The sequence below is a fragment of the Niallia sp. FSL W8-1348 genome, assembly GCF_038006745.1.
Classification (GTDB): Bacteria; Bacillota; Bacilli; order Bacillales; family Cytobacillaceae; genus Niallia; species Niallia alba.
On record NZ_JBBOVV010000001.1, the window covers coordinates 3,380,585 to 3,438,255 of the forward strand.

At 36.4% G+C, this 57,671-nt stretch carries 50 protein-coding genes and 3 pseudogenes; 50 read left to right on the plus strand and 3 right to left on the minus strand.

Going from position 1 to position 57,671, the window contains the following annotated elements; all coding sequences use genetic code 11:
• Positions 1 to 193: 193 nt before the first annotated feature.
• The 22 genes from NST60_RS15950 to NST60_RS16055 all read left to right on the plus strand — a co-directional run bounded on the left by NST60_RS15950 (position 194) and on the right by NST60_RS16055 (position 26,774).
• Entirely contained in the window at positions 194 to 643 is a 450-nt protein-coding gene (locus NST60_RS15950; protein WP_016203461.1) for an Lrp/AsnC family transcriptional regulator, read from the plus strand.
• 649 nt (positions 644 to 1,292) lie between these two features.
• The gene (locus NST60_RS15955; RefSeq protein ID WP_169189125.1) at positions 1,293 to 1,604 is read left to right on the plus strand and encodes a hypothetical protein; all 312 of its coding nucleotides are present in this window, start codon (positions 1,293 to 1,295) and stop codon (positions 1,602 to 1,604) included.
• An 849-nt stretch (positions 1,605 to 2,453) separates the two neighbouring features.
• Positions 2,454 to 3,398, plus strand: a complete 945-nt coding sequence (gene nikB, locus NST60_RS15960) for a nickel ABC transporter permease (RefSeq protein WP_040343527.1) — start codon at positions 2,454 to 2,456, stop codon at positions 3,396 to 3,398.
• Positions 3,399 to 3,413: 15 nt separating this feature from the next.
• Positions 3,414 to 4,313 carry an ABC transporter permease gene (locus tag NST60_RS15965; RefSeq protein ID WP_101729334.1) on the plus strand — a complete coding sequence of 300 codons (900 nt, stop codon included), beginning with the start codon at positions 3,414 to 3,416 and terminating at the stop codon, positions 4,311 to 4,313.
• A gap of 29 nt (positions 4,314 to 4,342) precedes the next feature.
• Positions 4,343 to 5,869 (plus strand): glutathione ABC transporter substrate-binding protein, encoded by a 1,527-nt coding sequence (locus tag NST60_RS15970; RefSeq protein ID WP_224427961.1) that lies wholly within the window; start codon positions 4,343 to 4,345, stop codon positions 5,867 to 5,869.
• 9 nt (positions 5,870 to 5,878) lie between these two features.
• Complete coding sequence (locus tag NST60_RS15975; RefSeq protein WP_169189123.1) at positions 5,879 to 6,889, plus strand: ABC transporter ATP-binding protein; 1,011 nt, start codon at positions 5,879 to 5,881, stop codon at positions 6,887 to 6,889.
• The gene (locus NST60_RS15980) at positions 6,858 to 7,850 is read left to right on the plus strand and encodes an ABC transporter ATP-binding protein (RefSeq protein ID WP_016203456.1); all 993 of its coding nucleotides are present in this window, start codon (positions 6,858 to 6,860) and stop codon (positions 7,848 to 7,850) included. The genes NST60_RS15975 and NST60_RS15980 overlap by 32 nt, the downstream gene beginning before the upstream one ends.
• Position 7,851: 1 nt before the next feature.
• Positions 7,852 to 9,462, plus strand: coding sequence for a gamma-glutamyltransferase family protein (locus NST60_RS15985; protein WP_101729331.1), 1,611 nt, complete (start codon positions 7,852 to 7,854; stop codon positions 9,460 to 9,462).
• 24 nt (positions 9,463 to 9,486) lie between these two features.
• Positions 9,487 to 10,050 carry a chromate transporter gene (locus NST60_RS15990; protein WP_101729330.1) on the plus strand — a complete coding sequence of 188 codons (564 nt, stop codon included), beginning with the start codon at positions 9,487 to 9,489 and terminating at the stop codon, positions 10,048 to 10,050.
• Positions 10,047 to 10,577: a chromate transporter gene (locus NST60_RS15995; protein ID WP_169189121.1), complete on the plus strand. Its 531-nt coding sequence runs from the start codon at positions 10,047 to 10,049 to the stop codon at positions 10,575 to 10,577. The genes NST60_RS15990 and NST60_RS15995 overlap by 4 nt, the downstream gene beginning before the upstream one ends.
• Positions 10,578 to 10,597: 20 nt before the next feature.
• Entirely contained in the window at positions 10,598 to 11,434 is an 837-nt protein-coding gene (locus tag NST60_RS16000; RefSeq protein ID WP_101729329.1) for a DUF1028 domain-containing protein, read from the plus strand.
• A gap of 351 nt (positions 11,435 to 11,785) precedes the next feature.
• Positions 11,786 to 14,305, plus strand: coding sequence for a preprotein translocase subunit SecA (gene secA / locus NST60_RS16005; protein WP_169189120.1), 2,520 nt, complete (start codon positions 11,786 to 11,788; stop codon positions 14,303 to 14,305).
• A gap of 82 nt (positions 14,306 to 14,387) precedes the next feature.
• Entirely contained in the window at positions 14,388 to 14,594 is a 207-nt protein-coding gene (locus NST60_RS16010; RefSeq protein ID WP_341099428.1) for a hypothetical protein, read from the plus strand.
• A gap of 99 nt (positions 14,595 to 14,693) precedes the next feature.
• A protein-coding gene (prfB, locus tag NST60_RS16015; protein ID WP_156827808.1) for a peptide chain release factor 2 occupies positions 14,694 to 15,798 on the plus strand; the annotation gives its coding sequence in 2 pieces (ribosomal slippage) (positions 14,694 to 14,765 and positions 14,767 to 15,798; 1,104 coding nt in all).
• 280 nt (positions 15,799 to 16,078) lie between these two features.
• Positions 16,079 to 16,879 carry an undecaprenyl-diphosphate phosphatase gene (gene bacA / locus NST60_RS16020; protein ID WP_016203446.1) on the plus strand — a complete coding sequence of 267 codons (801 nt, stop codon included), beginning with the start codon at positions 16,079 to 16,081 and terminating at the stop codon, positions 16,877 to 16,879.
• Between the two features lie 328 nt (positions 16,880 to 17,207).
• Complete coding sequence (locus NST60_RS16025; RefSeq protein WP_016203445.1) at positions 17,208 to 18,026, plus strand: YitT family protein; 819 nt, start codon at positions 17,208 to 17,210, stop codon at positions 18,024 to 18,026.
• Between the two features lie 957 nt (positions 18,027 to 18,983).
• Positions 18,984 to 19,670 carry a cell division ATP-binding protein FtsE gene (gene ftsE, locus NST60_RS16030; RefSeq protein WP_016203444.1) on the plus strand — a complete coding sequence of 229 codons (687 nt, stop codon included), beginning with the start codon at positions 18,984 to 18,986 and terminating at the stop codon, positions 19,668 to 19,670.
• Complete coding sequence (ftsX, locus tag NST60_RS16035; RefSeq protein ID WP_016203443.1) at positions 19,660 to 20,553, plus strand: permease-like cell division protein FtsX; 894 nt, start codon at positions 19,660 to 19,662, stop codon at positions 20,551 to 20,553. The genes ftsE and ftsX overlap by 11 nt, the downstream gene beginning before the upstream one ends.
• A 151-nt stretch (positions 20,554 to 20,704) precedes the next feature.
• Positions 20,705 to 22,129 carry a murein hydrolase activator EnvC family protein gene (locus NST60_RS16040; RefSeq protein ID WP_341099429.1) on the plus strand — a complete coding sequence of 475 codons (1,425 nt, stop codon included), beginning with the start codon at positions 20,705 to 20,707 and terminating at the stop codon, positions 22,127 to 22,129.
• Positions 22,130 to 22,371: 242 nt separating this feature from the next.
• Positions 22,372 to 22,710 (plus strand): ArsR/SmtB family transcription factor, encoded by a 339-nt coding sequence (locus NST60_RS16045; RefSeq protein ID WP_101729321.1) that lies wholly within the window; start codon positions 22,372 to 22,374, stop codon positions 22,708 to 22,710.
• 277 nt (positions 22,711 to 22,987) lie between these two features.
• The gene (locus NST60_RS16050) at positions 22,988 to 25,168 is read left to right on the plus strand and encodes a heavy metal translocating P-type ATPase (protein ID WP_341099433.1); all 2,181 of its coding nucleotides are present in this window, start codon (positions 22,988 to 22,990) and stop codon (positions 25,166 to 25,168) included.
• Between the two features lie 184 nt (positions 25,169 to 25,352).
• Positions 25,353 to 26,774, plus strand: a complete 1,422-nt coding sequence (locus tag NST60_RS16055; protein WP_169189116.1) for a S41 family peptidase — start codon at positions 25,353 to 25,355, stop codon at positions 26,772 to 26,774.
• Between the two features lie 67 nt (positions 26,775 to 26,841).
• Here NST60_RS16055 and NST60_RS16060 read toward each other — a convergent pair whose 3' ends face one another.
• Positions 26,842 to 27,204: a winged helix-turn-helix transcriptional regulator gene (locus tag NST60_RS16060; RefSeq protein WP_016203437.1), complete on the minus strand. Its 363-nt coding sequence runs from the start codon at positions 27,202 to 27,204 to the stop codon at positions 26,842 to 26,844.
• A gap of 185 nt (positions 27,205 to 27,389) precedes the next feature.
• Between NST60_RS16060 and NST60_RS16065 the strand changes: the two genes are divergently transcribed.
• The 18 genes and pseudogenes from NST60_RS16065 (at position 27,390) to NST60_RS16150 (ending at position 50,480) form a co-directional block, all read left to right on the plus strand.
• Positions 27,390 to 28,586, plus strand: a complete 1,197-nt coding sequence (locus tag NST60_RS16065) for an MFS transporter (protein ID WP_169189115.1) — start codon at positions 27,390 to 27,392, stop codon at positions 28,584 to 28,586.
• Positions 28,583 to 29,422, plus strand: a complete 840-nt coding sequence (locus tag NST60_RS16070) for an aldo/keto reductase (protein WP_341099435.1) — start codon at positions 28,583 to 28,585, stop codon at positions 29,420 to 29,422. Before NST60_RS16065 ends, NST60_RS16070 begins: the two co-directional genes overlap by 4 nt.
• Positions 29,423 to 29,930: 508 nt before the next feature.
• Positions 29,931 to 30,377, plus strand: coding sequence for a ribose 5-phosphate isomerase B (gene rpiB, locus NST60_RS16075; RefSeq protein WP_016203434.1), 447 nt, complete (start codon positions 29,931 to 29,933; stop codon positions 30,375 to 30,377).
• Positions 30,378 to 30,614: 237 nt separating this feature from the next.
• Positions 30,615 to 31,478, plus strand: coding sequence for a 6-phosphofructokinase (locus tag NST60_RS16080; RefSeq protein WP_224427647.1), 864 nt, complete (start codon positions 30,615 to 30,617; stop codon positions 31,476 to 31,478).
• A gap of 76 nt (positions 31,479 to 31,554) precedes the next feature.
• Entirely contained in the window at positions 31,555 to 33,570 is a 2,016-nt protein-coding gene (gene tkt, locus NST60_RS16085; RefSeq protein WP_016203432.1) for a transketolase, read from the plus strand.
• Between the two features lie 392 nt (positions 33,571 to 33,962).
• Positions 33,963 to 36,017, plus strand: a complete 2,055-nt coding sequence (locus tag NST60_RS16090) for a BglG family transcription antiterminator (protein WP_341099438.1) — start codon at positions 33,963 to 33,965, stop codon at positions 36,015 to 36,017.
• Between the two features lie 27 nt (positions 36,018 to 36,044).
• Complete coding sequence (locus tag NST60_RS16095) at positions 36,045 to 36,512, plus strand: PTS sugar transporter subunit IIA (RefSeq protein ID WP_016203431.1); 468 nt, start codon at positions 36,045 to 36,047, stop codon at positions 36,510 to 36,512.
• Positions 36,513 to 36,528: 16 nt separating this feature from the next.
• Positions 36,529 to 36,813, plus strand: coding sequence for a PTS sugar transporter subunit IIB (locus NST60_RS16100; protein ID WP_016203430.1), 285 nt, complete (start codon positions 36,529 to 36,531; stop codon positions 36,811 to 36,813).
• Positions 36,814 to 36,894: 81 nt separating this feature from the next.
• Positions 36,895 to 37,179 carry a PTS sugar transporter subunit IIB gene (locus NST60_RS16105; RefSeq protein WP_016203429.1) on the plus strand — a complete coding sequence of 95 codons (285 nt, stop codon included), beginning with the start codon at positions 36,895 to 36,897 and terminating at the stop codon, positions 37,177 to 37,179.
• A gap of 139 nt (positions 37,180 to 37,318) precedes the next feature.
• The gene (locus NST60_RS16110; protein ID WP_016203428.1) at positions 37,319 to 38,590 is read left to right on the plus strand and encodes a PTS galactitol transporter subunit IIC; all 1,272 of its coding nucleotides are present in this window, start codon (positions 37,319 to 37,321) and stop codon (positions 38,588 to 38,590) included.
• 105 nt (positions 38,591 to 38,695) lie between these two features.
• Entirely contained in the window at positions 38,696 to 39,727 is a 1,032-nt protein-coding gene (locus tag NST60_RS16115) for a zinc-binding dehydrogenase (RefSeq protein ID WP_101729314.1), read from the plus strand.
• Between the two features lie 293 nt (positions 39,728 to 40,020).
• Positions 40,021 to 40,467, plus strand: coding sequence for a ribose 5-phosphate isomerase B (gene rpiB / locus NST60_RS16120; protein WP_341099440.1), 447 nt, complete (start codon positions 40,021 to 40,023; stop codon positions 40,465 to 40,467).
• A 310-nt stretch (positions 40,468 to 40,777) separates the two neighbouring features.
• Positions 40,778 to 41,671 (plus strand): 6-phosphofructokinase, encoded by an 894-nt coding sequence (locus NST60_RS16125; protein WP_341099442.1) that lies wholly within the window; start codon positions 40,778 to 40,780, stop codon positions 41,669 to 41,671.
• Positions 41,668 to 43,683 carry a transketolase gene (gene tkt, locus NST60_RS16130; protein ID WP_101729311.1) on the plus strand — a complete coding sequence of 672 codons (2,016 nt, stop codon included), beginning with the start codon at positions 41,668 to 41,670 and terminating at the stop codon, positions 43,681 to 43,683. The genes NST60_RS16125 and tkt (NST60_RS16130) overlap by 4 nt, the downstream gene beginning before the upstream one ends.
• 310 nt (positions 43,684 to 43,993) lie before the next feature.
• Positions 43,994 to 45,187, plus strand: coding sequence for a PDZ domain-containing protein (locus NST60_RS16135; protein WP_169189110.1), 1,194 nt, complete (start codon positions 43,994 to 43,996; stop codon positions 45,185 to 45,187).
• A gap of 754 nt (positions 45,188 to 45,941) precedes the next feature.
• Positions 45,942 to 46,379 (plus strand): annotated as a pseudogene (locus tag NST60_RS16140) (IS5/IS1182 family transposase); the annotation flags it as partial.
• A 71-nt stretch (positions 46,380 to 46,450) separates the two neighbouring features.
• A pseudogene (locus tag NST60_RS16145) lies at positions 46,451 to 48,012 on the plus strand (IS3 family transposase).
• A gap of 499 nt (positions 48,013 to 48,511) precedes the next feature.
• Positions 48,512 to 50,480: pseudogene (locus NST60_RS16150) on the plus strand (FAD-dependent oxidoreductase).
• A 200-nt stretch (positions 50,481 to 50,680) separates the two neighbouring features.
• Here the strand turns inward: NST60_RS16150 and NST60_RS16155 are convergent.
• The gene (locus NST60_RS16155) at positions 50,681 to 50,857 is read right to left on the minus strand and encodes a hypothetical protein (protein WP_016203420.1); all 177 of its coding nucleotides are present in this window, start codon (positions 50,855 to 50,857) and stop codon (positions 50,681 to 50,683) included.
• 292 nt (positions 50,858 to 51,149) lie between these two features.
• Between NST60_RS16155 and NST60_RS16160 the strand changes: the two genes are divergently transcribed.
• From NST60_RS16160 to NST60_RS16205, 10 genes are all read left to right on the plus strand, one after another.
• Entirely contained in the window at positions 51,150 to 51,500 is a 351-nt protein-coding gene (locus NST60_RS16160) for a hypothetical protein (RefSeq protein ID WP_016203419.1), read from the plus strand.
• Positions 51,501 to 51,549: 49 nt separating this feature from the next.
• Entirely contained in the window at positions 51,550 to 51,813 is a 264-nt protein-coding gene (locus NST60_RS16165) for a metal-sensitive transcriptional regulator (RefSeq protein WP_016203418.1), read from the plus strand.
• 86 nt (positions 51,814 to 51,899) lie between these two features.
• Complete coding sequence (locus NST60_RS16170) at positions 51,900 to 52,127, plus strand: sulfurtransferase TusA family protein (protein ID WP_016203417.1); 228 nt, start codon at positions 51,900 to 51,902, stop codon at positions 52,125 to 52,127.
• Positions 52,128 to 52,191: 64 nt separating this feature from the next.
• Positions 52,192 to 52,671 (plus strand): DsrE/DsrF/DrsH-like family protein, encoded by a 480-nt coding sequence (locus NST60_RS16175; RefSeq protein WP_016203416.1) that lies wholly within the window; start codon positions 52,192 to 52,194, stop codon positions 52,669 to 52,671.
• A gap of 42 nt (positions 52,672 to 52,713) precedes the next feature.
• Positions 52,714 to 53,079, plus strand: a complete 366-nt coding sequence (locus NST60_RS16180; protein WP_101729306.1) for a rhodanese-like domain-containing protein — start codon at positions 52,714 to 52,716, stop codon at positions 53,077 to 53,079.
• A 12-nt stretch (positions 53,080 to 53,091) separates the two neighbouring features.
• Positions 53,092 to 53,388 carry a rhodanese-like domain-containing protein gene (locus tag NST60_RS16185; RefSeq protein WP_101729305.1) on the plus strand — a complete coding sequence of 99 codons (297 nt, stop codon included), beginning with the start codon at positions 53,092 to 53,094 and terminating at the stop codon, positions 53,386 to 53,388.
• Between the two features lie 53 nt (positions 53,389 to 53,441).
• Positions 53,442 to 54,017: a sulfurtransferase TusA family protein gene (locus tag NST60_RS16190; RefSeq protein ID WP_016203412.1), complete on the plus strand. Its 576-nt coding sequence runs from the start codon at positions 53,442 to 53,444 to the stop codon at positions 54,015 to 54,017.
• A gap of 110 nt (positions 54,018 to 54,127) precedes the next feature.
• A complete protein-coding gene (locus NST60_RS16195) occupies positions 54,128 to 54,505 on the plus strand; it encodes a DsrE/DsrF/DrsH-like family protein (RefSeq protein WP_016203411.1) in 378 nt (125 codons plus the stop codon).
• Between the two features lies 1 nt (position 54,506).
• Complete coding sequence (locus NST60_RS16200) at positions 54,507 to 55,634, plus strand: MBL fold metallo-hydrolase (RefSeq protein ID WP_101729303.1); 1,128 nt, start codon at positions 54,507 to 54,509, stop codon at positions 55,632 to 55,634.
• A gap of 26 nt (positions 55,635 to 55,660) precedes the next feature.
• Positions 55,661 to 55,888: a sulfurtransferase TusA family protein gene (locus NST60_RS16205; protein ID WP_031534664.1), complete on the plus strand. Its 228-nt coding sequence runs from the start codon at positions 55,661 to 55,663 to the stop codon at positions 55,886 to 55,888.
• 287 nt (positions 55,889 to 56,175) lie between these two features.
• On the opposite strand, the gene NST60_RS16210 is transcribed toward NST60_RS16205, so the two are convergent.
• Positions 56,176 to 57,612 (minus strand): DDE-type integrase/transposase/recombinase, encoded by a 1,437-nt coding sequence (locus NST60_RS16210; RefSeq protein ID WP_016205479.1) that lies wholly within the window; start codon positions 57,610 to 57,612, stop codon positions 56,176 to 56,178.
• Positions 57,613 to 57,671: the final 59 nt, after the last annotated feature.

The following is a 57,671-nucleotide window of genomic DNA, read 5'->3' on the forward strand; positions in this document are numbered from 1 at the left end:
GAAGCCTAGCGTTATTTCCTTCATTTTCATACTTTCTCCAACCTCAAATAAGTCAATAGACAACCCTACTAAATTTTTCAAACACTTTTGTATCTATCTGTGAAATTTTGAAAATTCTAAAAAATACTTCCTAATTTCTAATCTACAAGCTATAATGAAACATAATTTAAAACAGAAGATGCGTGGTGGTTAAATGAAGTTAGATGAAACAGATAAACGAATATTAGATTTACTTACAGCAAATGGCAGACTATCTTATGTAGAGATTGGAAAAGAACTAAATTTATCACGAGTAGCAATAAGAGAGAGGGTCAGCCAACTTATCGAAAATGGAGTCATAGAGAAATTCAGCGCTGTTATCAATTCTGAAAAAGTAGGCAAGACAGTTTCCGCCTTTTTTGAAGTCGACTGCGAGCCAGCTTCTCTTATTCAAGTAGCGCAAACGCTAGCGGAAAATCCAGTTGTAGCAAGCTGCTATCAAATGACAGGTCCAAGCACTTTACATATGCACGTCCTAGTCGAAGACTTCGAAGCACTAGAAAGTTTTACCAACAACGAGCTCTATTCTTTAGAAGGAATCACAAGAGTGGAAAGCCATATCCTTTTAAGAAGATTTAAAAGCAGAAATGGCTTGAAAATTTAATGACCGTACCAAACAAAGATCCAATTTACTATTGTAGTCCTTTGTTTGGTATTTTTTATGTTCTTAGTGGGTTCTATAAAAAAAGAAGGCAGTTTTCTAAAAGATTGTTGTTTTTTCACTAGGAGAAAAAATTAGTTGGAAAAATAGAGTAGCTGGAATACACGAAGACTCCTGTGGGATTAGCGAGACAGTCTGAGCCTCCCGGAAAACGAAGTGCATTCCGGCTGCAGTAATAGCAACAAACTTTACAAAAACAGCCAAAAAGAAAAAGCAGATTAGATGTAATTGCTAAGCTAAGGGCGTAACTTCAGACAGTTTAAGAATGTACATTTTTATTCTCTATCACTTACTCTTGGTAACAGAGAACACTGCTCTGTGTCCTTTTTGCGCTTATTCTTCTGGTTACGGTAATAGAGAAAGCTTCTCTGTGTCCTTTTTGATTAGGGACGCAACGTTTTCAATATAAGGTTACTAAACGAAAATTCTCCCTTAAACAGATAAATTTATTACATAAAATAAAACGCGAATTGCGGAATTACAGACAAAAATTCGAAATAAAAACTATAATTTATTCTAGACAATTTCCATAATTAGGGAAAAATGTGTTAAAATAATTTTATTCTACAAAAATTAGAAAGGTTGTGTTTATTTGGAAAATGAAATCATCACACCAAAGAAGCACGGTATAATTAGTTACATTGCCCTTGCTATTGGCATTATTTGCGTCTTTATAGTTTTTGTCACACCGACAAGAATAGCAAATATCGGGAGCGTGGTTGGGGATTATATAACATTTTTTCTTACGGGAGCTGGTATCCTACTATCTATAATTGCACTATTGATGAAGACAGAGAAAAAGTTAATCCCAGTTATAGCTTTAATACTATCCTCGTCTTTGTTTATATTTTGGATAATTTTTATTTTCCTATTGTTTACGGGGCAAATTGAGTTTGCACCGTAATAATTAAAGAAATTTGATTTTGCGAAACATCCTTTAAAAGGAATAACTTGATTTTAATGATTTATCCCACTCTTAACGGCCAGTAAGACTCCCCCTTCAAGCTAAGGAGAATACGAGGAAGATAGGAGGGAGATCAACTGTCCATAAAGGTCCGATTGGTTCAACTAACCATCAGTAGGGAGGAAGGAAAACCCCCCACTGATGGAAGTTTCACTTTATAATGACTTAATTTACATAGGTGAACTCTATTTTAAACATTTGATTTTCACTGTAGGAATTTCATACCTCCCTCTCCAATCAACCTTCTGATCACATCATTATAAAATTCAGATTAATTGTAAGGATATAGAAACCCCAACCAATTCCCCCAAGAAAATTTATAAATTACTTTTAAAAATTCTCTAACTAAAAATATAAGAAAATTTACTTTTTTGAAATAGTATTCACCGCTTAACATTCCTACCAATCAGGACGAATCCATCCATATAAATTACTATAAGAAAATAAAGATAGTATAAAAATACCCGAAAATGTATGATTATTAACTGAATCCAATCCCCGTAATCTATAGAAACTCTCCTTTTTTCAAAGTCGCTAACTTTGTGAAAAACATATTACTATTTCGATAAAATAAATATTAGAGAAGCGAAAGGGTTTTCTTGTTTTCTGTAAATATCGAATATATAAAATTATTAATTTTTTTAGAAAAATCACTAGAATTCTTTTTGTAACTGTCTTATAATCATGAATATTAATTATTTGCTTTCGTTTGTTAATTAAATGAAAGGATTTAGTTTACTTTTGAAAGTTAATATTGGTTATTTTGCAAAGAGGGGGAAGGTGAGACGGTTGATCTCGATGATTATTAGAAGGCTATTTCAGCTCGTATTATTACTTATTGGAATATCTTTCTTAGTTTTTGCTAGTATGCACATGGCACCAGGTGATCCAGCTTCGATTATAGCAGGACCAACGGCAACTGATTCTGATATCGCCGCCATTCAAGAAAGTTTAGGTTTGAATAAGCCTTTTCTTGTTCAGTATTGGGACTATTTAAAAAATGTTTTACAGGGCGACCTGGGTTATTCCTATCAAACGAAACAGTCTGTGTCAGAAGCGATTGCGCTAAGATTTCCGAATACACTGAATTTAGCGATTGCAAGTATCATTGTTGCGGTTGTGATTGGATTAGTAGCTGGTATTATCTCAGCACTTAAACAAAATTCATGGCTAGATGTATTCAGTACTGTATTTTCATTAGGCGGGATATCGATCCCTAACTTCTGGCTAGGTTCTATCTTGATTCTCGTATTCGCCGTCAACTTGCAGATGCTGCCGGTTGGAGGATTGGATGCTCCGTTTTGGACAATAGAGGGAATGCAACAGTTAATTCTTCCTGCTATTACATTAGGAACGGGGTCAGCTGCGATGATTGCTAGGATGAGTCGTTCCTCAATGTTGGAAGTGATTCAAGCGGATTATGTCCGAACAGCGAGAGCCAAAGGAGTGAAGGAAAAATCAATTATTGGCGTCCATGCAATGAAAAATGCAATGATTCCTGTCATTACCGTAATTGGCGTTAACTTTGGAGGATTATTAGGGGGAACGATTATTACCGAACAGGTTTTTGCAATAAACGGAGTTGGGAGATTAATGATTAATGCGATTGCATCAAGAGATTTTCCGATGGTGCAAGGATCAGTATTATTGGTTGCTTCCCTCTTTGTTTTAGTGAACTTAATCGTTGATATTATTTATGTCTTTGTAGATCCGAGAATTAGCTATGACAATTAAGAAAGGAGGAAGTTGATGGAAACAGTAACGAACCCGCAAGTGTCACCCATTGTAAAGAAGGCAAAGAAAGATTCGTTTCTATTATCTACTTGGAAAAAGTTGATTCGAAATCGTTTGGCCGTTGTTGGACTGATTCTTATTATATTGCAAGTAGCAATCGCTATAACGGCACCGTTAATCACAAGCTATGACCCTGCACGTCAAAATCTTGAAGCAACAGAATTACCGATGTTCTCTGAAGGACACTGGCTTGGGACTGATAATTATGGTCGTGATATGTGGAGCAGAATAGCTTATGGGGCAAGAATCTCCTTAGTAGTTGGTAGTATAGCCGTTACTCTTGGATTAGTAGGCGGCATTACGCTAGGCTTGTTGGCAGGCTATTATCGTAAATTAGACGGAATTATTATGAGAATCGTAGACTTACTATTTGCTTTTCCAGGTATATTGCTTGCAATGCTTATCATTGCCGTTCTTGGAACGAGCTTAGTAAATGTAGCGATTGCCATCAGTATCTGGTCGATTCCTTCTTGTGCCAGAATAGTCAGAGGCTCTGTTTTATCTGTAAAAAAACAAGAATATATACTGGCAATGAAATCACTTGGAGCAAGCGATATTCGCATTATGTTTAAGCATATTTTGCCAAACTGTACAGCACCAATTATCGTGTTCGCCACCATGCGTATGGCGACCGCAATTCTTTCGACAGCTTCTCTTAGTTATTTAGGATTAGGAGCGCAGCCACCAACACCTGAATGGGGAGCAATGATTTCTCAAGGACAGGCGTATATGTGGACATCCCCACATATGACGATTATTCCTGGTATTGCCATTATGCTAACAGTATTTGCTTTTAATGTCTTAGGAGACGGATTAAGAGATGCGCTCGATCCAAATATGAAAGTTAATCAATAACAAATACATATAATGAAGGGGAGTTATTTATGAAGAAGTTAGTTTTTTCCATGTTAGCATTATTACTGCTTGTTGCAGCAGGCTGTTCGAAAAGTTCTAGTGGAGGATCAAACGGAGGAAATGTTACCCAGGAAATAACGTATGCATCAACTTCAGATGTAGTAGGACTATCGCCCATTTTAACAAATGACTCTGTTTCTGCCTCTGTCAATGAGCAAGTATACGAAACATTGTTCACGCGTAATTCAGAAACAATGGAAATTGAACCACTTTTAGCGGAATCCTATGAAAATCCTGATGAATTAACATGGGTAATCAAGTTAAAAGAAGGAATTACGTTCCAAGACGGTACACCATTTAATGCGGAAGCAGTAAAGTATACATTTGATAAATTCCGCGATCCTGCAACTGCTGCACCACGTGCTTCATTGCTTGAACCAATTGAATCTGTCAATGTACAAGATGAATACACAGTAGAAATTAAAACAAAGTATGCATATGGTGCATTACTTGCAGCACTTTCTCATTCTAATGCAGCAATTGTTAGCCCAGAGGCAGATAAAAACGGCGATTTAATGAAAAATCCTGTAGGTACTGGTCCATTTAAATTTGTTAGCTGGACACCAGGAGAATCTGTTGTATTAGAAAAATATCCTGATTATTGGCAAGGGGAAGCAAAACTAGACAAAATTACTTTTAAAGTAGTGCCAGAAGTAACAACAGCAATTTCCATGCTGCAATCAGGAGATGTTCAATTTATTGACGCAATTCCAACAGAGCAATTGTCTCGTGTAGAAGGGCTAAAAAATGTAGAAATAACGAAAAAAGAAGGAACACCTGTTTACTGGTTTGGATTTAACATGCAAAAGGAACCGATGAACAATTTAGAATTTCGACAAGCAGTAGCATATGCATTGAATCGTGATGCTTATGTGAAACAACTTAACGGTTTAGGGGTTGCTGGTAATAGTGTTATTGGGCCAAAAGTATTCGGCTATGATGAGGCAAGCAATGACGTTGGTTATGAATATAACCTAGAAAAAGCAAAAGAATTAGTAGAGAAAAATGGCTTTGGTGACAAAGAGTATACATTACTAGTTGCGAACAGAGCGAACTATATGAAAATGGCAGAAATCAGCCAATCTCAATTGCAAGAAGCAGGCTTTAAAATCAAAATTGAAACAATGGAATGGGGAACATATCTTGATGCAACCCGGACTGGAGATTATGAGTTGAGTTTCTTAAGCTGGTCCAATTCAACAGCAGATGGAAGTGAATTATTATATCCAAATTTCCATTCTGATAATGTAGAATCCTCTAACAAGGTGAAATATAGCAATGAAACATTTGATAAATTAGTAGAAGAAAGTCGTGAAAGTGTAGACCAAGATGTGCGTGCAGCGAAACTAAAAGAAGCGAATGAATTTCTTGTAAAAGACGCACCAGCCATTGTTATGAACCATGGAGTAGTAACACTTGCTTATGATAAATCTGTTAAAGGATTAGAGATTGATCCAACAGGAACTTGGTCACTATATAAAGTTTACAGAGAGTAGGGATTAAAAATGGAGAAGAAGCTATTATCTGTAAAAGACTTACGGACAAATTTTCGTACAGCTGATGGGGAACTATCAGCTGTACGAGGAATTTCTTTTGACTTAGATAAGGGAGAAACATTATGCATTGTCGGAGAATCCGGTTGTGGGAAAAGTATTACCTCCCTTTCACTTATGGGGCTTCTTCCGAGTAATGGCTATATTAGCAAAGAGTCTTCGATTAATTTGAATGGCACCGATTTGTCCAAACTCCCGAAGGAACGACTGCGTTCTATCAGAGGTCGCGACATCTCGATGATTTTCCAAGAACCGATGACGGCACTAAATCCGGTTTTAACAATCGGATATCAGCTAAGAGAGCCGCTAATGCTTCATCAACATTTATCGAAGCAAAAGGCACATGCGAAAGGAATTGAATTATTAACACAAGTTGGAATTCCCTATCCTGAAAAAAGAATGAAGCAATACCCACATGAATTAAGTGGCGGGATGAGACAACGGGTTATGATTGCTATTGCCCTGTCATGCCGTCCGCAATTATTGATTGCCGATGAACCAACTACTGCGCTAGATGTAACAATTCAAGCACAAATATTGGATTTAATGGATGATTTAAAGAACCAGCTTGGCATGGGTGTTATTATGGTTACCCATGATATGGGAGTAGTTGCGGAAATAGCGGATCGAGTAATGGTTATGTATGCCGGGGAAAAGGTGGAGGAAGGCGATGTGGAAAGTATCTTTACCAATCCGCAGCATCCTTATACAAGAGGCCTTTTAAACTCTGTACCTGATATTGATGATCCATCTTTTGAACTTGAAGCAATTCCAGGTTCATTGCCTAACTTAAATGAAGAAATCAGTGGATGTCGCTTTCATCCGCGCTGTCCATTTGCGACAGATAGATGTAAAGCAGATTCCCCGAAAGAATATGAGCTGCATTCCGCTCATCGCGTAAAATGCTGGTTGCAGGAGGAGGTGGAAATACATGCAGACGATCGAGAAACCATCCCTTCTTAAATTAGAAGGGGTTAAGAAGTATTTTCCTATTAAAGGTGGCTTATTGCAAAGAGTTCAAGGCAATGTAAAGGCTGTCGAAAATGTTAGTTTAGAAGTTTTTGAGGGAGAAAGTGTTGGTGTTGTTGGAGAATCTGGCTGTGGGAAATCGACGCTTGGCCGAACGATTCTTGGATTAGAAGAAATAACCGATGGAAAGGTGTATTTCCAAAGCCAAGATACACAGGCACTTTCGAGTAAAGAACGAAAAGCAATCAAAAAAGATATGCAGATGATCTTCCAAGATCCATATGCTTCCTTAAATCCGCGCCAAAAAATTGGCAATGCATTAGAAGAGGCATTTGTTATTCATACCAATCTATCAAAAGAAGATAGAAAACAAAGGGTAGTAGAACTTTTACAAGAGGTCGGTTTAAAGGAAGAACATTATGATCGCTATCCCCATGAATTTAGTGGCGGGCAGCGTCAACGTATTGGGATTGCGCGTGCAATTGCTCTTAATCCTTCTTTGATTATTTGTGATGAAGCAGTTTCTGCTTTAGACGTTTCTGTTCAAGCACAAGTATTAAAATTAATGAAGGGATTAAAAGATAAATATCAATTAACATATCTGTTTATCTCTCATGATCTAGGGGTAGTTCGCTATTTTTGTGATCGAGTTTTAGTTATGTATTTAGGGAATACGGTGGAACTTGCTTCCTCGGAAAAATTATATGAAAATCCCCTTCATCCTTACACAAAAGCATTGTTATCCTCGATTCCGCGACCTAAAATGGGAGGAAAGGGTGAACGTATTCGCTTAAAAGGAGAGATCCCTAATCCTGCTAACCCGCCATCTGGGTGCCCGTTCCATACACGCTGTCCGATTGCGACTGACTTATGCAAACAATCGAAACCAGAGTGGAAAGAAGCAGAGGCGAATCACTTCGTAGCCTGTCATTATGTCGGAAAGGAATTGAATTAATATGAAACTAGATTACTTGTATCATCCTTATCCATCCCAACGTAACACTGTATTTGCCAAAAAGGGAATGGTCGCTACTTCCCAGCCTTTAGCTGCTCAAGCTGGTCTTGAAATTTTGCAGAAGGGTGGGAATGCGATTGATGCGGCTATTGCAACAGCAGCAGCCTTAACAGTAGTGGAGCCAACATCGAATGGAATCGGCGGCGACGCGTTTGCCCTTGTATGGGTAAAAGACAAGTTGCACGGATTAAATGCGAGCGGCCCGGCACCAAGTTCTATTTCTATTGACGATTTAAAAGAAAAAGGGTTAGAGAAGATGCCAACCCATGGCGTTATCCCCGTTACTGTACCAGGAGTTCCATCTGCATGGGCTGCACTTTCAGAAAAGTTTGGAAAGTTACCTTTGAGTGAAACGTTGGCACCGGCTATTCGTCTGGCTGAAGAAGGTTATCCAGTTAGCCCGACTTTAGGGAAGTATTGGGATCTTGCGTACAATCGTTTTAAAGAGAAGTTTCAAGGAGAAGAATATAAACCTTGGTTCGATACCTTTGCACCGAATGGCAGAGCGCCAAAAATTGGCGAGGTTTGGTCATCAGAAGGTCATGCTTCTACCTTGCGTTCTATTGCAGAAACAAATGCGGAGAGCTTTTATCGAGGAGAATTGGCAGAAAAAATTTCGCAGTTTATGGAAGATCATAATGGCTATCTTCATAAAGACGATTTAGCTCGTTTTTATCCAGAATGGGTAGAACCAATATCCGTTTCTTATAAAGGTTATGACGTTTGGGAAATTCCACCAAATGGTCAAGGGTTAGTTGCTTTAATGGCATTAAATATTGCTAAAGGCTTTGATTTAACAGAGAAGGATTCGGTACATACATACCACAAGCATATCGAAGCAATGAAGCTTGCATTTACAGATGGAAAAGCATTTATTACGGAAGAGAAAGAAATGCCTCATACAGTAAGTGAACTATTAAGCGAAGAATACGCGGCTTTAAGAAGAGAAAAAATCGGCGAGCATGCCATTACTCCAGAACCATTATCCCCTCCAAAAGGAGGAACGGTTTACTTAGCCGCAGCAGATGAAGAAGGAAATATGATTTCGTATATTCAAAGTAATTACATGGGCTTTGGTTCGGGAATTGTTATTCCAGAAACAGGAATTGGCTTGCAAAACCGCGGGCATGATTTTTCACTAGATCCCACTCATCCCAATGCATTAAAACCAGGAAAAAGAACGTATCATACGATTATTCCAGGTTTCCTTACGAAAAATAATAAACCAGTCGGACCTTTTGGGGTTATGGGTGGTTATATGCAGCCACAAGGACATTTCCAGGTTGTCACCAATACAATTGATTTCCATTTGAACCCACAAGCGGCATTAGATGCACCAAGATGGCAGTGGTTGGAAGGAAAGAAAATTCTCGTAGAACCTCATTTTCCAAACTATCTTGCCCAAGCACTTGCAAGACGTGGACATGAGATTCAAACCGCGACGGAGTATGGGCACTTTGGCAGAGGACAGATTATTTGGCGAGATGAAGAGACGGGGGTATTAATTGGTGGGACAGAATCAAGAACAGATGGAGCGATTGCTTCCTGGTAAGACTTCGGAAAGGTTGTTGATTTTATGACACATTGGCATCTATTTCTTGCATTTTTCCGAGTTGGGATACTAGGATATGGCGGTGGTCCATCTTCTATTCCCCTTGTAAAAAATGAAGTAGTCGATAAATATAAATGGATGACAGATGACGAGTTTTCTGATGTTTTAGCATTAGGGAATGCTTTGCCTGGACCGATTGCGACAAAGATGGCCGGGTATATTGGTTGGCAAGTAAAAGGAGTCCTCGGAATGTTAAATGCCATTATCGCATCCGTTGTTCCGACGATTTTATTAATGATTGTTCTTTTAACCTTTTTAAATTCCTTTAAAGATAAGCCTTGGGTATTAGGAATGGCCAAGGCAGTTGTTCCCGTAGTTGGGGTAATGCTAGCGGTATTAACAGTAGATTTTCTAAAAAAAGTAAATGCTCATTTTGGTGTGAAGCTAACGATTGGATTACTGATAGCAAGTCTTATCCTTTTAGTTCTTCTTAATATCCATCCAGCGATTGTAATTGGAGTTGTTATTGTTGTTTCCCTTCTTAGTAAGCAGGAGAAGCAGGAAGTAAAAGAGGTGAAGGCTTCATGATTTACTGGCACATCTTTTGGGCATTTTTTCTTCCTGGGATACTTGGCTATGGAGGAGGACCCGCTTCCATTCCTTTAGTGGAAAAAGAAGTAGACGACCGGTATGGCTGGGTTACGGAAAATGAATTTAGTGAAATGCTGGCAATGGGAAATGCATTGCCTGGACCAATTGCAACAAAAATGGCAGGCTACATCGGATTTCAAGAAGGTGGTGTAATTGGAGCCTTTATTGGTGTCTTTGCGACGGTTGCTCCATCCTTGTTACTCATGATTGCCTTGCTTCGTCTTTTAATGAAATTTAAAGATTCACCTAAAGTAAATTTACTGACAAACTTAGTTCGACCAGTGATAGCGGTTTTACTAGCAATGATGACGATTAGTTTTTTTCAGAATTCGTATGATGGAATCGGAATTTACCAGACAGTTTTCATAGGCGTCGTAAGCTTACTTTTACTAGAAAAAGTAAAAGTTCATCCTGCTTATGTGATAGCAGGTTCCCTTATGTATGGGGCTATTTTCTTGGCTTAAATGGAGAAGAAGGTTAGGCAATGACATTTTCGATTATTGGCTATGATCCACAGGAAAAAGAATGGGGCATTGCTGTCCAGTCTAAATTTCTTGGCGTTGGTGCAGTTGTTCCTTGGGCAAAAGCAGGAGTGGGAGCCGTTGCGACGCAATCTTATGCAAATACGTCCTTTGGTCCAGAAGGCTTGCGTTTAATGGAAGAAGGAAAATCAGCAGAAGAAGCCTTGCATACACTATTAGACAAAGACCCAGGAAGAGAGCAAAGACAGGTTGGCTTTATTGATGCAAATGGGAATGCTGCAACTTTTACGGGAAAGGAATGTTATAACTGGGCTGGAGGGGTAACAGGTCCTCATTTTGCAGCACAGGGAAATATTCTTGTTGATGAAAATACAGTACAGGCAATGGCGGATATTTTTCAAAAAACAGAAGGGAAACTAGCAGAACGGCTACTTGCAGCATTGCAAGCAGGACAGGACGCTGGTGGTGATAGTAGAGGGCAGCAATCAGCAGCGCTGCTTGTTGTAAAAGAAAGTGGAGGATATGGTGGTTTTAATGATCGCTATGTTGACTTGCGGGTAGAAGATCACGAGGAGCCAATCAAAGAACTTGCACGCATCTATCAATTACAGCAACTCTATTTCGCCCCATCAAAGCCAGAGAATATTATTTCGATAGAAGGAAAGACGCAAGAAGAACTAACGACACACTTACAAAGATTAAACTATCTAAACGAAAATACAACAGACGTATCAACAGCGCTAAAAACATATATTCATACCGAAAACTTTGAAGAACGAGAGCAACCAACAGGACTCATCGATTTAGAAGTACTTGAGTATATGAAAAAACAGAAGTGATTATCGTAAAAAACTTCCTAAATTGATAGGGAGTTTTTTTGTGTGTCTTGATAGAATCCATTGTTCTGTCAAGGTATAAGTTGTCACGCTATTGTGGAAATGGTAAGATGTATAGATGATACTAGTTTCATTTTAAAGAAAAATGGGTATTTAGCCATCATTTTTCTTCTATAATATATAGTATGCGATATAATTAAAGGTAATTAACTAAAAAATTGATTTTTTTCGATGAAATCACGGATATGTTAACAAAGAAGACAATTAATTTTCATCTGCTTTTAATGAAAAAGAGATAATCTTCCCAATATCTACTACGATTTCTCATTATAATAGAAAAAGGAGCGTTTTTTAATGCTTGGAATTTTAAATAAAGTATTTGATCAAAACAAACGCGATATTAAGAAATTAGCAAAAATTGCTGATAAGATTGAATTGCTTGCAGATGAAACTGCAGCATTATCGGACGAGCAATTAAAAGGAAAAACAGAAGAATTTAAAGCGCGTTTCCAAAAAGGGGAAACATTAGATGACTTATTGGTAGAAGCCTTTGCAGTAGTGAGAGAAGCTGCCAAGCGTGTACTTGGACTTTATCCATATCATGTACAGCTAATGGGGGGAGCATCCCTTCATGATGGAAATATTTCCGAGATGAAAACAGGGGAAGGTAAAACATTAACGGCAACAATGCCTGTTTACTTAAATGCCCTATCTGGTAAAGGAGTTCACGTTGTAACAGTCAACGAATATCTTGCTACTCGTGATGCCGCAGAAATGGGTCAATTATATAATTTCCTTGGATTAACAGTCGGACTTAACTTAAATGGTCTTTCTAGAGAGGATAAGCAAGCAGCTTATAGTGCCGATATCACATACGGAACAAATAATGAATTTGGTTTTGATTATTTGCGTGATAACATGGTTCTTTATCACGAGCAAAAGGTACAAAAACCATTGTATTATGCAGTAATCGATGAAGTCGATTCCATCTTAATTGATGAAGCTCGTACTCCACTTATCATTTCTGGTTCTGCACAAAAATCAACACAGCTTTATGTTCGTGCTAACATTTTTGTTAGCAGCCTAAAGCCAGAAAAAGATTATACCTATGATGAAAAAACAAAAGGTGTTCAATTAACAGAAGAAGGTATGTCAAAAGCAGAGCGTGTTTTCCAAATCGAAAACCTATTTGACGTTTCCAATGTTGCGATTAACCATCATATTACCCAAGCATTAAAAGCTCATGCTAGTATGCACAAGGATATAGACTATGTGGTTCAAGATGGCGAGATTGTCATTGTTGACCAATTTACAGGCCGTTTAATGAAAGGCCGCCGCTATAGTGATGGCTTGCATCAAGCAATTGAAGCGAAAGAAAACTTAGAAATTCAAAATGAAAGCATGACGCTTGCAACGATCACATTCCAAAACTATTTCCGTATGTATGAAAAACTTGCAGGGATGACTGGTACAGCAAAAACGGAAGAAGAGGAATTCCGCAATATTTATAATATGAACGTTGTTGTTATTCCAACAAACCGTGATATCGTTCGTGATGATCGTCCAGATTTAATCTATGCATCAATGGACGGGAAATTTAGAGCAGTCGTGGAAGATATTGCAGAGCGTCACAAAAACGGACAACCAGTACTTGTTGGTACTGTTGCAATTGAAACGTCTGAAATCATCTCGAAGTATTTAACGAAAAAGGGAATTCCGCATAATGTCTTGAATGCGAAAAACCATGAAAGAGAAGCGGAAATCATTGCAACTGCCGGGGAACAAGGTTCTGTGACCATTGCAACAAATATGGCTGGTCGTGGTACAGATATTAAACTTGGCGAAGGTGTTAAAGAATTAGGCGGTCTATCAGTTATCGGTACAGAGCGTCATGAAAGTAGACGTATTGATAACCAGCTTCGTGGTCGTTCTGGTCGTCAAGGAGATCCAGGGGTAACACAATTCTATCTATCCATGGAAGATGAATTGATGCGCCGTTTCGGTTCAGACAATATGAAAAATATGATGGCGAGACTGGGTATGGATGATTCCCAGCCTATCCAAAGTAAAATGGTATCCCGTGCTGTAGAATCTGCACAAAAACGTGTAGAAGGAAATAACTTCGATTCACGTAAGCAATTACTACAGTATGATGATGTTCTTCGTCAGCAACGTGAAATCATCTACTCACAGCGTAATGAAGTATTAACTTCTGAAAACTTGCGCTCTATTGTGGAAAAGATGATTAAATCATCATTAGAGAGAAATGTCCAAGCACATACTCCAGATAATGCAGACAGAGAAAGCTGGGATTTACAGGCTATCGTGGATTATGTAAATGGAAATCTTCTTAACGAAGGTGATGTAAGTGTAGCGGATCTTCGTGGAAAAGAAAGTGATGAAATCGTTGAATTCATTTTCACGAAAGTATTACAAAGCTATGATGAAAAAGAAGAGAAGCTTTCGCCTGAGCAAATGCGCGAATTTGAAAAAGTTATTGTTCTTCGTGCAGTTGATAGTAAGTGGATTGACCATATCGACCAAATGGATCAATTACGCCAAGGTATCCATCTTCGTGCATATGGACAAATCGATCCGCTTCGTGAATATCAATCAGAAGGATTTGCTATGTTTGAAGCAATGGTTATTGCCATTGAAGAAGACGTTGCAAAATATATCATGAAAGCAGAAATCCGCAATAATCTGGAAAGGGAAGAAGTGGCAAAAGGCCAAGCAGTAAACCCAAAAGAAGAAGGCGGCGACAAGAAACCAAAGAAAAAACCAGCAGTTAAGCAACTAGACATCGGACGTAATGCACCATGCTTCTGTGGCAGCGGAAAAAAATATAAAAATTGCCATGGCGCAAATTTATAATATATAGTAGTGAAGGGTCTACCTTTTCCTTTTGGAAAACGGTAGACTTTTTTTATTTGGATGGGGGTTGGGGGCCGGGAGATTGGATTGGAATGCAAGTAAAAGAGGGAAAGTCGCAAGTAAAGGTGAGGAAGTCGCAAGTAAAGGTGGAGAAGTCGCAAGTAAGGGTGCGAAAGTCGCAAGTAAAAGTGCGAAAATCGCAAATAAGGGTGGAGAAGGCGCAAATAAAGGTGTGAAAATCGTAAGAAAGCCCGCAAAACGCACGATCAATTTCCCGCTTCACTATTAAATTAACAGGAAAACATGCATTTTTTTTCAAAAAGCCATATAATACATAAAGGAAGTAGTAAACTACTTAGAACTATAATTTATATAAAGGGTGACATTAATGGAATTAGCAGATATTCGCAATGAGTTAGAAAAGATAAATGTAACACTAGAAAACTTTAGGGGGTCTCTTTGACTTAGAAAACAAAGAGGCGCGTATTGCTGGGTTAGAAGATGAAATGCTTCATCCTGACTTCTGGAATGATCAGCAGGCAGCTCAAGCAGTAATTTCAGAAAGCAATGCATTAAAGGACCAGGTTCATGAATTCTACCAATTAGTAGAAACATTTGAGAACCTTGAATTAACTTACGAATTGGTGAAGGAAGAGGACGATGCTGAGCTTCGTGCGGAGTTGGAAGAGGAGCTTACGGAATTAGTTGATCGTTTAAGCCAGTTCGAATTAAATTTATTATTAAGTGGACCATATGATAAAAATAATGCCATCTTGGAACTTCACCCAGGTGCGGGTGGTACAGAGTCTCAAGACTGGGGCAGCATGCTTCTGCGCATGTATACAAGATACGCAGAGAAAAAAGGGTTCAAAGTGGAGACCTTGGACTATTTACCAGGAGACGAAGCTGGTATTAAGAGTGTAACGTTAGCGATTAAAGGACATAACGCATATGGATACTTAAAAGCGGAAAAAGGGGTTCATCGCTTAGTGCGTATTTCACCATTTGACTCGTCTGGCCGCAGACACACAAGTTTCGTATCCTGTGATGTAATGCCTGAGTTTAACGATGAAATTGAAATCGAGGTTCGTACAGAAGATTTAAAAATTGATACGTATCGTGCTAGTGGAGCGGGTGGTCAGCATATTAATACAACCGATTCTGCTGTTCGTATTACGCATATTCCAACAGGCGTTGTTGTTTCCTGCCAGACAGAGCGTTCGCAAATTAAAAACAGAGAAACCGCAATGAAAATGTTGAAAGCAAAATTATATCAACGTAAAATCGAAGAACAAGAAGAAAAGCTTGCGGAAATCCGTGGAGAACAAAAAGAAATTGGTTGGGGAAGTCAAATCCGTTCTTATGTTTTCCATCCATATTCCATGGTTAAAGATCACCGCACGAATACAGAAGTTGGGAATACACAATCTGTCATGGATGGTGACCTTGATATCTTTATTAATGCTTATCTTCGTTCCAAAATTAATTCTTAATAAACAGAGCCAAATTCGGAATGGATTAGTGATTGCTAATCCAGGCGAATTTGGCTTTTTTTATATTATATGCCCCAACCTAAAATTGTAGATAACCTTAAATTTTAAGGAGTTTGTCTACAGTCTAAGCCTGGATTTCCCTTAAAGAAGAAATCAGGCTCTTTTTTTATTTTTCGATTCTAGATTAAGGCGTTAAAAAATATATTTAAATGGACATGCGTTAATTTTTGTTGAGTATTTTTCTGTAAAGCACGCCCATCTTTCTAAGAGGAGGAACTTCATGGAGATTATCATTGCTATTATATTAGGAATAGTAGAAGGATTAACTGAGTTTGCTCCAGTTTCATCAACTGGCCATCTCATTTTAGTTGCGCATTTATTAGAATTCACAGGGGAGAAAGCCAAAACGTTTGAAATTATTATCCAATTAGGAAGTATTCTTGCGGTAGTCTTTGTTTTTTGGAGACGAATTTTAAGTATTCTAGGAATAAAAAAGTGGCAGAAGGGGGAAGAGGTTGGGACATTAAGCATTTTTCATATTGCCATTGGAATTATTCCCTTTGGGATAGGAGGCGTCCTATTTTATGATTTTATTAAGGAAGTACTTTTTCGATCAGGAACGGTTGTAATTACGCTTATTATCGGGGGTCTATTGATGCTGGCAGCAGAGAAATGGAAACCGCACAAGCCTACAGCAGAAACCTTAGATCAAGTTACTTATCGACAAGCATTTGCAGTTGGAATGTTTCAGTGCTTTGCATTGGTACCTGGCTTTTCCCGTTCTGGGGCAACTTTATCTGGTGGTTTGCTCGCTGGAATGAGCCACAAAACAGCATCGGAATTTACTTTTATTATGGCAATTCCGATCATGGCAGCTGCGACTGGTAAGGATTTGTTCGAAAGCTGGAACTATTTAACTCCACAAGACCTTCCTCTTTTCCTGACTGGTTTTTTCACTGCTTTTATTGTTGCATTATTAGCTATTAAGTTTTTCTTGCAGCTAATCAACAAAATCAAGTTGGCTCCTTTTGCTTATTATCGATTCGGACTTGCCTTCCTCTTTTGGATTTTTATTTTATAGTCTTTAACAGACCTCGCAAACTACTTTTGCGGGGTCAAATCTTCTTATTTCATCGCTTTACCACGCTAATTTACCACCATTTACACTTCAAATAATAGATGATATACTCTCTGCTTGGGAAGAATCAGTTCATTGAATGATGAATAGAGGAATGAGAATCGCTTCCTCTTTTTCGTTTGTTTTTTTTAAAATAAATTGCACTGATTATAAAAAGGATGTCATATTTTTGATTATGCTCTTTACAATTTTTACATAATAAAAAAGATTGTCGAATAAGAATGCTTTGAAAATGTGACAGAAAATGACAAGAAAATAGAGGTGTAAAAGAATGAAATTGCGCGAGTATGTTTATGTGCTAATAGGGTCGGCAATTGTCGCTTTATCATTTAATTTGTTTTTATTACCTAACAATATTGCCTCTGGCGGAGTAAGTGGTATTAGCACGATTACAAAGGCAATGTTTGCGTGGGAACCAGCCTATGTGCAATGGGCATTTAATATTCCATTATTTATTTTAGGCGTCCTTTTATTAGGAAAGAGCTTCGGAGTGAAGACGTTAGTGGGTACCGTATTTTTACCATTTGTTGTGTACCTTTCAAGAGGGTTAGAGCCATGGACAAATGAACCATTACTAGCTGCCCTTTATGGTGGAATAGGGATTGGACTTGGCATAGGAATTGTTTTTAGAGGGAAAGCATCTACTGGTGGAACAGACCTAGCTGCTCAGATCATCAATAAATTTACAGGTATTTCGTTAGGCAAATGTGTCGCATTAATTGATGGGATTATTGTTATTACTGCTTCTATCGTATTTAGTATTGAACAAGGTCTTTATGCATTAATTGCTTTATTTGTAACGAGTAAAACAATCGATCTTGTTCAAGTAGGATTTGGAAGTTCAAAAATGACTTTGATTATTACCGATAAACAAGAAGAAGTAAGGGAAGGTATTTTAAATAAGATTGACCGTGGTGTAACAAGATTAACTGCACACGGTGGCTATACTGATTCAGAAAGACCAATCTTAATGTGTGTCGTAGATCAGTCGCAATTTATAAAGCTAAAGCAATTAGTAAAATCTATTGATGAAACAGCATTTGTGGTTGTAACAGACGCCTCAGAGGTTCTTGGGAGAGGTTTTAAATAAGATTATCCCACTCTTAACGGACAGTAAGACTCCCCCTCAAGCATAGGAGAATACGAGGAAGATCAACTGTCCGTAAAGGTCCGATTGGTTCAACTAACCATCAGTGGGGATAAAGGAAAGCCCCCACTGATGGAAGTTTCACTTTATTGAGAATATCTTTTTTAGGGATGATTCATTGGGTTTAAAAGGAATCGGAACTAAAGAAGATATTCTTTTTATTAGGCTGTTTTCTAAAGGATTGTTGTTTTTTCAATCGAAAAAAAATTAGTTGAAAAAATGGAGCAGCCGGAGGCAAAGCTGAGGAGGCTCAGCGCGAGCCCCACGGAAAGCGAAGTGTATTCCGGCTGCGGGTAATCGCAACAAACTTTACGAAAACAGCTTTTTATTATAAATTTGTCGAATTTTCTTTTTTTAGAATGTAGTATACAGGAAATGAATTTTGTGAATTTTTTGTGTCTTAACAAAAGATGGTTTTTAATATGTAAATAATGTTCAATAAAAATTAATGGATTCAGGTATATAATACTATTTATCGAAAAAAATAACGAAAATAAAGGGGAAATAGGTCGATTTGTAGTACTATATTAATAGAAATTGTTGGCATATGATGAAAACAATAGTACTTTATGTTATGTTTGAAAAGAAAATGTAATAATTTTTTACGTTAATTTGACGTATTATGATGATATAATAGCTTAAGTAAGCAAAGGGGCAGCCTGTGAATAATTGCAGATTGTCACTTTAAGTCGGTTGAAAGTTGTCGAATTTTGGTTTTTGAATCATATGGAAAAGTAGAAGGAATAGGTTAGGAAAATTAAACTTATTGCCAGAGGATAAATTCATAAACCAAATCACTTCCATATAACTCTTCTGTGATTCGTTTATGTTTTCAAACTCATATGTAACTTCTTCACTTTTCAATAATCCATACAAAAAATAATTCAGGTGTGATAATAGATGATAGAAATGAAGAATGTAATGAAGAAGTATGCTAACGGTGTAATAGCCGCTAATGGGATAAATGTTAGGATCAATCAAGGTGAATTTGTTTATGTAGTAGGACCAAGTGGTGCAGGTAAGTCTACATTTATTAAAATGATGTATCGTGAAGAAAAGCCTACACAAGGAAGTATTCGAATTAACGGTATAAATTTAGAAAAATTAAAAGACAAGAAGGTTCCATTATTAAGAAGAAACATGGGAGTTGTCTTTCAGGATTTTAAGCTCCTTCCTACGTTAACTGTTTTTGAAAATGTTGCCTTTGCGTTAGAAGTTATTGAAGAAAACCCAAAATATATAAAGAAAAAAGTCATGGAGACTCTAGAACTGGTTGGATTAAAGCATAAGGCAAGGATGTTGCCAACAGAATTATCTGGAGGAGAGCAACAACGTATTTCCATTGCACGTTCCATTGTCAATTCCCCGAAATTAGTGATTGCAGATGAGCCTACCGGAAATCTGGATCCTGAAACATCATGGGAAATTATGAATATTTTTGAAACGATAAATAATAGAGGTACAACAATTATAATGGCAACCCATAATCGTGAAGTAGTTAACACGATAAAGCACCGTGTTATTGCTATTGAAGGCGGCAGAATTGTACGTGATGAAACGAGAGGTGAATACGGATATGAAGGCTAGGACAGTAGCTAGGCACACAAAAGAAAGTTTTAAAAGCCTTCTTCGTAACGGTTGGATGACATTTGCCTCTGTTAGTGCGGTAACCATCACATTAATCCTTGTTGGAGTATTCTTCGTTATAATGATGAATTTAAATCATGTAGCGACTTCTATTGAAGAAAATGTAGAGATAAGAGTGCATATTGATGTAGCAGCAACAGAGGAAGAGAGAAACACGCTAGAAGATCAAATAAAGGCTATTCCAGAAGTCGGTAGTGTTGTCTTTTCTCCTAAAGGGGAAGAATTGGACAACTTAATCAGTAGTCTAGGAGAAGATGGGGATGCCTTTAAACTCTTTGAACAGGATAATCCATTAAATGATGTCTTTGTTGTGAAAACGAAGGATCCAGAAGATACATTAACCGTAGTAGATAAAATTGAGAAGCTTGAACACGCTGCAAAAGTAAGGTATGGACAAGGTACTGTTGAAAAGCTATTTAGCGCAATTGATATGAGTAGAAATGTAGGGATTGTGCTGATCATCGGTTTACTATTTACAGCAATGTTCCTTATTTCCAATACGATTAAAATTACGATTGTTGCGAGAAGAAAAGAAATTGAAATTATGCGTTTAGTAGGAGCAACCAATTGGTTTATCCGCTGGCCATTTTTCCTAGAAGGTATGTGGCTTGGCATATTAGGATCAATTATTCCGATAGCTGCGGTTAGCGCAGTTTATTATTATGCGTATCAATTTTTAATAGCAAAATTAGCAGGAAGCTATATTCAAATTTTAGATTATACTCCGTTTGTATTCCAAGTGTCTGGATTACTTTTAGTAATGGGAGCAGTAATTGGAATTTGGGGTTCTGTAATGAGTATCCGCAAGTTTTTAAGAGTGTAAGTTGGTTGTCGATAAAAAAATTAGTCTAAGGGTCAATAGCTTGGAGAACGAGAACTATAGTGCTTCAAGCTATTCTATTTGAATAAAAAGAGAGAAAGCAACAAATTTACCAAGTTTACATATTGGTATACGGGGAAGGAGCTTGTACTAAATGAAAAAGAAAGTTGCAAAATTAACACTTGTGTCTGCGTTAACTATAAGTAGTGTTATCGCTTATACAGCATCAACTACATCACCGGTATACGCCCAAGGTTCGCTAAGTGATCTGAATAAGGAAAAAAGCAATATTGAGAATAAGCAAAATGATGTGAAATCCAAACTAGATGATTCTTCTAATAAATTAAATGATATTCATTCAGAACAAGAATCAGTAGAAACAGAGATTAAGAAATTAAATACGTCTATCTCAAGCACACAAGTGAAAATTACCGAGAAAAAAGAGCAGATCTCTACTACAAAAGAAGAAGTGAAAAAATTAGAAAAGCAAATTGAAGAAGTAACAGCAAGGATTGAAAAAAGAAATGAATTACTGAAAGAGCGTGCAAGATCTTACCAGCAAACTGGAGGTATGGTTAATTACCTAGATGTGTTAATGGGTTCACAAAGCTTCAGTGATTTTATTGATAGAGTTGGTGCTGTAGCAACAATCGTAGAAGCGGATCAAACGATAATTAAAGAGCAAGAAGCGGATAAAAAGCTATTAGAGGACTCTAAAGCAGAGCTAAAGTCGAAATTAAGCTCACTAGAAACAATGCTTGCTGATCTTGAATCGCTAAGTTCTCAGTTGAATACAGAGAAAAAAGCAAAAGACAAATTAATGGCTCAATTGAAAGAAGAGGAAAATCACGTACATGCAGAAATGCTTTCTTTAGAGGAAGAAGAACAGCTACTTAAAGATCAACAGGTAGCTATGGAAAAGGCGATAAAATTAGAGAAAGAAAGACAAGCAGAATTAGCAAGAAAAGCGGCAGAAGCAGAAAGACAACGTAAAGAAGCAGAAGCAAAGGCTGCTGCGGAAAGAGCTGCTACACAAAAAGCTGCTACACAAAAAGCTGCTGCACAAAAAGCATCAGCTACTAAATCTAGTTCGAATAAAACTACATCAATCAGCTCGTCTAGTGGAGGCAGCAGTTCTCCAAGTGTATCGAAGTCATCTACTTCTGTATCATCTGGTAACTTTACCCGTCCAGCAGGCGGCGGCTATTTATCTTCAGGGCTTGGACAACGTTGGGGTACTTTCCATGCAGGTGTTGATATTGCAGCGACTGGAGCTGTTCCGATTTATTCGGCTGCAGATGGTGTAGTTATAAGATCGTATAATTCAAGTAGTTATGGACAAGTTATCTTTATTAGTCATTACATTGATGGACAGCAATACACAACGGTTTATGCACATATGAGAGATGGCAGTCGTTTAGTAAATGCTGGAGATGTTGTTTCAAAAGGACAACGTATCGGTACAATGGGTAATACAGGTGATTCTACTGGACAGCATTTACATTTTGAATTGCATAAAGGACCTTGGAACCAAGCAAAATCAAATGCAATTAATCCAATTGGAATTGTTCCATTGTAATAGAATAGTATAGTACTAGTTTATCCGAAATAAGGAGAATTAAACATGAAATGATAGGCATATGTTATTTCTCCTAAACCCGACTTTATGGCGTTCATTTTTAAATGAACGCCATTATTTCTTTTGGTGGAAAGAGTTGGATATCAGAAGGAAATAGAAGGAGTCATGTCGCTACAGAAAGCATAAATTTGTATGCTATAATAGATGGAAAGGTTTGTAATAATAAAGGGGTAAGATTATAGATGAGCGAATTTAATGATAAAAATGAATCAATGAATCCAATAAATAAGCATGAATTGGATGAAGAAACACTATTTATTGTTTCTCAAACGTTTAAAGCACTATCAGACCCTACAAGGATAAAAATCCTCCATTTATTGTCAAAAAAGCAGCATTCTGTTAATGAAATCGCAGAAAATCTGCATATGCTCCAATCGACTGTTTCTCATCAACTTCGTTTTTTAAAGAATTTGCGCTTAGTTAAATATAAGCGAGAAGGAACAACAATGATTTATTCCTGTGATGATGAGCATGTAATGGGTGTATTAAAACAAATGATTGATCATGCAAGACATCACTAAGTAACAGATACTTTCTAATATCTATATTGACTGTAGAAGCTTCTAGAAGGAAAGGGGATTCTACAGTCTTTTTGATGTTTTCAAGATGCCTTCTCTTCTTTTTTATACTCCACTGATGGAAGTTTCTTTATTATAAAAAATCAGAATATAGATTGACACTTTTATAAGATAATTCATATAATATAAATATGAGTATATGAATAATTGTTCATATATTAAAAAATAATATAAGTCAGTGTGTAATAGATAAAATTTTCAAAGGAAAGTAGGGATAGAGATGGGAGAAGAGAAGCAGCTATTGAAAAAAGAATTTACATTAGAAGGCTTAGACTGTGCTAATTGTGCAATGAAAATAGAAAATGGAATTTCCTCCATTAATGGAGTTAGTGAATGTAATGTCAACTTTGCTACACAAACGTTAAGTTTACAGTTAGATGAATCGAAACAAAACAATATTTTAGCAAAGGCTGAAAAAACAATTACGAGACTAGAACCACATGTGAAAATGGTGGAAAAGAGAAAAAGAGCTACTTCTACCTCCCATAATCATGCACATGATCACGAGCATGACAACGATACACATGGACATTCGCATGATCACGGTGCGGAAAATACAAAGAAATTAATTGGAAGATTAATCGCTGGAACGATTGTTGCAGCGATTGGAATTATTGCTCCGTTAACTGGAATTATCGAATTTGCTCTTTTCTTCTTAGCATATTTAATTGTCGGGGGAGACATTTTATTTAGAGCGATAAAAAACATTTTACGTGGGCAAGTATTTGATGAGCATTTTCTAATGTCAATTGCAACATTAGGCGCATTTGCTATTCAAGAATATCCTGAGGGAGTAGCAGTTATGCTTTTCTATCAAATAGGTGAGCTATTCCAAGGGGTAGCCGTCAATCGTTCCAGAAAATCGATTACTAGCTTAATGGATATACGGCCAGACTATGCAAATGTAAAGGATGGAACAGAATTAAAGAAGATGCCACCAGAGCAAGTGAAAATTGGTGATATCATTATGGTAAAGCCAGGGGAAAAAATTCCGCTTGATGGACGGGTTATAGAAGGAAGCTCTTCTGTCGATACATCAGCGTTAACAGGCGAGTCCGTCCCTCGTGATATCGAGATTGGTAATGAGGTACTAAGTGGATTTATTAATAATCACGGAGTACTAACAATCGAAGTAACAAAGGATTTTGGAGAATCAACAGTCACGAAAATATTAGAGCTTGTACAAAATGCAAGTAATCGCAAAGCACCTACTGAAAATTTTATTACTAAATTTGCAAGATATTATACGCCGGTAGTAGTGATTACAGCTGCTTTATTAGCTATCGTGCCACCCCTATTAATAAGTGGTGCAACTTTCTCAGACTGGTTGTATCGTGCACTAGTCTTCCTTGTTATTTCTTGTCCTTGTGCTCTTGTTGTCTCTATACCGTTAGGATTCTTTGGCGGAATTGGTGCAGCATCAAAAAAGGGGATCTTAGTAAAAGGGAGCAATTATTTAGAAGCATTAAATGATGTTAAGTATATTGTTTTCGATAAAACTGGTACTTTAACAAAAGGAGTATTTGAAGTAAATTCAATCAAAGCCTCTCCTGGATTTTCAGAAGAAGAAGTTTTGGAATATGCAGCTTATGCAGAAGCGCATTCTAATCATCCGATTGCGGAATCCATTAGAAAAGCATATCATGCTCAAATAATCGAGGAACGTTTGGAAGAATATCAGGAACTATCTGGCCATGGAATTATTGTGAAGTTTGATGGGAAGAAAGTGCTAGCTGGTAATCAAAAATTGATGTTAAAAGAAAACATAGATTACTTACAAAACGAAGAAGTTGGTACGGTTATTTATGTGGCAGTAAATCAAGAATTTATTGGTTCCATTGTTATTTCTGATCAGGTAAAAGAAGATGCAGAAGAAGCTATTCAACGTTTAAAAGAGTTGGGGATAAAGAAAACGGTCATGTTAACCGGTGATGCTAAAAAGGTTGGCGATAAGATCGGCGCTTTATTAAAAATAGATGAAGTTCATGCGGAGCTGTTGCCACAGCATAAAGTCGAGGAAATAGAGAAACTAGATGCACAAAAGCAGGTGAAAGAAAAAATTTTATTTGTTGGGGATGGGATAAATGATACTCCTGTTTTAGCAAGAGCTGATGTAGGAATGGCAATGGGCGGTTTAGGTGCAGATGCAGCGATTGAGGCAGCAGATATTGTCATTATGACAGATGAACCTTCTAAAATAGCAACAGCGCTGTCTGTTGCAAAACGTACAAGACGAATTGTATGGCAAAATATTATATTCGCCTTAGGGGTCAAAGCGATCTTTTTATTACTTGGAGCCTTTGGCATTGCAACGATGTGGGAAGCAGTTTTCTCCGATGTAGGTGTTACGGTTCTTGCCGTTCTAAATGCAATGCGCGTGCTGAGGATAAAAGAGTTGTAAGGAATAATAAATTTACTGATCCACATGTATACATTCTTTTAGAAAAAGAAAAACGGTGTTAAAGCTATTTCGTCTTTGGCACCGTTTTTTTTTTGTATGAAATAGATTCATCATAAGTTGTCCGAACCCATCATATACATAAAAAAGGGATAAATACATCGTTGTAGAAGAAGGGACGGTTGAAATGAATCGAAAATGGTTGGCTATTTACATGGCAGGCTCCTTACTAGCGGGGTCAGGAATGACATATATGGGAATAACCGTTTTAGAAAAAAGACAAGGGGATCAAACGAATGATCAAACAAGTGAGACAACATCTCTTTATAAGTTAGATAAAGCCTATCAGATCATCCTGCAAAATTATGTAGAAAATGTAGACAAGCAGAAATTAGAGGATGGAGCAATCAAAGGGATGCTCGCTACCTTGGAGGATCCATATTCTGTTTATATGGATCAAGAGGCTGCAAAACAATTTGAACAGGCATTAGATTCTTCTTTTGAAGGAATTGGCGCAGAAATTAGTATAGAAGAAGATAAAATGATCATTGTTTCTCCAATTAAAGGTTCTCCAGCAGAAAAAGCGGGCATTAAACCACAAGATCAAATTATTTCCGTTAATGGAGAAAAGGTAGAAGGAAAAGACTTAAATGACGTAATTGGCCAAATTAGAGGGGAAAAAGGAACCAAGGTTGAACTAGAAATTAAACGAGCATCGGTAGATAAACCGCTAAAGGTAGACATTGTACGAGATGAAGTTCCCCAAATAACGGTTTATTCTGATATCAAAAAAGATGGTGGAGAAAAGATTGGCTATATAGAAATTACGTCTTTTTCTAAAGATACGGCAAGTGAATTTGAAAAAGCGTTAAGTACTTTAGAGAAAAATGAAATTTCTGGTCTTATCTTAGACGTCCGCGGTAATCCTGGTGGATTGCTTACTAGTGTGAACGCTATTGTGGAGCAATTTTTAACTGACCATAAACCTTATTTACAAGTAGAGAATAGAAATGGAGACCGCGAACCGTTTTATTCTGATTTAAATAAACAAAAGGACTATCCAGTTGTAGTGCTGATTGATAATGGTAGTGCGTCCGCTTCGGAAATTTTAGCTGCTGCCTTGAAAGAAGGGGCAGATTATCCGCTAATTGGGGAGAATTCCTTTGGAAAAGGAACAGTCCAACAACCAATTTTGATGGATGATGGCAGTGAAATCAAATTAACCGTTTCTAAATGGCTGACTCCTGATGGAAATTGGATCCATAAAAAAGGAATAAAACCAACCATTGAAGTAAAGCAAACAGATTTATATCACACTCATCCTTTGCAAATTGTAGACTCGCTAAAGTTAGAAGATAATGATGAACAAGTCAAATATGCACAAGAAATTTTGACAAGCCTAGGGTTCACGACAGATCGACAAGATGGCTATTATAGTCCGCAAACAGAAGTTGCTGTGCGAGCATTCCAAGATAAAAACACGCTCGAGGTAACTGGCATAATTGATTCAAAAACGGCTGCGAAGCTGGAAGAAGCGGTTAAAATAGCGAAGCAAAAAGACGAAAATGATATCCAATTACAAACGGCTATACGATATTTAGTACATTAAATTGTGAACGATAAAAATGAGAATCTCCTGCCCATTTTTCAAAAGCAGGAGATTTTTTTGTAAAACCTTATTTATTTAGCACACTATCTTCCAACACTAAATTTTTATCTCCATAAATTTTAGTTATATGAGTGTCTCCCCAAGCACAAAGGGCATTTAAAATAGGCTCTAAACTTTTTCCATAGTCACTTAATTCATATTCTACTTTTGGTGGTATTTGCTGATAGATAATACGGTTAATTACGCCATCTTCTTCTAATTCTCTTAATTGTTGTGTAAGCATTTTTTGTGTAATATTTGGCATTAATCGTTTTAACTCACTTGTTCTCTTTTTACCATGTGTTAAGTGGCATAAAATCACACATTTCCACTTCCCCCCAATTACTTCTAAAGTGGCTTCGACGGATATATTATATTTCTTATTTTCCATGATATCCTCCATTTTATAGGTACTTTTTTGTACCTATATAACTTTTAGGTTCCTACATTACAAAAAAGTACGTACTTTTCTATTTGTCTTATATGATTCATAATAACACTTGCCGGTTAAAATGCAAGATAAGAAAAAAACTACCACTAGTGGTTAACGATATATTTAATAGGAGGAAAAGAAAATTGAAGCATAGAAAGAATACTTTCGCTTTAATTGCATTAGCTATTAGTGCTTTTGCGATTGGGACTACGGAATTTATAAGTGTTGGTTTACTTCCATTAATAGCGGAAGATTTTCATATAGGGATTACAACAGCGGGATTAACCGTTTCTATTTATGCACTCGGCGTCACCATCGGAGCACCAGTTTTGACAGCTATTACTTCAAATTTTTCACGAAAATCACTATTATTGTGGATCATGATTGTTTTTATTATCGGCAATAGTATAGCTGCATTTGCACCAAATATCACAATCTTACTGATTGCACGTATTGTATCAGCTTTTGCTCACGGTATATTTATGTCAATTGGTTCAACCATAGCAGCAGATTTAGTAGAAAAAGAAAAAAGAGCAAGTGCAATCTCTATTATGTTCTCCGGATTAACCGTTGCAACCGTAACGGGAGTTCCATTTGGGACATTTATCGGACAACACTTTGGATGGAGATTGGCATTTATCATCATTGTTATTATTGGAATTATTGCGTTTATCGCAAATGGTGTACTTATACCAAGTAACTTATCTAAGGGCGGCCGTGCAACCTTTAAAGACCAATTGCGGTTAATTACAAACGCTCGACTTTTAATGCTCTTTTTAATTACGGCATTAGGATATGGTGGAACTTTTGTCGTTTTCACTTATCTTTCTCCATTGCTGCATGAAATAACAGGATTTCAGCAAAATACGGTAGCAGGAATTTTATTATTGTATGGCGTGGCAATTGCGATTGGGAACATGATTGGTGGCAAGCTATCTAATAAAAATCCGCTACAGGCATTATTTTATATGTTTATCGTTCAAGCAATGGTACTGTTCATTTTATCTTTTACGCTGCCATTTAAAGTAATTGGCTTAATAAGCATTCTTTTTATGGGATTATTGGCGTTTATGAATGTTCCGGGATTGCAGGTTTACGTAGTAATGCTTGCAGAACGCTATGTACCAAGTGCGGTAGATGTTGCTTCTGCTGTTAATATTGCTGCCTTTAATGCAGGAATTGCTATCGGTTCTTATTTAGGAGGAATAGTAACCAATTCACTAGGACTAATCCATACTTCTTGGGTTGGCGGAATAATGGTTGTCGCTGCTATCTTCCTAACAGGTTTCAGTTTAGTTTTAGAAAAAAATTCATTACAAAAAGGAGTTTTAACACGATGAAAAACTTACAAGATACAGTTAATTTAACAAACGGAGTAAAGATGCCTTGGTTAGGATTAGGCGTATTTAAGGTGGAAGAAGGTCAAATACTCGTTGATGCTGTAAGCTCTGCGATTAAAAATGGCTATCACAGCATTGATACGGCAGCTATTTATGGGAATGAAGCTGGAGTTGGTGAAGGAATAAAAAAAGGAATGCAAGAAGCAGGAGTTGCGAGAGAAGACTTGTTTATTACTTCAAAAGTATGGACAGACGATTTAGGCTATGAAGAGACACTAAAAGCTTATGAAGTAAGTCTAGAAAAATTGGGACTAGATTATTTAGATTTATACCTTATTCATTGGCCAAAAGAAGGCAAATATAAAGAAGCATGGAGAGCATTAGAAACACTATACAAAGCGGGGAAAGTAAGAGCGATTGGGGTAAGTAATTTTCAAATCCATCATTTAGAGGAATTAATGAAAGATGCAGAAATGAAACCAATGATCAATCAAATTGAATTGCATCCACGCCTAACGCAGAAAGAATTAATTGCTTATTGTGTGAGTCTTGGAATTCAAGTAGAAGCATGGTCTCCATTAATGCAAGGCCAATTATTAGATCAGCCTGAATTAGTAGAGATTGCTACAAAGTATCAGAAATCTGTTGCGCAAGTAATTATTCGATGGGATTTGCAAAATGGTATTGTTACGATTCCGAAATCCGTGAAAGAGCACCGTATAATCGAAAATGGAAATGTATTTGATTTTACTTTAACAAAAGAAGAAATGGATAAGATCGATGCATTAAACATGGATCAACGAGTTGGTCCAGATCCAGATAATTTTGATTTTTAATATATGCTTTATCTTTTAATCAAGTAGCAGAAAAAGAGGATGGACATAACTAAATAGATACTCTGTAAAGACGAACAATATCGAATTAGCTAGTAAATAGCGGCTGCTTTCGCATACTTTTACAAGAGGAAATATAATTAGTTGGAAAAACAGAGCAGCCGGAATACACGAAGGCGCCACGGGGATTAGCGCGAGCCCCACGGAAAGTGAAGTGTATTCCGGCTGCGGGGAATCGCACTAAACTACATGGAAACATCCTTTAAAAAACGAATAAAAAACCAAACAATTATACGGAACTTTGATTAGCATCTTCGTATAATTGTTCGGAATTATCCTTGGCTGGAATACTTTTGTCCCAGCCTTTTCATTTTTCCATAAAGACTGTTAAACATCACTACTACTATTAAAAATTAATAAGTTTTCACTTGAAACCGAATACAAATGGTTGCTTTTATGATAGAATACATCTGAAAAAGAACCATCATAACTAGGAAGGATGGATAAGTTTATGAAAATAGCAATAGCTAGTGATCATGGCGGATATCAGCTAAAAGAAGCGGTAAAAGCACATCTACTTAAAACTGGCTTGGAAGTAGAGGATTTTGGTTGTCATAGTCGGGAAAGTGTAGATTTTCCAGATTACGCCAAAAATGTTGGCGAATCTATTGTGAATGGAGCGAACCAATTAGGGATTTTGTGCTGTGGAACGGGGATTGGTATGAGTATTGCTGCAAATAAAATCACTGGAATACGTGCCGCGGTTGTCGGAGATGTGTTCTCAGCTAAAGCAACAAGAGAACATAATGATAGCAATATCCTTTGTTTAGGAGAAAGAGTTACTGGTGAAGGATTAGCATGCTTAATTGTAGATACGTGGTTAAGCGCAGAATTTCTAGGTGGAAGACATACTAATAGAATTAATGGAATTAAAGAATTAGAATCATATTATTGTTAATAGTAGGACAAATTGACCTCCTATTTATCAAATGAAACATATTATAACTTGTACGTACCATTAATAGGTTATACTAAATATGTATGGTTTATTCTTTGAAAGTTGTATGGTATAATGGTTTTGGAAAAATATATCATTGAGAAGAAAAGGTAAAAAAATACTTTTTCTTCAAAAATCATGGACATTTTTCTGTATATTATTAGTTACGTATAGCTTATGTAAAAGTTAGGGGGTAAGATGTTGAAGGTTGGTGTGATTGTCTTAGGTTGTGTGCCTTCAGGGGTAAAACAAATTCTTCATCGATTATATGAGGAGTTAACTTCTATGCATCAACTATTTGGACTTGAAATAGACAGAGAATCAGGTGAAGTCACTTATACGGAATTGAAAGAAGTTAGTGATGCACCATATTTAAGCCATGCTATCTTAAAGGTAAGCTCTACACCAGTAAACTATCAGTGGAATCAAGCACTTGCTCCAATGGATATGACAGTTGTAATTGGGGATGCGCATGCCAAAGAAATATGGCAAACTTCTATAGCCAATAAAGAAGCCATTCGTACTTTATTTGTTCCAGTTTCCATTTACAATAACCTGAAAGGAAATGACTGGACTTTAGGGTATGATACAGCACTTAACAGTATTACTCAGAATGTGTTAAAAGTTCAGGATACCATTCATTCTCTTAAATATGATAAACCAAGATTATTTGGTTTTTCGATAGAGGGGAATCCGTCGACCAATATGTTGCAGGACATCTCTCTTGCAGTGGATGGGAACTATTTAGCAGTAGATTACGAGGAAGAAGAAATTACCGCCTTATGTGACGCAATAATGAAGAGGTATACATATATAAAAACTTCTAATGTCTTAATATACAGCGAAACTTCAAAAGAGGTAATCCAAAATTCCGTGATTAGTAAGCTTGATGTAGATTGGAAATATACAGAAATTGATGAAGCATTATGCATGGGAGTAAACCCAACAGCCATCGATCGAATCCTTGCAAACGAACTAGCAGATGAAGTATTAAGATGGATAAAAAATAATTGTTTAACAGGTGAACTCGCCGTTCAAAAGGATGGAATTCAATTTAAATAAACCCCTAAGCCTAAGTTAATAAAGCCATTCAATAGTTTAGGTTTAGCATTAAATAAATCAAAAAAGGATGAGGAAAATGAGTAATCAAGTAAAAACAAATATTGAACAATTAGCAATTAATACGATTCGTACTTTATCAATCGACGCTATTGAAAAATCAAATTCTGGTCACCCAGGAATGCCGATGGGGGCAGCTCCAATGGCATATACACTATGGGCAAAAGAAATGAATCATAATCCAGCTAACCCTAACTGGTTCAACCGTGACCGCTTTGTGTTATCAGCAGGACATGGTTCTATGCTTCTATATAGCTTGTTACATTTATTCAATTATGGTGTTTCAATTGATGATTTAAAGAACTTCCGTCAATGGGGAAGCAAAACTCCAGGTCATCCAGAATTCGGACATACACCAGGTGTTGAAGCAACTACTGGTCCATTAGGACAAGGTATTGCAATGGCAGTTGGGATGGCAATGGCAGAAAGACATTTAGCAGAAACATATAATAAAGAAAACTATCCAGTGGTAGACCACTATACGTACAGCATTTGTGGTGATGGTGATTTAATGGAAGGTGTATCTGCAGAAGCTGCTTCACTTGCAGGTCACTTAAAATTGGGCAGATTAGTAGTTTTATATGATTCAAATGATATTTCTTTAGATGGAGATTTAAATCTTTCATTCTCTGAGAGTGTCCAAAAACGTTTTGAAGCATATGGATGGGAAGTTATTCGCGTCGAAGATGGCAATGACTTAACAGAAATTCAAGCAGCAATTTCGCAAGCAAAAAAATCAGATGTGCCAACATTAATCGAAGTGAAAACAGTAATTGGTTATGGTTCTCCAAATAAAGGTGGAAAATCAGCATCACACGGTGCACCACTAGGAGTTTCTGAAACACAATTAGCGAAACAAACATATGGTTGGTCATATGAAGAGGCATTCCATGTTCCAACAGAAGTTTCTGAGCACTATACAGCATTAGCGCAAGAAGGGGCAGATAAAGAAAAAGCTTGGAACGAATTATATGAAGGCTATAAAGCTGCTTATCCAGAGCTAGCAACTCAATTAGAAACAGCTATCAAAGGCGAGCTACCTGAAGGTTTACAAGAGAGTTTACCTGAATTTAACGCTGGGGATTCTATGGCAACAAGAGACTCTTCTGGTAAAACAATTCAAGCTATTGCTAGTGCGGTACCTTCTTTCTTTGGCGGATCTGCAGACCTTGCTGGTTCAAACAAAACATTAATAACTAGTGAGAAGAACTTTGCGATTGATGGCTATGCTGGCAGAAATATTTGGTTTGGTGTACGTGAATTTGCTATGGGAGCAGCGCTAAATGGTTTAGCACTTCATGGTGGTGTGAAAGTATTTGGAGCAACATTCTTCGTATTCTCTGATTATTTACGTCCAGCAATCCGTTTAGCAGCATTGATGAAATTACCAGTAACGTATGTATTCACACATGATAGTATCGCAGTTGGTGAAGATGGTCCAACTCATGAGCCAGTTGAGCAACTAGCTTCTCTACGAGCAATGCCAGGACTTTCTATCATTCGTCCAGCAGACGCAAAAGAAACAGCTGCTGCATGGCAACTTGCTGTAGAAAGCACAGATACACCGACAGCTCTTGTATTAACACGTCAAAACTTGCCAACATTAGACTTAACAAAAGCAGAAGCATATGAAGGTGTGAAAAAAGGTGCTTACACTGTTTCAACTGGTAAAGAAGCAGCTCAAGCATTAATCTTAGCATCTGGTTCTGAAGTATCTCTTGCAATGAACGCACAAGCAGCGTTAGCAGAAGAAGGAATTTCAGTAAATGTGGTAAGTATGCCAAGCTGGGATCGTTTTGAAAAACAATCTGCTGAATACAAAGAAAGTGTATTACCAGAAAGTGTTCAAGCACGTGTTGCAATTGAAGCTGGTGCATCTCTTGGTTGGAGAGAATACATTGGTTCTAAAGGAGAGCATATTACGATTGATCATTTCGGTGCATCTGCTCCTGCAGATAAACTTTTCCAAGAGTATGGATTTACGGTAGAAAATGTAGTTGCGAAAGTAAAATCTTCTATCGCAAAAACAAAATAATCAAGGGAAATGTACTTGGTGAAAAGAAAGAAGCTAATGACCATCAAAGATGGTTATTAGCTTCTTTTTTGTGCAGGAGAATTTAAAGAAAGGATCTATAAAAATGTTATTAAATAAATTTTGTCTTAGTAGCAGGTGTCAATTTTAGCGATAGTTTAGCTGGAAAAAGTAGATAAATACAGTCAAAATAAGTAATATGCTTATAGAGATTTATACATAGTTTTATCAAATTTGGCAACAATTCCTTCAGCAAAAAAAATAGAGAAGGGAAAGCTGTTTGTGCAAGTTAATCACTTAGTGACACAATTCACAAACTAGTTATGGAAATGAAAACGGATACAATATCTTTTTCATCCATGCTACAATGAAATCAAGTTAAGAGGTGATAGATAATGTATCTTGACGAAAGAAGTAATATTTTATTAAAGGAAGTATTAAGCAATCCTGATACTTCCAACATAAAGCTAGAGAAAAAATTTCACCTATCAAGAAGACAAGTTAGTTACAGTTTTCAGAAGATCAATGATTGGCTAGAATCGAATAATTATCCTGCTATTAAAAGAACAAATGGCGGAAAGTTCATTATTAGTCCAGTCATTATGGAGTTATTCGCTGAAAAGACAGATGAACAAGCGGATAAGCATTATATCCCATCTGAAACAGAAAGAGCTCAATTTATTCTATTGTATATTATCAGTAGCGATGATGAGCTGTCCTTACTTCATTTTACTAGTGCCTTAGGGGTAAGTAAAAATACGATTCTTCGGGATATGAAAACAGTTCAGCAAATGATTGAGCCTTATGAACTTGAGGTTAGTTATTCAAGAATGAAAGGTTATGAGTTAAAAGGGAAGGAATGGAATGTTCGTAAACTATTAGTGGAAGTACTAGAAAATATCTTATCTATATATAATGGCGAAATATATATTCAAAAGTTTATCAATGTACCTAAAGATAATTTGATTACGATAAAAGAAAGACTAGCAGAAGTCGAATGTAGTTTAAATCTCCAATTCATTGATGAACGAATTAACTTATTGCCATATATTTTAGCTGTAATATTAAAGCGTATACAAAAAGGAAAAGTAATCCAGGATTTTTACCATATTGATTATCGTTCCTTATCTGATACGAAAGAATTTATTGCAGCTGAGATTTTGATTAAAGATATTAAACATATTCCGAAAGAAGAACATCTGTTTATGACCTTGCAGCTGTTAACATCCAAGATATTATCAGCACAATTCTTAGCTGATCACCAAATCCCGGAGTTAACGAAAGCTTTGGAAACATTTCTTCATACTTTTGAGTACAAAGCATGTATTGCATTTAAGGATAAAGCGGCATTACTTGAAAGGTTAGTACTTCATATGAAGCCTGCTTATTACCGAATGAAATACAATCTATCGACGAATTACACAATGATGGAAAAAGTAAGCGAAGAATTCGAAACGATTCATTTTATTGTAAAGGATTCGATTGCTCCAGTAGAAGAATATATAGGATGTCCAATACCAGAAAGTGAATTAATGTTCATCACTATTTTTGTTGGAGGACATTTAATTAGCTCAGGAGAAACCATTCAGAAGAAGAAGAAAGCAGTTGTTGTTTGTCCTAACGGTGTATCTATCTCGCGTCTAATGGAAAGCACCCTACGTGAATTATTTCCTGAATTTTATTTTCATCAAGCTTTATCGATTCGGGAGTTTCACCAACTCAATTATCAAGTTGATATTATTTTTTCACCAGTACCATTACAAACGGATACAAAGCAATTTGTTATCAATCGGATACTATCAGACTTTGAAAAAGTTCAACTTAGACAGAGGGTACTTAGAGAAATATTTGACTTAAATACAAGTGTAATAAATATTGAGCAATTAATGGGGAAAATCGCGAAATATGCGTCTATAAAGGATAAAGAATCTTTGAGAGATGCGTTGCAAGAACATTTTACTATTACGACAACCAGTGAAACTCAGGAGCCAATGACAAAAACGGATTTATCGCTCGCATCTTTACTAACTCCTGAAATGATTACAGTGGTACAAAGCGTAGAAGACTGGCAGCAAGGAATACAAATAGCAGCTGGTCAGCTATTGAAAAATGGAAGCATCACAGAAAATTATGTAGAAGAAATGTTGAAACAGTATCCAGCAATGGTTCAACATATCGTATTAAGAAATGTGATTGCCATTCCTCATGCTGATCCTGAAGCTGGCGTAAATAGAGTCGGCATGAGCTTATTAAAAATAGAAGATGGTATCCCATTTAATGAGAAGGTTAGAGTCCATTTTATCGTAGTGCTTGCATCTACAGATAAGCATAAACATCTTTACGCGCTAAGACAGCTTATGAGCATATCAAAAAATGGCGAAGAAATCAGTAATCTAAAGATCAGCAAAAATCCAGAGCAATTATATGAAATTATCAAAAAATATTCTTAAAGTTAAGTGAAAGTGGAGGAGTTTAAAATGGCAGTTGCTTCATTTATTAAAGAAAGCTTAGTGAACGTCGGATTAAAGGTGGAAAATCAAGATCAGCTTTTTAATGCAATGTTTGAAAAGGCATATGAGCAGGGTTTTGTAAAAGAAACATTCCTACCAAAAATTAAGGAGAGAGAATCGATCTTCCCAACAGGACTAAGTGTCAATGAGTATAGTATCGCTATCCCTCATACTGATCCGGAGCATGTAGTGGAGCAATTTATCGCTGTTTCAGTTTTAGAAAAACCCGTATCCTTTCATTTAATGGAAGATAACACAAAAACAACGGAAGTTCAGGCGGTATTGATGCTTGGCCTGAATCAGCCACATAGTCAAATTGAAGTTCTACAAGAATTAATGCAGGTAATCCAAGTAGAAGATCATTTAGAAAAGCTTATTCATGCGAAGGATAAATCAGATATAACAGCATTATTTCAAAGTATTAACGTTTCCTGAAAGGGTGGTGAGTAAATTGAACAGGCAAACAATACTGGTTGCTTGTGGCGCAGGGATTGCTACATCGACTGTTGTTCTTGATCATTTAGAAGAATTAGTTGAACGAGAAAATCTAAAGGTGGAGCTTGTTCAATGCAAAATAGCAGAAGTTGCTAGTTTACAGTCTAATGCAGATTTAATCGTTTCGAGCACAATATTACCAACAAAATATTCGATTCCGGCTCTTAGTGCAACCGCTTATATTAGTGGGATAGGAATGGAAGAATTAGACAAAGAAATTTTAAGTTATTTAAAAAAATAATGAAATGCATAAAAGGTTAGATAGCAAAAAAATGAATTGCTTCTATATAGATATTACGAAAATTGAAGGGAGATTATTAAAATGAAAAAAGGTAAAATTCTTGTAGCTTGTGGAGCTGGTATTGCAACATCAACAGTAGTATGTAACCGTGTAGAAAATTTGGTGAAAGATAATAACTTAAACGCTGAAGTAGTTCAATGTAAAATAGCAGAGGTTTCTTCACTTCAAGCAGATGCAGATTTAATTGTATCAACAACAATCCTTCCAAAACAATATGATATTCCTGCTATTGTAGCAACTGGTTATATTAGTGGAATCGGTATGGAGCAAATTGATCAGCAAATTCTTGGTCATTTTAAAAAGTAATTTCTTAAAAAGGGTTACATCCTAGAAGAACATCTTGCCAAAAAGTAGAGGCGGGGAAACCTGCCTACTACAATCCCTTTCCAAAAGTGGTGTATAGGATACACAAATATAAATAACATATGATGAGAGGAGATTCAAAATGGGTCAACTTTTAGATGGAGTACAGTACGTCCTAAGTTTAGGACCAACCGTTATCTTGCCAATTGCCATACTTATTATTGGACTTATTTTTCGTACAGGATTCAAAAAGGCATTTCGTTCAGGTTTAACAATTGGAATTGGTTTTGTCGGCATTAACTTAGTTATTGGAGTTCTAACAGGCAGCTTAGGGCCAGCTGCACAAGCAATGGTTGAAAGATTTGGCTTGAATTTACACGTAATTGATGCTGGTTGGCCAGCGGCGGCAGCAGGTGCTTGGGCATCACCAGTTGCAGCAATTCTTTTACCGATTTGTTTGGGCGTAAACTTATTAATGATTTTCTTAAAATTAACAAAAACATTAAATGTAGATATTTGGAATTACTGGCATTTTATCGCCGCTGGTGCAACTGGTTATATTTTAACAAATAGCTGGATATTTGCAATCCTTTGTGCGGTAGTTTATGAAGTAATTGTATTAATTATTGCAGATAAAACACAGCCAATGGTTGAAAAATTTTACGGTTTACCAGGTATTACATTTCCAACAGCTTCAACAGCATCATTTGCACCACTTGGTATTTTAATAGGTTTATTGATTGAAAAAATCCCAGGACTTCAAAAGATAAAAGCAGATCCGGATGTTATTCAAAAAAGAATGGGTATTTTCGGAGAGCCTATGATGATGGGCTTTATCTTAGGAATTGTCATTGGTATTTTAGCTGGTTACAACGTAGGCGACGTATTCCAAGTTGGTATTTCAATGGGTGCCGTTATGCTATTGTTACCGCGTATGGTTAAGATCTTAATGGAAGGTTTATTACCAATTTCTGAAGCTGCACGTGAGTATTTAAGAAAACGTTATGCTGGCAGAGAATTATATATTGGTCTAGATGCAGCATTAGCTGTAGGACATCCAGCAGTTATGGCAACTGCACTTATTTTAGTACCAATTACATTGTTCTTAGCAGTAGTTCTTCCAGGTAACCAAGTGCTACCTTTTGGAGACTTAGCAACCATTCCATTTTTAGTAGCATTCATTGTTGGTTCTAGAAAAGGAAATATCATCCACTCCGTTATTGTGGGTACAATTATGATAGCGCTTTCTCTATATATGGCAACAGATTTTGCACCAGTATTTACTCAAATGCTTGCAGGTGGATCATTTGAAATGCCGGGCGGAGCTACTCAAGTATCCAATTTAGACACTGGAGGAAACTTGCTGAACTGGTTAGTTTTAAAGGTTTCTCAACTTTTCCAAGGTGTAATTTAATCCATATTTAATTGATTAAAAAGGCTATTTTCTAAAGAATGTTGTTTTCAACAGCAACAAACTTTACGGAAATAGCCATTAAAAATAACGAGGAGGATTTATGCAATGAAAGCTGTAACAAAATTAAAATCTGGCTATGATGAAATGGAGCTAGTCGATATTGATGAGCCCTCTGCTTATGATGATAAAGTAAAAATAAAAGTTGCTTATACAGGTATTTGTGGTTCGGATATCCATACTTTTAAAGGTGAATACAATAGCAAAAATACTCCTGTAGTATTGGGTCATGAATTTTCTGGTGTAGTAGTAGAAGTTGGTAAAGATGTCTCCACAGTAAAAGTCGGTGACCGAGTAACAAGTGAAACAACCTTTACAACTTGTGGAGAATGCATTTATTGCCAAGAAAAAGACTATAACCTATGTCCAAACCGAACAGGTCTTGGTACACAAGTAAATGGTAGTATGGCAGAGTATGTGATTGCTAGAGAAGAAAGTGTACATGTATTAAATGAGAATGTTAGCCTAGAAGCAGCAGCACTGACAGAGCCATTAGCTTGTTGTGTCCATGCAGCATTAGAAAAAACAACAATTGAAGAAAACGATACTGTATTAGTATTCGGTCCTGGTCCAATTGGATTGTTATTAAGCCAAGTAGTAAAAGCACAAGGTGCCTTCGTTATTTTGGCTGGAATCACAAAAGATAGAAAAAGATTAGATCTTGCAAAAGAGTTGGGCATAGATGTTGTGGTTGATCTTTTACAAGAAGATTTGAGCGAAATTGTTAATCAACATACCAATGGTTATGGCGCGGATAAAGTGTTTGATTGCTCTGGTGCTGTTCCAGCCGTAAACCAAGGTCTTGCATTAACGAAGAAAAAAGGTACTTTCGTCCAAGTAGGACTATTTGCGAATAAAACAAATGAGATTGATCAAGAATCTATCATTCAACGAGAAATTAACTATATCGGATGTCGTTCTCAAAAACCTAGCTCTTGGGATATTGCTTTGAAATTACTTGAGGATGGAAAAATTGATACCGATAAAATGATTACAAAAGTCGTATCACTTGAAGAATGGCGCAATGGTTTTGAAAAAGTAATGGCTGGTGACGAAATAAAAGTTTTAATTGAATCATAAGCACTGCAATAAGATAAAAAATACTCCTCTTACATCGTTAAAGTGGAGTATTTTTATTTGTTTACTTGGATAAATGGAAATACCAAATCACTATAGTTTACAAAAGGGTAGACAATATTGAAGATGAAAACGTATACAATAAGCTGTATTTCATGTGATAAAATGAACATGTCAAGAAGAATAATGGAATGTAATGGAAGTTAATTGTTTCATGAAATCCTCTATTGCTAGGTTTTTATTAGGTGAATAGCTTATCTAGCTAATAGAGTTGATTAATAGAAAGGATGAGGAGCATGAAGTTAGCCATTGCATGTGATCATGGTGGATTTTCATTAAAAGAAGCAGTAAAAAAATATTTATTGGAGCAAGAAATAGAAGTGGAGGATTTTGGCTGTCATAGTAGAGAAAGCGTTGATTTTCCAGACTACGCAAGAAAAGTAGGAGAATCCATTGCAGCAGGTAAAAATGAATTAGGAATTCTTTGTTGTGGGACTGGTATTGGAATGAGTATTGCAGCAAATAAAATAAAGGGAATCCGTGCCGCTGTAGTCGGTGATGTATTCTCAGCAAAGGCTACAAGAGAACATAATAATAGTAATGTCCTTTGTTTAGGAGAGAGAGTTACAGGAGAAGGATTAGCAGTATTAATAGTAGAAACATGGCTCCAAGCGGAATTTTTAGGTGGCAGACATGAAAAAAGAGTTGGAGCTATTGGCGAATTAGAGAAACATCTTTGTTGATAGAAAAGGCAGTTTTCTATAAGATTGTTGTTTTTTCAAAAGGAAAAATGAATTAGTTGGAAAAATAGAGTAGCCGGAATACATATAGACTCCAGTGGGATTATCGAGACAGTCTGAGAAGAAAGCAGGAGCGTAGCGGCTCAGCGCAAGCCCCACGGAAAGCGAAGTGTATTCCGGCTGCGGGCGATAGCAACAAACTTTACGAAAAAGCCATAGAAAAAGATAATTACAAAGATAAAAGGATGTTAAACAGCTAATGGAATAGAAATCTATGAGGCTTGATAAATAAGGATAAACAGGGGGCATCTTTGTGAAAGTAGGCATCATTATTGCGGGGGTACTACCTGCAGGAGTTAAACAAATTATTCACAAAATGTTTAATGAATTGGCTCCATGCCATCAATTGTTTGGGATTGAAGTAAAGAAAGAAACAGGAGCAGCAGACTATCTTGAATTTATTGTAAATAATGATTCTCCCTATCTTAGTGAGTCAGTGCTGAAGCCTTCAACATTATCAGTTAACGTGAGGTGGGAAGAAATTTGTGCCCCAATGGATAGTATCATTTTTATTGGTGATGCTCAGGCAAAAGAACAATGGCAGAAATCGTTAGTAAGAAGCGGAAAAATCCATTCGTTATATGTTCCTGTTTCTATATATAACGATATCGAAGGTTCTGATTGGTCTTTAGGCTATGACACGGCTATTAATAGTATTACGCAAATGATTCTAAAAGTGAAAGACACGATTCACTCCTTAAAATATGAGAAACCAAGATTATTTGGCTTTTCAATTAAAGGATCACCATCACCATCGATTAATATGCTTGAAGATATCTCGATGGCAGTAGATGGACATTTTATAGCAAATCCATTTGAACGAGAAGAAGGGGAGCTTTTATCCAATAAAATTGATGGTAGTTTTAACCATCTTCATACCTCCTCCGTATTAGTATACAGTCATACAAACAGAGAAAGAGTGAAAGAGCATTTAATTAATTATTTGAATGTGGATTGGAAATACACAGAAATTGATGAAGCACTTTGTATGGGAACAAATCCAACAACGATTGACCGAATATTAGCAAATGAAATAGCAGAAACGATTGTATTGTGGTTAAACAATCATCATCCTACAGGAGAAATAACGGTGAAAAAAGATGGCGTTCTTTACCAAAATAAAAAATATGAAGGAATGATAATATGAGTAACACAGTTGTGACAAATGTAGAAAAACTAGCAGTTAATACGATTCGTACTTTATCGATTGATGCCATTGAAAAATCAAATTCTGGTCACCCAGGAATGCCAATGGGGGCAGCTCCAATGGCTTATGCATTATGGGCAAAAGAGATGAATCATAATCCAGCTAATCCTAATTGGTTCAACCGTGACCGTTTTGTTTTATCAGCAGGACATGGTTCTATGCTTCTTTATAGCTTGTTACATCTATTTAATTATGGCGTTACTATTGATGACTTAAAGAACTTCCGTCAATGGGAAAGCAAAACCCCAGGTCATCCAGAATTTGGACATACACCAGGTGTTGAAGCAACAACTGGTCCGTTAGGACAAGGTATTGCGATGGCAGTTGGGATGGCAATGGCGGAAAGGCATTTGGCAGAAGTATATAATAAAGACAATTTCCCAGTAGTAGATCACTATACGTATAGCATTTGCGGGGACGGTGATTTAATGGAGGGAGTATCTGCTGAAGCTGCATCACTTGCAGGTCACTTAAAGTTAGGTAGATTAGTAGTATTATATGATTCCAATGATATTTCCCTAGATGGTGATTTGCATTTATCATTCTCTGAAAGTGTTCAAAAACGTTTTGAAGCTTATGGTTGGGAAGTAATTCGAGTGGAAGATGGAAATAATGTAGAGGAAATTCATAAAGCCATCACAAAAGCAAAACAATCAGACATTCCTACATTAATCGAAGTCAAAACTGTTATTGGTTATGGTTCACCAAATAAAGGTGGAAAATCTGCCTCACACGGTGCGCCGTTAGGAGCTTCTGAAACAGCGTTGGCAAAGCAAACATATGGTTGGCAATATGAAGAAGCATTCCATATTCCAACAGAAGTTTCGAAGCATTATGCGGCATTGGCTAAAGAAGGCGAAGAAAAAGAACAAGCTTGGAATGAGTTATATGAAGGATATAAAACGGCATATCCAGAATTAGCAACCCAATTAGAAGGTGCGATTAAAGGAGAGCTACCAGTTGATTTACAAGAAAAGCTACCTGAATTTAATGCTGGAGATTCTATCGCTACAAGAGACTCTTCTGGAAAAACAATTCAAGCAGCTGCGAAAGAAATCCCATTCTTATTTGGTGGATCTGCAGACCTTGCTGGTTCGAATAAAACATTAATGACTGCTGAGAAAAACTTTGCGATTGATGGCTATGCTGGCAGAAATATTTGGTTTGGTGTGCGTGAATTTGCAATGGGAGCAGCTTTAAACGGATTAGCATTGCATGGTGGAGTGAAAGTATTTGGAGCAACTTTCTTCGTATTCTCTGATTATTTACGTCCAGCCATGCGTCTAGCAGCATTAATGAAATTGCCGGTAACATATGTATTTACACATGATAGTATTGCTGTTGGAGAAGATGGTCCAACTCATGAGCCAATTGAACAATTAGCTTCACTTCGCGCTATGCCGGGACTATCGATTATTCGTCCGGCAGATGCCAAAGAAACAGCAGCAGCATGGCAACTTGCATTAGAAAGTACAAATACACCGACAGCGTTAGTATTAACACGACAAAACTTGCCAACATTATCGTTAACGAAAGCAGAAGCATATGAAGGGGTAAAAAAAGGAGCGTATACCGTTTCCGCTGCAAAAGAAGAAGCACAAGCATTAATCTTAGCAACTGGTTCAGAAGTGTCTCTTGCTATTAAAGCACAAGCAGCGTTAGCAGAAGAAGGAATTTCAGTAAATGTGGTAAGTATGCCAAGCTGGGATCGTTTTGCAGAACAGACGGAAACATACAAAGAAAGCGTCTTGCCAGAAAGTATTCAGGCTCGTGTTGCGATTGAAGCTGGTGCATCATTAGGTTGGAGAGAATATATCGGCGCAAAAGGAGAACACATTACCATTGATCATTTTGGTGCATCAGCACCAGCAGATAAACTCTTCCAAGAGTATGGATTTACCGTAGAAAATGTAGTTGTGAAAGTAAAAGCTTCAATTGCTAAAACGAATTAACAGGAAAGAGAGGTCAATAATCTTTTAAGGTTATTGGCTTTTTTGTTGAGAATAAATTACATAGGTGCTTATCCTTCATTAAAGGAAAGTAAGCCCCACTGATTGAAGGTTCACTTTATCAATTGTTCTTTTTCCATTTAATCTAGTAAACAAACAAGAAAAAGATAACAAAGAGAGAATAATTCTGCCCATAGTCTTTCTATTACCATATTAGTAGAATATAATAGATTTATAATATAAAAAGATTAAATTCCTTTACTTAGAGGAATGAATAGATTGGAAGCTTATTGTAAGGATGGGGGAAGTTTTTATGTGGCAAGATTGGTTGCTCGAACTTTTAAAAGGATTTGGTAAATTATTTTTGCATCCTGTTTTTTATTTATCGTTTTTATTTGCCGCTTTTTTAGGGGTTAATAGAGTAAAAAAAGAAAGAAGAAATTTTACGGTAAGAGCACAGAATGCTTATTTTGAATTAAAGCAAATGGTACCACTCGGGCTGATCGTAGGATTGTGTATATCCATTCTTTCTATCGGCCTTGTCTTAGTAGTTCCTATGGAATTTATAATTTATACAGGGATCTTTACGGTTGTATTAGCGCTCATTGGGAAAACAAGAATATTATCACCTGTATACACAGCTGGATTAGGAATAATAGTAAGTAGTGTTTCGATTTTCCTTGGATGGGATTATTTCTTGTTTTCTCAAAGTAATCTTCAGTCCTCTGAATATATTTTTCCAACAGCTATCATTTTATTAGGCTTCTTGATTATTTCCGAGGGAATATTTGTTCGTGGAAATGGTGTTAAAGGAACTTCACCGAGATTAAGGAAGAGTAAACGAGGTCAAGTTATCGGCGTGCATCTTTTAGAAAGAGCATGGATATTGCCAGTGTTTTTATTTGTTCCTTCTGGGATCTTATCAATTCCATTGGAATGGTGGCCAATGCTTACTGTTGGAAACCAAACATACTCTCTCATCCTAGTTCCTTTCTTGATCGGATCCAAAATGCAAGTTCAAGGAGAACACCCATTTTGGGCACTAAGAAATGTAGGACGAAATATTATTATTCTTGGTTCTATTGTAATAGTAGGAGGAGCTGCATCTTATTTCTTTCCACTTGCTTCTATTGGTTTAGTGCTAGTAGCAATTATAGGTCGTGAATGGATTACAATTAAGCAGAGAAATAAAGAAAAAAATCAGTCCTTCTATTTTTCTAGAAAAAACAATGGGGTAGTAATATTAGGAATTGTTCCAGATTCTCCTGCAGACAAAATGGGGTTGAGAATTGGAGAGATGATTTCTAAAGTAAATAGCATCCCAGTCCAAGATAAAAATCAATTATATATAGCTTTACAGAAAAATTCAGCCCATTGTAAGCTTGAGGTCTTTGATAATGATGGTGAAATTCGTTTTGTGCAAAGGGCTTTATTTGAAGGAGATCATCATGAATTAGGCTTACTGCTGATTCCGGATGAGAAAGTTCATGGGAATGAAGCGGTGTAAAAATGTGTGGTTTTCATAATTACCCGGAATGATTTGTCATAACAATTCGAATATAATTGAGTTAGTTGCATTAAAAAAAAGTTCTAGATTTGCAAAAATGTTCTTTACTGATTTAAAGAAAATACAAATAACTAAATATCTAAAGGAAAATAAATTATATAAAAAACAGAAAACCTCTGCTCATAGATGACGTAGAGGTTTTTTTATAGTTTTTTTTCTGAAAAATAAGAAGAGAGAGAATGATTTCATGTTTCTTATCCATACAAGGATGAAGTAATGTACAGCATAATTTCAAGTAATTTATCAATATATTGATAAAGTGTTTGGTGTTTTATGGATGATTGATATTAAAGAAAAATTACAGGAGTAAGGACGAGAGTTTGAATCTTACTATAAAGTTTTAGAGGTTTGTAACCTACATAAAGCACATAGGGTGTTAAAGGAGAATTTGTTAATTGGAATTTCCTATCATGTAAAATGATTGGTTATACTGACCGGGGAAAAACTAAAATTGGCATGTCTAGGCCAACAGCTTTAGCTAATTTAGTAAATAATGAAGAAATCAAGAAACTTGCACAAGATAGTGAGACGGTTTCATTGGCTGTATTAATAAAAGAATATAAAACTTAAAGTTGAAGTAGTTAAGTTATAAAGTCTCCTTAATCCTTGAAACTCTGTATGGGTGATTCAAGACTTGATTCCATGTAATAAGATCAGGTTCTTTTTAGTTCCGCACACTGAGTTTAAATTTTTTAAACGCTTTCAACTTCCAACGCTACGTTATCAAACAATGGATGCAGGTTATGATTATGAACCAATATATGAACAAATTCATCGAATGGATCACCAATCGGTTATTGCTTATAACAAGCGTAACGAGCCTGAGCCAATAGGGTTTGATATACATTTCGCACCTACTTGTTTCCGAGAACATTCGTACCGATATGATAGTTTTGATATCAAGTATGAAACACTTAAATATACACGTCCAAAGGAATGTAAAAACTGTCCGCTCGCCGATGAAGATAGTTGTCAAAAGATATATAAAGTGAAAATCACTACAGATCTACGGAAATATACAGCACCAGCTCGTGGTTCAAAAGCTTGGAAAACCATCTTTAAACGCCGAACTGCCGTGGAAAGAGTGAATGCGTATCTAAAATTATACTTTCAATTAGACAATGTTCGCTACCCCCTCTGTTAGGATAGATGTCGTAGGGAACTTTAGTGTATAGTTTAAATCATACACGGAGGTTGATCGACATGAAAAGTAATAATGGTAAACGTTATACAAAGGAAGAGAAAGCATCAATTATTAAGAGAATGATGCCCCCCACTAATGAATCGGTTGGCCAATTAAGTGAAGAGTTGGGCATTACTGAACCCACGCTTTACAAGTGGAGAAAAGAGGCTAGATCATCTGGAAACCCCACACCCGGAGATGGACAAAGTTCTGAACACTGGAGCAGTGAAGATAAGTTTCTCATAGTTATGGAAACATACTCAATGAATGGTGCGGAGCTAGCGGAGTATTGTCGAAAAAAGGGACTTTATAAAGAACAGATTGACGCATGGCGAGATTCATGCCTTAATGCAAATGGGCGAGAATCTAGTCAAACAAAGCAGTTAAATCAAGAATTAAAAGAGGAGAAAAAGCGAGGAAAGGCATTAGAGAAAGATTTGCGTAAAAAAGAAAAAGCATTGGCAGAAGCTGCAGCCTTATTACTATTAAGAAAAAAGGCCCAAGCGATCTGGGGGGACCAAGAGGACGAATGATCAGCCCGTCAGATCGCGCACTAGCAGTAGAACTCATCCAAGAAGCAAACCAAAATGGTGCGCGATTAGCCCCGGCGTGTAAAGAATTGAACATTAGCGTTCGCACCTATGAACGCTGGATTTCAGAAGGTGGAATCAAGGAGGATCAACGCCCTATTGCGTTACGTCCAGAGCCAAAAAATAAATTAACGATAGAGGAAAAACAAGAGATACTGGAGGTTGTTAAAAAAGAGGAATTTGTAGACCTACCGCCTACTCAAATCGTGCCAAAATTAGCAGATCAATGCATTTATATCGCCTCCGAATCTAGCTTTTATAGAGTTCTTCGTGAGCATAAAATGCAAAATCATCGGGGAAGAAGCAAAAAGCCCGAGGGTAGATTACCAGAAAGTCATTTAGCAGTAGCCCCAAACCAGGTATGGACATGGGATATAACGTGGTTAAAAGGGCCGGTGAAAGGCTTGTTTTATCGACTCTACTTAATTATCGATATTTTTAGTAGAAAAATCGTAGGTTGGGAGATTTGGGAGTCAGAGGAGGCAAAACACGCTGAAGATTTAATGAAGAAGACGATTATTAGTGAAAAAATCCAAGGTAAACCACTCGTTTTACATTCCGATAATGGCAGTCCCATGAAAGCCGCAACATTTCAGGTATTACTTGAAAAATTAGGGATCCAAAGCTCTTATTCAAGACCAAGAGTAAGTAATGACAATCCCTATTCTGAAGCAATGTTTCGGACTCTGAAATATCGACCTGAATTCCCGTACAGAGGCTTTGAAACACTTGAGGCTGCACGTGAATGGGCATTAAGATTTGTGAATTGGTATAACTGTATACATTTACACAGTGGTATAAATTTTGTGACGCCAGAACAATGCCACACAGGTGCGCATATTGGGATACTGAAAAAGCGCAAAGAAGTTTATGAACTAGCGAAACAAAAGCATCCAGAACGTTGGACGCGCTCAACTAGAGACTGGAGTGCACATGATTCAGTGGCTTTAAACCCAATAAAGGACAAGATAGAAAAGGATGGAACAAAATAGCCCCACTGCGACTGAGCTTGAACTACCCATTCCCTTCTCATCAAAGAACAGAATGAATTCTGTTCTTTGATGAGAAGGCCACCAAGCAAAGCGCGGTAGTTACCCTTACGTTCTTACACTAGTAAACAAGTTAAATGCGACAACTATCTTGACAAACACCGGCTACCGGACAGGAAAACGTGCTAAAGTTCACTTTGATCTAGTGACCTTAGTTTATAATGCTTCAAAATTAACTGTTGATCGACTGAACACAGCTTTGAACAATCAAAAACAAGCAGCATAATTTTTACAAATCGATGAAGCGAAATTCTGCAAAACTGTGTTTCTTTAAAATAAGGGATTATGAAATTGATTCAAATGTGAAGATATTGTGAAAGAAATCCAAATAATCTTCACAAAAGGAATTTATATTCTATAATACCCATATAGGTATAAACCTAATGGGGTATATTTAAAAATATTGATGCGAATGAAATAATAAATAGTTGGAGGGAATAACATGTCACAGAAATTCATTATCGTAGGTGGAGTTGCAGGTGGAGCCACAGCTGCAGCAAGATTAAGAAGAATAAGTGAAGATGTAGAAATTGTTCTTGTAGAAAGGGGAGAGTATATTTCATTTGCTAATTGCGGACTTCCTTATTATATTGGGGAAACAATCAAAGACAGAAGCAAATTATTAGTCCAAACTGTTAAAGGGATGTCAGATCGATTCAATTTGGACATTCGGAATTTAAGTGAAGTATTATGCGTTGATCCTAAAAATAAAAAAGTTACCATTAAGAATTTACAATCTGGGAAAGAGTATAAGGAATCCTATGACAAGTTATTATTATCACCAGGGGCTAAACCAATCATTCCACCAATTCCAGGATTAAGTGAAAATGAGGTATTATTTACATTAAGAAATATTCCAGATACAGATAAAATAAAAAAATATATTGATACCAATCATCCTAAAAAGGCGATTGTAATTGGCGGAGGATTTATTGGAATTGAAATGGCTGAAAACTTGTTAGAAAGAGGAATAGAAGTAACGATTATTGAAATGACAAAGCAAATTATGGCACCAATTGATTTAGAAATGGCTAGTATTTTACACGGAAACATAAAAGAAAAAGGTGTGAATCTAATATTAGAAAACGGGGTCCAAGCATTTGCTAATAAGGGAAAGAAAGTTATTCTCTCTGATGGAACAGAAATAGAAACCGATATGACCATTCTTTCTATAGGTGTTAAATCGGAAAATGAATTAGCTAAAGTAGCAGGACTTGAATTAGGCGAGCGTGGAGGAATTGTTGTAAATGAATACCTTCAGACTTCTAATGAAGATATTTATGCTGTCGGGGATGCAGTTGAGGTGGTAGATTATATTAGCGGGAAAAAAGCTATGATTCCACTTGCAGGGCCGGCTAACAGACAAGGCAGAATTGCGGCAAATAACATGATGGGGAAAAAGGAGAAGTATCATGGCACATTGGGAACTTCCATTGCTAAAGTATTTGATTTAACGGTTGCGGCAACTGGCAATAATGAAAAGACGCTGAAACGCTTAGGAGTTTCATATGAAGTTGTTCATATTCATCCAAGTTCTCATGCAGGGTATTACCCAGAAGCAGTACCAATTGCTTTAAAATTAATCTTTGATAAAGAAACTGGAAAAATACTTGGTGCACAAGCTATAGGAGCAGATGGAGTTGATAAACGGATTGACGTAATCGCAACAGCAATAAAAGGTGGATTAAAGGTGAATGATTTGACCAATTTAGAATTATCTTATGCTCCTCCATATTCTTCAGCAAAAGATCCTGTTAATATGGCTGGCTATGTAGCTTCTAACATAATTGAAGGTGAATTAGAAATGGTTCAGTGGCATGAAATCGATGAGATTGTTAAAGATGGAGGGTTATTGATTGATGTGCGCGAGCCAATGGAAAGGGAATTTGGATATATTAAAGGTTCCTTGAATATTCCGTTAGATGAAATAAGGAACAGATTAGATAGTCTTCCAAAAGAGCAAACAATATATGTCAGTTGTCAAGTTGGATTAAGGGGATATCTGGCAAGCAGGATATTAAAGAATAGTGGATACATTGTTAAAAATGTTGATGGAGGTTTTAAAACGTATTCCTCTGTATTTAGAAGCGTTATAAACAAAACGATTGAAACGAAAACAAATCAAATTGGGGAATCAGATACAGAACATATTGATGAAATACAGGTGAATGCTGTTGTTGATGTTACTGGTTTATCTTGCCCAATGCCGATTGTAAAACTAAAAAAAGGCGATTGAGCAGTTGGATAGCGGTCAAATATTAGAAATCCATGTGACAGATAAAGGTGCATTAAATGATCTGCCTGCATGGTCAAAAAATGCCGGACATACCCTTTTAAAAACAAAACAAGAGGAAAAAGTGATTAAATTTTGGATTGAAAAAAATGAAGAAAAATTAAAGGGAAGCATTTAACTTCTGTTTAATCAAAAATACTTTTAAAAGCATGCCTCTTGGAGTCATACTTTTTATCTTTCGTAAAATAATCTGTCAAAGTTAACAGTACGGCATTAGGGAATATAATTAATAACTAATGTTTTTGTATACTCATTCTTTGTTGGAGGATATAGTCTTAGTTCCCATAAAATTTATGATTCCTGTCATTTTAATATTTTTTAAGAAACATGATTGCTTTCAACATACGTTTCAAGAGCTGGATGATATTCTTTTTGATAATGATTATCAGGACAAGACTTTTTTACTATTGAATTCATAAAAGCTGTTTTATCCGTTACTAACGTTTTCTTACATTCAGGGCACTTTTCGCTAAATAAAGTTTTAAATAAACTCATAATGGCACCTCCACAATAACCTTAAAATCATATTGTAATACTTGGTATTATAAATGAGTAATTAAAAAAACTCAATGGATTGAAATCCAAAAGTTAAAATAATAGGAGGTAATAACAGCAATTATACTTATTCGATATTATCAAGGTTTTCAAATGCTTGTGCTCTTGAGTAAGAAGATGTCCAGTGATTAAGTAATAAAAACAAAAAGGAGTGTTGACAAAATACCTATTGGGGTATAATATAGATTTTGTCAGTTATTCCTGCCTCTTTCATTTAGGAGGAAAGATTCATATGACTATTGCTATTTTAAGTTTTATCATTATTGGTTACTTTATCTTTAGAAGGAATATCCCAATAATTGGGGTTCCACAAATAAATAAAAAAGATATTGAATTAAGTATGTTGAATGTTGTAGATATAAGAGATTATAATGTTTCTTATAAAAGCCCTATACAAGGTGCGATTAACATTCCAGTTTCTTATATAAATAGGCATTACACAGATATATCAAAAAGCGATCTGATTGTAGTAGCTTCGAATCGCTTGGAAAAGAATGTAGGAATTCGTTTATTAAGCCAAAAAGGTTTCAAGATAGTTGGATATATCCTTTTTGATGAGTATGAAATGGGAGAACATAGGTAACGATAGGAGACAAGTTAAAAAGTAATTATTTGTTAAGGAGGATAATCATATGGAGTACAATGAGCAAATGAAAAATAGAGTAAAACGTATTGAAGGCCAACTTAGAGGAATTTTAAGGATGATGGAAGAAAACAAAGACTGTAAGGATGTTATAACTCAGCTATCTGCAACACGTGCTGCTATTGATCGGACAATTGGTGTTGTGGTTAGTTCTAATTTAGTAGAGTGTGTGCGCAATGCAGAAGAAAGTGGAGAAAAAAACACAGAAGATTTAGTAAAAGAAGCTGTAAATCTGCTTGTGAAAAGTAGATAAAAATAAAAGGGTTGACACCCACTTTTATTTTTATTACTATTATACCCATAGGGGTAAATGTAAATGATGAAAGGAGAGTTAATAGAATGAATATAGATAAATTGTTAGATACAAAAGGATTAGCATGTCCAATGCCAATTGTAAAAACAAAGAAGGCAATAAACGAATTAACTGCTGGTCAAGTATTAGAAATCCATACTACTGATAAAGGTGCAAAGAACGATCTCACTGCTTGGGCAAAATCGGGTGGACATAAGCTACTAAAATATGAAGAAGCGAATGATGTATTAAAGTTTTGGATTAAAAAAGGTTAAAATTTTTTTGTTTATAAATATACCCATACAGGTAAGGGTGACTGATACATGAGGAGGAACTACAATGACAGAAAAGAAAAAAACAACGATTGTATTATTTAGTGGCGATTATGATAAAGCGATGGCAGCTTATATCATTGCGAACGGGGCAGCAGCGTATGATCATGAAGTAACCATTTTTCACACATTTTGGGGACTAAATGCCTTGCGAAAAGATGCAGATATTCAAGTGAAAAAAGGCTTCATGGAAAAAATATTTGGTAGAATGATGCCAAAAGGTGCAGATAAAATGGGGCTGTCAAAAATGAACTTTGCTGGTTTTGGTCCTAAAATGATTAAAAATGTGATTAAAAAACACAATGCAATGCCACTTCCAGATTTAATCGAAATGGCAAGAGAACAAGATATAAAGCTTGTTGCCTGTACGATGACAATGGATTTATTAGGACTTCAAAAAGAAGAACTGTTGGATAATATTGAATATGCAGGTGTTGCTGCTTATTTGGGTGATGCAGAAGATGGAAATGTAAACCTATTTATCTAAATCAGTAGGGGATTCTTCCCTGCATAAAAGGGAGAGATAATCTTGGAATATCTAAACTATATAATAATTGGGCTACTGTTAATTTTTATTATTAGACGATTCATTCCTACAAAAGGTGTAAGACAGATTACAGCATTAGAGCTACGGGATGAGTTAAAGGATAAAAATAAACAATTTATTGATGTCCGTACTCCTGGGGAATATAGAGTAAACAATATTAAAGGATTTAAAAATCTTCCACTTCAACAAATTATGCAAAAAGCGGAGAAAGAACTCTCAAAAGATAAAGAAGTAATTGTTATTTGTCAAAGTGGAATGAGAAGTCAAAACGCAATTAAAATGTTAAAAAAATTAGGATATACTAAAGTGACCAATGTAAAAGGCGGAATGAGCGCCTGGAGATCATAAGGAGGCAAAAGTATGAAACAATTAACTGCAAAAGAAGTAGAGAAACTTTTAAGAGAAGGTAAAGCGTTAAATATTATTGATGTTCGAGAAGTTGATGAAGTTGCAACTGGTAAGATCCAAGGAGCCATTCATATCCCACTAGGGCTAGTAGAATTCCGTATGCATGAATTAGATAAATCTAAAGAATATATCATGGTTTGCCGTTCTGGTGCAAGAAGTGGTCAAGCAAGTCAATTTCTAGAAGATCATGGATTTAAAGTAATAAATATGACTGGTGGAATGCTTGCATGGGAAGGCGAGACGAAGTAAATATTTTCGGTTAATCAAATACCCAATGGGGTAAAACGGGAGGTTTTAATAAGATGGAATCATTAAAAACAGATTTTTTATTAGATGCAAAAGGGTTAGCTTGCCCCATGCCAATCGTAAGAACAAAAAAAGCAATGAATGATTTACAAGCTGGTCAGGTCTTAGAAGTTCAAGCAACAGATAAGGGCTCAAAAGCTGATATTCAAGCATGGGCTAATAGTGCTGGTCATCATTATCTTGGCACAATTGAAGAAGACAATATATTAAAACATTATTTAAGAAAATCATCTAATGATGCTTCAATTGAAAGAAAACATCCCAATGTAACTAGCAATGAAGCACTTGAAAAGAAGCTAGAAACGAATGAAAACATCGTGGTTCTTGATGTAAGGGAAGAAGCTGAATATGCATTTAATCATATACCTAATGCGGTTTCGATTCCGTTAGGAGAATTAGAATTGCGTTTAAACGAATTAAAAGCAGATGATGAAATCTATGTGGTATGTCGCACAGGTAACCGTAGTGATCTTGCTGCTCAAAAGTTAGCTGAAAAGGGTTTTGATAATGTGATTAATGTGGTTCCAGGCATGAGTGCTTGGACAGGGAAATCGGATTCTTTAATCAAATAGAGAGATTAATATGGACGAAGTAACAGTATATACTAATTCATGTTGTCCATAGTGTGTTCTGTTAAAAACTTTTTTGGCAGAACACACTGTTCCTTTCCTAAAGGTGAAAGTTGAAACAACAAACAGCAGCAACAGATATTGAAGTGGCCATTTTCTTTACTTTTGAAGGGGGGAACTTAATTTATAAAAATGAATACAAACAGCTACCAATGCCTCAATGTAAAGAACATTTCGCGCAAGGGTTTGCTAATGCAAATGTACCAACTATTTTCGAATTAGTTGCAATGGCCCAAGAAATGGGTGTTAAATTCATTGGTTGCCAAATGACAATGAATGTTATGGGATTAGAAAAAGATGCTTTTGTTGATGGAATGGAAGTAGGAGGAGCAGTAACCTCTTTAGAATTTGCTAAAGATGCAGACGCAACACTAACTTTTAAGAGGGTTTATTATTTTTTTAACCAAAAATATACCATAGGGGGTAAATGATATGACTGTTAAAGTTATGCAGACAAAAGAAGTAACTAAAAAAATATTTAACAAAGAAGAATTATTTATTCTAGATGTTCGTAACGAAAGTGATTTTAAGGATTGGAAAATTGAAGGGGAAAACTTTGATTATTTAAATATCCCGTATTTTGAATTACTTGATGGAGTGGAAGAAATTTTAGAAAAACTGCCTGCTACAAAAGAAATATTAGTTGTTTGTGCTAAAGAGGGTTCTTCTGTAATGGTGGCAGAGATGCTTTCAGAACAAGGTTTAACTGTTTCTTATTTGCAAGGTGGTATGAAGGCATGGAGTGAACATTTAGAGCCTGTAAAGATTGGGAATTTAACGGAAGGTGGAGAATTACACCAATTTGTTCGCATCGGAAAAGGTTGTCTATCCTATATGGTGATTTCTAACGGAGAAGCTGCAATTATAGACGCCACTCGTATGACAGATATTTTTCTAGACTTTGCGAATGAAATGGGAGTAAAAATCACACATGTTTTTGATACTCATCTTCATGCAGATCATATTTCAGGAGGAAGAGTCATCGCTGAAAAAACAGGTGCAACATACTGGTTACCTCCAAAAGATGCGACGGAGGTAACTTTTGAATACAACGCTCTAGAAGGCGGCGAAGTAGTGACAATCGGAAAAACAGAAATTGATATTCATGCGCTGTACTCTCCAGGTCACACAATCGGTTCTACATCATTTGTTGTGGATGGGAAATTCCTTCTGTCAGGTGACATCTTATTTATTGATTCAATTGGAAGACCCGATTTAGCAGGAATGGCAGAAGATTGGGTAGCAGATTTACGTGAAAGCCTCTACTCTCGTTACAGAGAACTTTCAGAAGAACTAATTGTACTTCCAGCTCACTTTATGATTATTGATGAACTGAATGAAGACGGTAGTGTATCAGAAAGATTAGGTACATTGTTTGAGAAAAATCATGGTTTAAATATGGAAGACGAAAATGAGTTTAGAAGACTTGTAACAGAGAACCTACCACCACAACCAAACGCTTATCAAGAAATTCGTGAAACAAATATGGGGAAAATTAGTCCAGACTTAGATAAACAACGTGAGATGGAAATAGGGCCAAACCGTTGTGCAGTCCGATAATTTATAAATAGGAGGAAAATATGATAATGGAATCAACTAAAGTATTAGATGCAAAAGGGTTAGCTTGCCCCATGCCGATTGTAAAGACAAAAAAAACAATGGGAGAGATGGAATCAGGTCAGGTATTAGAAGTTCATACAACTGATAAAGGGGCTAAAAATGATTTAACTGCTTGGGCTAAATCAGGAGGGCATGAATTATTACAACACGAAGATGAAAACGGAGTGTTGAAATTTTGGATTAAAAAAGGTTGAACTATAAGGGGACCAATTAAGGTTCCTTTTTTTTCTAAGGTAGTGTCAAAACTTCTATGAAAAAGTAACCTGAAGTCTTTTTCTTCTTTCCTTTTTGAAGTGGAGAGGCTCGCAATCGCTCTTGACAAACACACCAATGGTTTGAATTCAGGTTATCAAGGGCGAAGGGGACAAAAGAAGGCATGCCAAATAAGCCCTTGATTTTTTCCATTTTAAACCATTGGCAAGTTCGGTTTGTCAAGAGTTCGCTCCGCCGATTGCTGGTTCAGGGCTCAGCTAAACAAAAGCTAGGTTGTTTGTTCTATAATCCAATCTTGAGCTAATCCAATTAGCTTAGTCCATCTTGCTGGCATATTGGGAAGCTGAAGTAACTCTGGATGAATCACAGGTACTTTTCCTTCTAAGGCTGAATGAGGCCGTAGAAAGTTAAAGTATGCGACAAACAAAGTGACGAAAGAAACAGATCCATGATCAGATCCAAACCCATGAGTCGAGCGATAATTTCCTTTAAACGTTCGATTGAGTCGTTCAATAATTTGCTTGAGTGGTCGGTATTCTGTTGATACTGGATCTTCGTTGGTTAATCCAATGACTTGCTTCACATCAAACGAAATATCATGTTGGGCAAAGAAATGTTGGGCTAATAGGTAAATCGGATTGCCATCTACAATAAACGTGAGGTTTTTAGGGATTTCCTTCATCTTTAGAAGAACCTCATCGATAGCCAGAATGGCTGACTGAGTATCTCGATTAGGAGAAACAGGATAAGACAGAATAATCTTTTTTACGGCATCAAAAAAGAAGAATAAATAATGCCAGCGACCTTTCACTCGAATGTAGGTCTCGTCTCCACAGAATTGATCAGAAAGCTCATAAGGATAATGGTCCACATAAGGTTTAAGCATCAGTGCTACGCTATTTTCGTAATTCAAAATGCTTTGGTGGGAGATGGATACACCATGTACATCCTTCATGAGTGCAGCTGTTTTACGGGCTGACAACCCATAGTTCACATGGTAGGTCAAAATCAGTCCCAATGTATGTGGCGACACATATAGTCTTGATAAATCTAACTTTGGTTTCTGAGGTGAACGCTTCGATAAGGGTTGGTAATCGATACGAAACTGACGGAAAATATAACGCATTTTAAATGCCTGTGGATCCTTTTTAAACTGTTTTTTCTCTTTTGAAGATAGTCCATTTTGTTTCTTTTGGTAATAAGAACAGTCGTTGTTTTTACACTTGAATACATCGAAATCTTTTCTCTCTTTGACCTTTTCAAGCGTTTTAGCACAGTGAGGACATTTTAAAATTGCCTCTTTTGAATAATGATTTTTTTGGTTAAACAAACATGTACACACCTTGCATTGATACTGTCCCTTGTCTCCGTTATTTGCATAAAGAAAATCAGATGGAGCACCACACTTTGGACATTTTATGCTGGAAGGAACAGTTGTTTTTGAATTTGAGTGTCTTCGAACAGGTTTAAGGGGTTTCCCATTTTTCTCCTGATACTCATTCAAAAGAAGTTTATAATCAAACTTTTGTAGGGTTTCGATGATTGGGAGGTCGTCTACCTGTAGTTTTCGATAAGGCTTATTTACAGGTTTTTCTACAGGTTTATCAAACATACTTTTCCCAATCAAAAGAGTTAATAATGTTCGAATAACCTGATCTTGGTACTTAATAAAAGTAAGTAAATAGGTTATAATTTGAGGGTACAATTTGTCACTTCCTATTCTAGGTTGTTGGGTGTGTGGTAACCTCAATTATCCTTAGAATT

Bases quoted from the DNA above. Each gene is read 5' to 3' on its own strand.
- NST60_RS15950 (WP_016203461.1), top strand. From the start codon at position 194: ATGAAGTTAGATGAAACAGATAAACGAATATTAGATTTACTTACAGCA.
- NST60_RS15965 (WP_101729334.1), top strand. From the start codon at position 3,414: ATGGAAACAGTAACGAACCCGCAAGTGTCACCCATTGTAAAGAAGGCA.
- NST60_RS15970 (WP_224427961.1), top strand. From the start codon at position 4,343: ATGAAGAAGTTAGTTTTTTCCATGTTAGCATTATTACTGCTTGTTGCA.
- NST60_RS15975 (WP_169189123.1), top strand. From the start codon at position 5,879: ATGGAGAAGAAGCTATTATCTGTAAAAGACTTACGGACAAATTTTCGT.
- NST60_RS15980 (WP_016203456.1), top strand. From the start codon at position 6,858: ATGCAGACGATCGAGAAACCATCCCTTCTTAAATTAGAAGGGGTTAAG.
- NST60_RS15985 (WP_101729331.1), top strand. From the start codon at position 7,852: ATGAAACTAGATTACTTGTATCATCCTTATCCATCCCAACGTAACACT.
- NST60_RS15990 (WP_101729330.1), top strand. From the start codon at position 9,487: ATGACACATTGGCATCTATTTCTTGCATTTTTCCGAGTTGGGATACTA.
- NST60_RS15995 (WP_169189121.1), top strand. From the start codon at position 10,047: ATGATTTACTGGCACATCTTTTGGGCATTTTTTCTTCCTGGGATACTT.
- NST60_RS16000 (WP_101729329.1), top strand. From the start codon at position 10,598: ATGACATTTTCGATTATTGGCTATGATCCACAGGAAAAAGAATGGGGC.
- secA (WP_169189120.1), top strand. From the start codon at position 11,786: ATGCTTGGAATTTTAAATAAAGTATTTGATCAAAACAAACGCGATATT.
- bacA (WP_016203446.1), top strand. From the start codon at position 16,079: ATGGAGATTATCATTGCTATTATATTAGGAATAGTAGAAGGATTAACT.
- NST60_RS16025 (WP_016203445.1), top strand. From the start codon at position 17,208: ATGAAATTGCGCGAGTATGTTTATGTGCTAATAGGGTCGGCAATTGTC.
- ftsE (WP_016203444.1), top strand. From the start codon at position 18,984: ATGATAGAAATGAAGAATGTAATGAAGAAGTATGCTAACGGTGTAATA.
- ftsX (WP_016203443.1), top strand. From the start codon at position 19,660: ATGAAGGCTAGGACAGTAGCTAGGCACACAAAAGAAAGTTTTAAAAGC.
- NST60_RS16040 (WP_341099429.1), top strand. From the start codon at position 20,705: ATGAAAAAGAAAGTTGCAAAATTAACACTTGTGTCTGCGTTAACTATA.
- NST60_RS16045 (WP_101729321.1), top strand. From the start codon at position 22,372: ATGAGCGAATTTAATGATAAAAATGAATCAATGAATCCAATAAATAAG.
- NST60_RS16050 (WP_341099433.1), top strand. From the start codon at position 22,988: ATGGGAGAAGAGAAGCAGCTATTGAAAAAAGAATTTACATTAGAAGGC.
- NST60_RS16055 (WP_169189116.1), top strand. From the start codon at position 25,353: ATGAATCGAAAATGGTTGGCTATTTACATGGCAGGCTCCTTACTAGCG.
- NST60_RS16060 (WP_016203437.1), bottom strand. From the start codon at position 27,204: ATGGAAAATAAGAAATATAATATATCCGTCGAAGCCACTTTAGAAGTA.
- NST60_RS16070 (WP_341099435.1), top strand. From the start codon at position 28,583: ATGAAAAACTTACAAGATACAGTTAATTTAACAAACGGAGTAAAGATG.
- rpiB (WP_016203434.1), top strand. From the start codon at position 29,931: ATGAAAATAGCAATAGCTAGTGATCATGGCGGATATCAGCTAAAAGAA.
- NST60_RS16080 (WP_224427647.1), top strand. From the start codon at position 30,615: ATGTTGAAGGTTGGTGTGATTGTCTTAGGTTGTGTGCCTTCAGGGGTA.
- tkt (WP_016203432.1), top strand. From the start codon at position 31,555: ATGAGTAATCAAGTAAAAACAAATATTGAACAATTAGCAATTAATACG.
- NST60_RS16090 (WP_341099438.1), top strand. From the start codon at position 33,963: ATGTATCTTGACGAAAGAAGTAATATTTTATTAAAGGAAGTATTAAGC.
- NST60_RS16095 (WP_016203431.1), top strand. From the start codon at position 36,045: ATGGCAGTTGCTTCATTTATTAAAGAAAGCTTAGTGAACGTCGGATTA.
- NST60_RS16105 (WP_016203429.1), top strand. From the start codon at position 36,895: ATGAAAAAAGGTAAAATTCTTGTAGCTTGTGGAGCTGGTATTGCAACA.
- NST60_RS16110 (WP_016203428.1), top strand. From the start codon at position 37,319: ATGGGTCAACTTTTAGATGGAGTACAGTACGTCCTAAGTTTAGGACCA.
- NST60_RS16115 (WP_101729314.1), top strand. From the start codon at position 38,696: ATGAAAGCTGTAACAAAATTAAAATCTGGCTATGATGAAATGGAGCTA.
- rpiB (WP_341099440.1), top strand. From the start codon at position 40,021: ATGAAGTTAGCCATTGCATGTGATCATGGTGGATTTTCATTAAAAGAA.
- tkt (WP_101729311.1), top strand. From the start codon at position 41,668: ATGAGTAACACAGTTGTGACAAATGTAGAAAAACTAGCAGTTAATACG.
- NST60_RS16135 (WP_169189110.1), top strand. From the start codon at position 43,994: ATGTGGCAAGATTGGTTGCTCGAACTTTTAAAAGGATTTGGTAAATTA.
- NST60_RS16155 (WP_016203420.1), bottom strand. From the start codon at position 50,857: ATGAGTTTATTTAAAACTTTATTTAGCGAAAAGTGCCCTGAATGTAAG.
- NST60_RS16160 (WP_016203419.1), top strand. From the start codon at position 51,150: ATGACTATTGCTATTTTAAGTTTTATCATTATTGGTTACTTTATCTTT.
- NST60_RS16165 (WP_016203418.1), top strand. From the start codon at position 51,550: ATGGAGTACAATGAGCAAATGAAAAATAGAGTAAAACGTATTGAAGGC.
- NST60_RS16170 (WP_016203417.1), top strand. From the start codon at position 51,900: ATGAATATAGATAAATTGTTAGATACAAAAGGATTAGCATGTCCAATG.
- NST60_RS16175 (WP_016203416.1), top strand. From the start codon at position 52,192: ATGACAGAAAAGAAAAAAACAACGATTGTATTATTTAGTGGCGATTAT.
- NST60_RS16185 (WP_101729305.1), top strand. From the start codon at position 53,092: ATGAAACAATTAACTGCAAAAGAAGTAGAGAAACTTTTAAGAGAAGGT.
- NST60_RS16190 (WP_016203412.1), top strand. From the start codon at position 53,442: ATGGAATCATTAAAAACAGATTTTTTATTAGATGCAAAAGGGTTAGCT.
- NST60_RS16200 (WP_101729303.1), top strand. From the start codon at position 54,507: ATGACTGTTAAAGTTATGCAGACAAAAGAAGTAACTAAAAAAATATTT.
- NST60_RS16205 (WP_031534664.1), top strand. From the start codon at position 55,661: ATGGAATCAACTAAAGTATTAGATGCAAAAGGGTTAGCTTGCCCCATG.